Source organism: Candidatus Avedoeria danica (assembly GCA_016703025.1).
Taxonomy (GTDB): domain Bacteria; phylum Chloroflexota; class Anaerolineae; order Epilineales; family Epilineaceae; genus Avedoeria; species Avedoeria danica.
The window spans coordinates 115,344-173,014 of sequence record JADJCV010000005.1; the positions used below are offsets into that span (position 1 = coordinate 115,344).

At 71.1% G+C, this 57,671-nt stretch carries 46 protein-coding genes (2 of these 46 cut by a window edge); 19 read left to right on the forward strand and 27 right to left on the reverse strand.

The genetic code is table 11. The features are described 5' to 3' along the window. On the reverse strand, positions 1–57 hold the 5' portion of the coding sequence (locus IPG72_14925) for a hypothetical protein (protein MBK6770268.1). The gene continues 405 nt to the left of window position 1, outside the view; the window shows 57 of its 462 coding nt (coding positions 1–57); it begins with the start codon at positions 55–57; the stop codon falls past the left edge of the window. A gap of 108 nt (positions 58–165) precedes the next feature. Here IPG72_14925 and IPG72_14930 point away from each other — a divergent pair, with 108 nt between their 5' ends. After that, positions 166–441 carry a hypothetical protein gene (locus IPG72_14930; protein ID MBK6770269.1) on the forward strand — a complete coding sequence of 92 codons (276 nt, stop codon included), beginning with the start codon at positions 166–168 and terminating at the stop codon, positions 439–441. Between the two features lie 233 nt (positions 442–674). Here the strand turns inward: IPG72_14930 and IPG72_14935 are convergent, their stop codons facing one another. After that, positions 675–1,349: a sigma-70 family RNA polymerase sigma factor gene (locus IPG72_14935; GenBank protein MBK6770270.1), complete on the reverse strand. Its 675-nt coding sequence runs from the start codon at positions 1,347–1,349 to the stop codon at positions 675–677. A 272-nt stretch (positions 1,350–1,621) separates the two neighbouring features. Here IPG72_14935 and IPG72_14940 point away from each other — a divergent pair, with 272 nt between their 5' ends. From IPG72_14940 to IPG72_14950, 3 genes are all read left to right on the forward strand, one after another. After that, positions 1,622–3,250 (forward strand): hypothetical protein, encoded by a 1,629-nt coding sequence (locus tag IPG72_14940; GenBank protein ID MBK6770271.1) that lies wholly within the window; start codon positions 1,622–1,624, stop codon positions 3,248–3,250. 363 nt (positions 3,251–3,613) lie between these two features. Next, positions 3,614–4,114: a hypothetical protein gene (locus tag IPG72_14945; GenBank protein ID MBK6770272.1), complete on the forward strand. Its 501-nt coding sequence runs from the start codon at positions 3,614–3,616 to the stop codon at positions 4,112–4,114. 122 nt (positions 4,115–4,236) lie between these two features. Beyond that, a complete protein-coding gene (locus IPG72_14950; GenBank protein MBK6770273.1) occupies positions 4,237–4,911 on the forward strand; it encodes an SOS response-associated peptidase in 675 nt (224 codons plus the stop codon). Here the strand turns inward: IPG72_14950 and IPG72_14955 are convergent. The 12 genes from IPG72_14955 to IPG72_15010 form a co-directional block, all read right to left on the reverse strand. Beyond that, the gene (locus IPG72_14955) at positions 4,836–6,920 is read right to left on the reverse strand and encodes a DUF2723 domain-containing protein (protein ID MBK6770274.1); all 2,085 of its coding nucleotides are present in this window, start codon (positions 6,918–6,920) and stop codon (positions 4,836–4,838) included. The genes IPG72_14950 and IPG72_14955 overlap by 76 nt on opposite strands. Beyond that, positions 6,917–8,188 (reverse strand): cellulase family glycosylhydrolase, encoded by a 1,272-nt coding sequence (locus IPG72_14960; protein ID MBK6770275.1) that lies wholly within the window; start codon positions 8,186–8,188, stop codon positions 6,917–6,919. The genes IPG72_14955 and IPG72_14960 overlap by 4 nt, the downstream gene beginning before the upstream one ends. Positions 8,189–8,210: 22 nt before the next feature. After that, a complete protein-coding gene (locus tag IPG72_14965) occupies positions 8,211–10,382 on the reverse strand; it encodes a YfhO family protein (protein MBK6770276.1) in 2,172 nt (723 codons plus the stop codon). Beyond that, entirely contained in the window at positions 10,379–12,487 is a 2,109-nt protein-coding gene (locus tag IPG72_14970; GenBank protein MBK6770277.1) for a glycosyltransferase family 39 protein, read from the reverse strand. The genes IPG72_14965 and IPG72_14970 overlap by 4 nt, the downstream gene beginning before the upstream one ends. Positions 12,488–12,612: 125 nt before the next feature. Further along, positions 12,613–12,969, reverse strand: coding sequence for a hypothetical protein (locus IPG72_14975; GenBank protein ID MBK6770278.1), 357 nt, complete (start codon positions 12,967–12,969; stop codon positions 12,613–12,615). A 189-nt stretch (positions 12,970–13,158) separates the two neighbouring features. Continuing rightward, the gene (locus IPG72_14980) at positions 13,159–15,261 is read right to left on the reverse strand and encodes a hypothetical protein (protein ID MBK6770279.1); all 2,103 of its coding nucleotides are present in this window, start codon (positions 15,259–15,261) and stop codon (positions 13,159–13,161) included. Between the two features lie 73 nt (positions 15,262–15,334). Continuing rightward, a complete protein-coding gene (locus tag IPG72_14985; GenBank protein ID MBK6770280.1) occupies positions 15,335–17,563 on the reverse strand; it encodes a hypothetical protein in 2,229 nt (742 codons plus the stop codon). After that, entirely contained in the window at positions 17,563–19,713 is a 2,151-nt protein-coding gene (locus IPG72_14990) for a hypothetical protein (protein ID MBK6770281.1), read from the reverse strand. The genes IPG72_14985 and IPG72_14990 overlap by 1 nt, the downstream gene beginning before the upstream one ends. Before the next feature lie 28 nt (positions 19,714–19,741). Further along, complete coding sequence (locus IPG72_14995) at positions 19,742–20,257, reverse strand: flavodoxin (GenBank protein ID MBK6770282.1); 516 nt, start codon at positions 20,255–20,257, stop codon at positions 19,742–19,744. Between the two features lie 25 nt (positions 20,258–20,282). Continuing rightward, on the reverse strand, positions 20,283–20,939 hold the full coding sequence (locus IPG72_15000; GenBank protein ID MBK6770283.1) for a BON domain-containing protein: 657 nt from the start codon (positions 20,937–20,939) through the stop codon (positions 20,283–20,285). A 110-nt stretch (positions 20,940–21,049) separates the two neighbouring features. Next, on the reverse strand, positions 21,050–22,603 hold the full coding sequence (locus IPG72_15005; GenBank protein ID MBK6770284.1) for a PH domain-containing protein: 1,554 nt from the start codon (positions 22,601–22,603) through the stop codon (positions 21,050–21,052). Continuing rightward, positions 22,587–23,084 carry a PH domain-containing protein gene (locus IPG72_15010; protein MBK6770285.1) on the reverse strand — a complete coding sequence of 166 codons (498 nt, stop codon included), beginning with the start codon at positions 23,082–23,084 and terminating at the stop codon, positions 22,587–22,589. Before IPG72_15010 ends, IPG72_15005 begins: the two co-directional genes overlap by 17 nt. Before the next feature lie 140 nt (positions 23,085–23,224). On the opposite strand from IPG72_15010, the gene IPG72_15015 reads away from it, so the two are divergent. From IPG72_15015 to IPG72_15025, 3 genes are all read left to right on the forward strand, one after another. Further along, a complete protein-coding gene (locus IPG72_15015) occupies positions 23,225–27,652 on the forward strand; it encodes a VWA domain-containing protein (protein MBK6770286.1) in 4,428 nt (1,475 codons plus the stop codon). A gap of 220 nt (positions 27,653–27,872) precedes the next feature. After that, positions 27,873–29,825, forward strand: coding sequence for a VWA domain-containing protein (locus IPG72_15020; GenBank protein ID MBK6770287.1), 1,953 nt, complete (start codon positions 27,873–27,875; stop codon positions 29,823–29,825). A gap of 141 nt (positions 29,826–29,966) precedes the next feature. Then, the gene (locus IPG72_15025; GenBank protein MBK6770288.1) at positions 29,967–31,088 is read left to right on the forward strand and encodes a hypothetical protein; all 1,122 of its coding nucleotides are present in this window, start codon (positions 29,967–29,969) and stop codon (positions 31,086–31,088) included. On the opposite strand, the gene IPG72_15030 is transcribed toward IPG72_15025, so the two are convergent. The 3 genes from IPG72_15030 to IPG72_15040 all read right to left on the reverse strand — a co-directional run bounded on the left by IPG72_15030 (position 31,089) and on the right by IPG72_15040 (position 32,884). Continuing rightward, positions 31,089–31,718, reverse strand: a complete 630-nt coding sequence (locus tag IPG72_15030; protein ID MBK6770289.1) for a carbonic anhydrase — start codon at positions 31,716–31,718, stop codon at positions 31,089–31,091. It abuts the gene before it with no gap. Positions 31,719–31,879: 161 nt separating this feature from the next. Next, a complete protein-coding gene (locus IPG72_15035; protein MBK6770290.1) occupies positions 31,880–32,344 on the reverse strand; it encodes a GyrI-like domain-containing protein in 465 nt (154 codons plus the stop codon). A 57-nt stretch (positions 32,345–32,401) separates the two neighbouring features. Continuing rightward, a complete protein-coding gene (locus IPG72_15040) occupies positions 32,402–32,884 on the reverse strand; it encodes a DUF1579 domain-containing protein (protein ID MBK6770291.1) in 483 nt (160 codons plus the stop codon). Positions 32,885–33,076: 192 nt separating this feature from the next. On the opposite strand from IPG72_15040, the gene IPG72_15045 reads away from it, so the two are divergent. From IPG72_15045 to arfB, 3 genes are all read left to right on the forward strand, one after another. Continuing rightward, positions 33,077–34,411 (forward strand): hypothetical protein, encoded by a 1,335-nt coding sequence (locus IPG72_15045; protein ID MBK6770292.1) that lies wholly within the window; start codon positions 33,077–33,079, stop codon positions 34,409–34,411. A 782-nt stretch (positions 34,412–35,193) separates the two neighbouring features. Continuing rightward, positions 35,194–35,340: a hypothetical protein gene (locus IPG72_15050; GenBank protein ID MBK6770293.1), complete on the forward strand. Its 147-nt coding sequence runs from the start codon at positions 35,194–35,196 to the stop codon at positions 35,338–35,340. Between the two features lie 106 nt (positions 35,341–35,446). Beyond that, positions 35,447–35,911: an aminoacyl-tRNA hydrolase gene (arfB, locus tag IPG72_15055; protein ID MBK6770294.1), complete on the forward strand. Its 465-nt coding sequence runs from the start codon at positions 35,447–35,449 to the stop codon at positions 35,909–35,911. 96 nt (positions 35,912–36,007) lie between these two features. Here the strand turns inward: arfB and IPG72_15060 are convergent, their stop codons facing one another. Both IPG72_15060 and IPG72_15065 read right to left on the reverse strand, forming a co-directional pair. Then, entirely contained in the window at positions 36,008–38,371 is a 2,364-nt protein-coding gene (locus IPG72_15060; GenBank protein MBK6770295.1) for a DUF2235 domain-containing protein, read from the reverse strand. Between the two features lie 67 nt (positions 38,372–38,438). Then, positions 38,439–40,442: a hypothetical protein gene (locus IPG72_15065; GenBank protein ID MBK6770296.1), complete on the reverse strand. Its 2,004-nt coding sequence runs from the start codon at positions 40,440–40,442 to the stop codon at positions 38,439–38,441. A gap of 378 nt (positions 40,443–40,820) precedes the next feature. Here IPG72_15065 and IPG72_15070 point away from each other — a divergent pair, with 378 nt between their 5' ends. Together IPG72_15070 and IPG72_15075 are read left to right on the forward strand one after the other, a co-directional pair. Next, complete coding sequence (locus IPG72_15070; protein MBK6770297.1) at positions 40,821–41,171, forward strand: RNA-binding protein; 351 nt, start codon at positions 40,821–40,823, stop codon at positions 41,169–41,171. Between the two features lie 105 nt (positions 41,172–41,276). Next, positions 41,277–42,530, forward strand: a complete 1,254-nt coding sequence (locus tag IPG72_15075; GenBank protein MBK6770298.1) for an FAD-dependent oxidoreductase — start codon at positions 41,277–41,279, stop codon at positions 42,528–42,530. Positions 42,531–42,785: 255 nt separating this feature from the next. Here IPG72_15075 and ribA read toward each other — a convergent pair whose 3' ends face one another. The 4 genes from ribA to IPG72_15095 all read right to left on the reverse strand — a co-directional run bounded on the left by ribA (position 42,786) and on the right by IPG72_15095 (position 48,487). Beyond that, on the reverse strand, positions 42,786–43,427 hold the full coding sequence (gene ribA, locus IPG72_15080; GenBank protein MBK6770299.1) for a GTP cyclohydrolase II: 642 nt from the start codon (positions 43,425–43,427) through the stop codon (positions 42,786–42,788). Positions 43,428–43,592: 165 nt separating this feature from the next. Then, complete coding sequence (locus tag IPG72_15085) at positions 43,593–44,705, reverse strand: aminopeptidase P family protein (GenBank protein MBK6770300.1); 1,113 nt, start codon at positions 44,703–44,705, stop codon at positions 43,593–43,595. Beyond that, a complete protein-coding gene (locus IPG72_15090; protein MBK6770301.1) occupies positions 44,705–47,518 on the reverse strand; it encodes a M1 family metallopeptidase in 2,814 nt (937 codons plus the stop codon). The genes IPG72_15085 and IPG72_15090 overlap by 1 nt, the downstream gene beginning before the upstream one ends. 102 nt (positions 47,519–47,620) lie before the next feature. Then, on the reverse strand, positions 47,621–48,487 hold the full coding sequence (locus IPG72_15095; GenBank protein ID MBK6770302.1) for a metallophosphoesterase: 867 nt from the start codon (positions 48,485–48,487) through the stop codon (positions 47,621–47,623). A gap of 228 nt (positions 48,488–48,715) precedes the next feature. On the opposite strand from IPG72_15095, the gene IPG72_15100 reads away from it, so the two are divergent. The 4 genes from IPG72_15100 to IPG72_15115 all read left to right on the forward strand — a co-directional run bounded on the left by IPG72_15100 (position 48,716) and on the right by IPG72_15115 (position 51,166). After that, complete coding sequence (locus IPG72_15100; GenBank protein MBK6770303.1) at positions 48,716–48,910, forward strand: hypothetical protein; 195 nt, start codon at positions 48,716–48,718, stop codon at positions 48,908–48,910. A 74-nt stretch (positions 48,911–48,984) separates the two neighbouring features. After that, positions 48,985–49,191 (forward strand): hypothetical protein, encoded by a 207-nt coding sequence (locus tag IPG72_15105; protein MBK6770304.1) that lies wholly within the window; start codon positions 48,985–48,987, stop codon positions 49,189–49,191. A 152-nt stretch (positions 49,192–49,343) separates the two neighbouring features. After that, complete coding sequence (locus tag IPG72_15110) at positions 49,344–49,769, forward strand: hypothetical protein (protein MBK6770305.1); 426 nt, start codon at positions 49,344–49,346, stop codon at positions 49,767–49,769. 224 nt (positions 49,770–49,993) lie between these two features. After that, a complete protein-coding gene (locus IPG72_15115; protein MBK6770306.1) occupies positions 49,994–51,166 on the forward strand; it encodes a YibE/F family protein in 1,173 nt (390 codons plus the stop codon). 378 nt (positions 51,167–51,544) lie between these two features. Here IPG72_15115 and IPG72_15120 read toward each other — a convergent pair whose 3' ends face one another. From IPG72_15120 to IPG72_15130, 3 genes are all read right to left on the reverse strand, one after another. Beyond that, entirely contained in the window at positions 51,545–51,718 is a 174-nt protein-coding gene (locus tag IPG72_15120) for a hypothetical protein (GenBank protein ID MBK6770307.1), read from the reverse strand. Positions 51,719–51,893: 175 nt separating this feature from the next. Continuing rightward, entirely contained in the window at positions 51,894–53,018 is a 1,125-nt protein-coding gene (locus tag IPG72_15125; protein MBK6770308.1) for a type I restriction enzyme HsdR N-terminal domain-containing protein, read from the reverse strand. A gap of 215 nt (positions 53,019–53,233) precedes the next feature. After that, positions 53,234–53,983, reverse strand: coding sequence for a hypothetical protein (locus tag IPG72_15130; GenBank protein ID MBK6770309.1), 750 nt, complete (start codon positions 53,981–53,983; stop codon positions 53,234–53,236). Between the two features lie 67 nt (positions 53,984–54,050). Here IPG72_15130 and IPG72_15135 point away from each other — a divergent pair, with 67 nt between their 5' ends. After that, a complete protein-coding gene (locus tag IPG72_15135; protein MBK6770310.1) occupies positions 54,051–54,320 on the forward strand; it encodes a MarR family transcriptional regulator in 270 nt (89 codons plus the stop codon). Positions 54,321–54,451: 131 nt separating this feature from the next. Here IPG72_15135 and IPG72_15140 read toward each other — a convergent pair whose 3' ends face one another. After that, a complete protein-coding gene (locus IPG72_15140) occupies positions 54,452–55,666 on the reverse strand; it encodes a phosphatidylserine/phosphatidylglycerophosphate/cardiolipin synthase family protein (GenBank protein ID MBK6770311.1) in 1,215 nt (404 codons plus the stop codon). Positions 55,667–55,858: 192 nt separating this feature from the next. On the opposite strand from IPG72_15140, the gene IPG72_15145 reads away from it, so the two are divergent. Then, positions 55,859–57,100 (forward strand): MoxR family ATPase, encoded by a 1,242-nt coding sequence (locus IPG72_15145; GenBank protein MBK6770312.1) that lies wholly within the window; start codon positions 55,859–55,861, stop codon positions 57,098–57,100. Next, positions 57,100–57,671, forward strand: partial view of a VWA domain-containing protein gene (locus IPG72_15150; protein MBK6770313.1) — the start only. 808 nt of this gene lie beyond the right edge of the window; the window shows 572 of its 1,380 coding nt (coding positions 1–572); its start codon is at positions 57,100–57,102; its stop codon lies off the right edge, out of view. The genes IPG72_15145 and IPG72_15150 overlap by 1 nt, the downstream gene beginning before the upstream one ends.

Sequence of the window (57,671 nt, forward strand, 5' to 3'; positions counted from 1 at the left end):
CTGGCCCGTGGCTGCGGGGCTGCGCCGCAGGTCCTCGCCCGTGCCTTCGCCCTCCACCGTTCCGGCGGCGCCTCCCCCGTCGCCGCTCCGGCGATCCCGCCCGCGCGCACCGATCGGCTCATCGACCCCATCGCCAGCGTCGCCGGCGTCGGCGCTGGCACTGGCGTGGCCGGGCGGAGGAGCGCGACGGCGGCGGCCAAGGGGCCGGTCGGCGTCGGGGTCGCGCGCCGTACGGCGACGGCCGCGGCCGGCCGGCCGAGGTCGGCGCGCTTGGCCGCCGGTTCGGCGCCGGGCGCGTCCGCGCGCGGGGACGCGGCGGTCGGCACGGCAGTTCGGTTGCCGTTCGGCAATTGGGCGACGTTGCCGGGCGTGCGGGCGAACCACGTGACGATGGCGACGAGGCCCACGGCGGCCAGCGAGCCCCATGCGAGCGGCACGTAGGCGAACGCGCGGCGCCGGCTTGCCTCGGCGGGCACGGCCATGAGCGCGGCGGTGAGGCGCGGGCTCGGGCGGAGGCCGGGCGTCAAGGCGAAGGCCGGGGCGATGCGCGCTTCGAGGGCGGCGAACGAACGGCAGGCGTCGCAGTTCGCCAGATGCGCGGCCAACGCAACTTGTTCGGCGGCGGCGAGGCCGTGCGGCGCGTCGATGCGCGCGCGCCTGATCGCACGAGAGCGTCATGGACGGGCGTCCAGCGGTGGTCGCAGCGCAACCTCGGCGTCGCCGACGGGATCGTCAGCGTCGTTCGGCAGCGTCTCGCCGATGGCGGTCCAGGCAACTGCGAAGGCCTCGCGGGCGCGTTGGCGGCGCTTGCGGGCCGCGGCGGGGGTGATGCCGAGGATCTGGGCGACGTCCTCGGCCGGCAGTCCCTCGTGGCTGAAGAGGAGGAGAACCTCACGCTGGTCGGCGGTGAGGCGGGCGAGCGCCTGCTGGAGCGGATCGCGCCGGGCGACGTCTGGCGCCGGGTTGCCGCCGCCGGAGACGTTCGGGAGAGCGTCCAAGCTCAACCACCGGATCCGGCGCTGGCGACGGGCATGGTCGGCGATGGCGTTGTGGGCGATCGTGTACAGCCAGGCGCGGCGGCGCGCCTCGGCCCCGTCGTCCAGCTCCAATCGGTCCAATGCCCGCCACGCCTTCACGAATGTCTCCTGCGTCAGATCCTCGGCCAGGTCGGGGTCACCGACGCGGCGCCAGATGTAGTTGAGGATGGCCGACTGGTAATCGCGCACCAGCGCCAGATAGGTCTGCTCCGCCTTCGCCGCCTCGGCCGCCGAACGCGCCGCCACCGCCGGGCTCACCGACCGCAGGGTCGCCGGCCGGGCGCACAGGGTGTACGCACGGCGGCGGGGCAACGTGACGCTGGGGGTGAACTGGCATGACTCGACCAAACGCGGAGGGAAAGGGAACGGTTCGTCGGGAATATCGGGAATGATGATACTTTGACGTCGCCGCGAAGGCCGTTGACACGGTCTTAAGCCGTGGGCTAGACTAGAACGGTTGTCGGCGCGTGCCGGCGACAGTCGCCGGCACCCCGCGGTCGCCGCGGGGGCCGGGTGTCAACGGCCACGGCAGCGGGACGTCGATCTCCGACGTCGGAGACGGGCCTTACGGGGGGACCAGTACCATGCAACGCTTTTCATCGGGCACACCGTCGGGACGGATCACGCTTGCCTTTGGCCTGCTCGTGGTCGGCGGGATCGCCGGGCTGACGAGAGACCGTTTGGCCGCAGCGCCATCGGCATCATCCGCGCACAACACATCATCCGCGCACCATAACGGTGCCGCACGGGCCGCCGAACCGGCCGCGCCGGTGGTCTTCAAGGTGGATCCCGACGCCGTTTCGAACCCGATGCGCGTCAACGCGCCCGCGCAGGCCGTTGAGTGCGGGGTTCCGGGCGTCGTGCGGTTCGTGTCGGCCAACTGGGAGTGCTCGAACTTCCCGCGGTGTTCGGATGCCCACTGGGTCTCGTTCGATCAGTTCGCCTCGATCCGAAGCGTCACGGACGAGATCACGTGGGGTCGCGCCGCCGGTGAGTCGACGGTCGGCACGAAGCCCGACGACGCGGGCACGTACGGCATTTGGGCGGTCGGGGGCGGATCGGTCGGCAAGGACCTGGTCGCGTCCGCCAAGGAGTACCCGGGCGTCAACGGCAAGCCCTGCCGGACCACAGGGGCGTGCCGGATCAACACGAGCTTCCAGTTCAACTCCTTCGACGCCACGAACGTCGTCGGCGGCCTCCGCGTCATGATGGACTACAAGACGAAGCTGCCGACCGGCGCCCGTTTCTTCGTCGCGATCGCGGACTTCAGCAAGCGCGACGGGGACGGGAACCTGACCGCGTTGAAGTCGTATGAGGCGGAGATCCAACGCGACACCGGCGGCGACTGGGTCCGCGGCGCCACGTTCCTCTTCCCGGAAGCGGCCGGGGTGGCCGAGGTGCTGATCACGATCACGTACATCAATGACCCGGCCACGGCGGACGGCTACGGCGTCTTCCTCGACAACATCCATTTGGATGCCCTGTTCACCGCGAACGCGCCGCCCTGCCCGTCCCCCGCCACACCTGCGCCGCCGGCCACCGACACGCCCGAGCGGGCCACGGCGACGCCAACGCGCCGCATCGTCATCCCCACGAAGACACGCACTCCGACGGTCGAGCCGAATCGCAAGATCGCGCGCCTGCCGTACGTCCTGCGCGACGTCGTCAACCGCCCGGCGCAGGCCACCGTCGTTCCTACGGCGCCGACGCCGACGAACACTGTTACGCTGACGCCGGAGCCGACCGAGACGCCGGAGCCCACCTGGACGCCGGCCCCGAGCGACACGCCCCAGCCGACGCCGACATCCACGCCGACGCCTGAGCCGGTGCCGGACGTGATCATCGACCGCGTGACATACCAGAAGCTGCCGGGCGGCATGGCCGTCCAGATCGTCGACCTCTTCAACCAGGGCGACGGCGCGCAGCAGATGTACCGCTGGAACGTCACCGGGACCACGAAGATCCCGGTCAAGGATTGCCGCTTCACGACGCAGGGTGTGACGATCGAGGCGGGTGAGCACTACTACGTCCTCGCCGGCACGGAGGCCGACAAGCAGGCCCTGGTCGAGCCATACCTCGGACGTTCGATGATCTGCGAGGACGGCTACATCTTCCACCAGACGGCGGACATCGTTCTCCTGCTGAACGAAGGGTTCGACGAGGTGGACCGGTTCTGCTGGTATCAGAACGGCCCGTACGAGTGCTCGAAGTAGCGCACGGGTTCCGGCGCAACCGCGGCGGGCCGCCGCAGTGACCGCTGGACGGCGAGACTGAGCATCCGCTCAGGCCACGTCGTGCACATCGCGCCACAGCTCGAACGGCGCATATCGAAGGGGAGGGGCGGGTTGCAGACCCGCCCCTCCCCTTCGTTCTCGCTTGGCCGCTGAACGGCGGCCCCTCAATGGCGAACGGCGTCGACCTCGCCGACGTCAGCGCGTCGTCAGCATCCCGGCACCGGCCCGGCTGGCCACGGACCGGCCCGGGGCAGGCAGCAGTCAAGCGGGCACCGCGATCCGCCCGTACACTCGTCCCCGTTGACTTGCTCCCCCGCTTGGTCCGTTATGGAGGTTCATCCCATGTCGCTCGTCGCCTTGCGCCCGTCCTTCCGCACCGTCCTTGCCGCCGCCGCGCTGGCTGGTTTCGCCCTCGTCACCGCCGCGCCGTCGCACGCACACGCCGAGACAGCGACGCAGCGCAACCGCGCCTACTTCCAGGCCATGGATGGCCTGACCGCCTCCATCGATACCTGGAACGCCGATGTCGTGACCGGGATCGCCGCCGCCCAGACGAAGCCCGAGTTCGTTTGTTCGGCCGACTTCGCCGAGCTCGTCCGCCGCGGCCACGGCTTGGCGAACGACTTCGAGGGCACCGGCCTGATCGCCCCCACGGCCGTCGCCGGCAACCACGACGGTGCCGCGCAGGGCCTGCGCCAGCAGTACGAGGGCTTGGCCGCGATGGCCGTGGACTGCGCGTACAGCCCCACCGGCACCGGCCCCGGCACCGAGATCGCCAGCGGCCAGGCCGCGTACGCCAAGTCCGTGCGGTTGATCCGCTACTACACGGCCCGCTACCGGTAAGCTCGATCGGCCCCTCGGGGCCGGTGGATTCGAACTTGGATTTGGACGGGCGGCCCTGCGTGGGCCGCCCGTTTTCGTACAATCCGTCGAACGATGGATTGCGCGAGCGATTGAGGTGCCCGATGTGCGGCCGCTACACGATGTCCATTCCCGCGGAGACCCTGGCCCAGCACTTCGGCCTAGAGGCTGTGCCCGACGTCGCGCCCCGCTTCAACATCGCCCCGACGCAGGCCGCGGCGGTCGTGCGGTTGTCCACCGCACGCGAGGTGCCCGTGCTGGACCACCTGCGATGGGGCCTCGTGCCGTCGTGGGCCAAGGACGCGTCCGGCGCCGGGCGGCTGATCAACGCCCGCGCCGAGACCGCGGCCGACAAGCCGAGCTTCCGCAGCGCCTTCCGCCACCGCCGCTGCCTCGTCCCGGCCGACGGCTTCTACGAGTGGCGCACCGAGGGCGGCGCCAAGCAGCCGTATCGCATCGCCCGCCCGGACGGCGCCCCCATCGCGTTCGCCGGGCTCTGGGAGCGCTGGGGCAAGGGCGATGAGCCCCTCGAGACGTTCACGATCCTGACGACGGCAGCAAATGCCGTGCTCCAGCCGCTGCACGATCGGATGCCCGTCATCCTGGACCCGGCCGACTACGCGCTCTGGCTGGACCCGACGGCAACCGACCCGGCGCTCGTCGAGCCGCTTCTCACAGCCGCGCCCGACGACGCGCTGACGTATTACCCCGTCGGCCGCGCCGTCAACAGCGTCGGCAACGACGACCCGTCGCTTGTTGCCCCGGTGATCGGCAGCTGACAGTCGTCGGGCAACGGCAGGCGCAGCCACTCCCCGTTCACGAACCCACCCGCCCCGTCCCCGTGATACGCCGTTACCCGCACCGACGACCGCGCCGCGTCGTCCGCCGGCACCGCGATCATGTCCCGCACGCGCTCGCCGACGGCCCACCCGGTCGTCGGCCGCCAGCCGTCGACCGGCACGGCGCGGTCCGCCTGGGCCACGACGCGGTCGTCGGGACCGGCGAGGACGTGGACGGCGACGCTCTCGTCCCGCTCCGGCACGCGCGTCGCCACCCAATCGACCGTGACGACGAGCGTGGCGGGTTCGTCGGCCGGGCAGCGGACATCGGCAGCGGCGATGGCGATTGCGTCGTTCACGATGAAGGGTCGCCGTGGGGCATCGGGCTGGTGCGCGTTCGGGAAGCCGTCCGGCAACCGCAGGCTCCAACCGAGACCTTCCGCCACACCAGAGATGCGCGCGTCGTCTGCCGCCCGCGACGAGCCCCGAAGCCAGACGATCCCGGGCGCGATCATCTCGGGATAGACGGCTCCGAGTCGCTCGCGCCACCACTCGACGGGCAGGACCGTGACCGTGGCGCCGGGCGTCACGAGCAACCGCTCGCGCGCGATCGATCCGACATCGGCGTTGTGGTCGACGAGCGTCAGGCCGTCGATGCGGTGCTGGTAGCCTTGGGCGTAGGCCAGTGCCCAGAAGCTGTGGCCCCACAGCGCAACCAGCGTGACCGGCGGCCGCACCGCGGCCGGGCCGATCGACAAGCGGTCCGCATCGGCAACCAGCGGCGCGAGCGAGGCATCGCGCACGATCGGGTGAATCGTCCGCCAGCTCCGCACCGCCACCCCCGCCACGCCAAGCGCCGCGACGACGATCGCCACCCGCCCGATCCCGTCGCCCAGCCGCATCGCCAGCCACGTCAGCCCGAGCGCAAGGCCGACGCCGGCGATCATCGGCACCGGCAGCTTGACGGCCAGGAGCGCGTCCGAGACCTTGCCCTCCCAGATCACGAGGCACAGCGCGGCGTACGGCAGCCAGGCAAGCGTGAGTGCGGCTGACGAACGCCATGGGTTGGGCTGCGAGTCGCGGGCGAGCGTCGCGAGAGCGAACACGCCGACGAGGCCGAGGACGAGCAGCGGCCACCACACATCGTCGTTCAGCAGCCCGGCGACGGTGCGGGCGCGCTGCCACCACTCGGCCGCGTCCGCCGGCGGCCGGACGATCCGGTCGACCTTCGTGTCGAGGACCATCGCCCAGAAGCCGCGCCACGTGCGGGTCTGGCCGAACGTCCACGTGGCGCCCATCCACTCGCGCAGCGGCATGTAGAGGTAGACGAGGGGCGACAGGACGGCGACGGCGACGAGCGGCCGCCACGCGCGGATGATCTCGCGGGCGCGCGGAGCGACGAGGAGCGCGAGGGCGGGGGCCAGGAAGAGGACGGCGCGCATGTGGAGCACGCCGTGGACGAACGCGAGGGCCAGCCAGACGAGGTCGCGACGCGCGCCGGTCTTGTCGTAGCGGACGGCGAGGAGCAGGCAGAGCGCCGTGAACGCCATCGTAAGGCTGTGGACCTCGGCGATCGAGCCGTTCATCCACGCCGACGTCGACAGGCCGTAGGCCAGCGCGCCGAGGACGGCCGGCGCGCGGCGGGCGCCGAGGCGGACCGCGAGGGCGGCGACGAGGGCGGCGGCGACGACGGACCAGAGGGCGGAGTACAGGGACGAACCGAGAGCCGGGCCGACGCCGACGACGCGCAGGAGGGAGACGAACGCCGAGCCGAGGATGCTGTAGACCGGGTAGCCCGTGAAGTGCAGCGTCCCCCATCGAGGGAGCGCGTTCTGGATCTCACCGACGTCGGTCGTGTAGACATGCGGGCTGGAGTTGTAGGTCCATTGGAGGGTGGTCAGGCAGGCGAGGGCGATGATCAGGGCGGCGGCGAAGGCCGCAGTGCGCCCATCGCGCGAACCCCACCGCGACGGGCGGGCGTCTGACGTCGTCCCACGTCGTGCCGTCAAGGGGAAGCGGCCACCTGCCACGGCACCGCCGGCGGCAGCGCCGGATCCGCCCGCAGCCTGGCCCAGAGCGGATCCTCCGCCTGGAAGCCGAACTTGTTGCAGTAGTCCTTCGTCTTCCCGCCCGTGCGGCGCAGCGTGCCCGGCGCGTAGTCCCACAGGAGGTAGCCGGCTGCGCCGTCGTCGATCGCGTCGCGGAGGTCGTCCGTGATCCGTTCGGCACGGCGCGGGAGGGCGTCGTCGCTCTGGGGGTCGCAGCCGTCGGTGTACGCGGCGTCGTAGATCTCGCCGTACAGGAGCGGCTTGTCGATCTCGTCGGCCGTCTCGCGCTCCTTCTCGCCGTCGTCCGTCGAGCGGCGGTGGGCGGAGACGATATCGATCACCGGCTCGCGGTGGACGCGGCGATACATCGTCAGGTCGTTGTCATAGTTGCCGGCGCCGATCATGCCCGTCGAGACGAGGTGGCAGGCGTCGATCGCCTTCACCTCGGCGGCGCGGCTGCGGAGCCAGCCCTTGATCGTATCGAGGCACTCCTCATCGTGCCGCTCGCCGCAATTCGGCTCGTTGATCAGCTCCCACATCAGAACCTCGGGCCGATCCTTGAAGCGCGCCACCGTCTCGGCCAGGTGAGGGCGATAGCGCTCCTCGTCTTCGTCGCCGCCGAACCAGTCGCGGCCCTTGAAGACGTTGTCGGCCAGCGTCACGACGAACCGCACGCCATGCCGGGCGCCGATGTCCAGCAAGCGATCGAAGCGCTCGGGACTCTCGTCGTGGAAATACCAGACGCGGACCGTGTTCACCTCGCGCGCCGCGAGCGCGGCGACGATCGGTTCGACCTGGTCCTCCTTGAGCTCGCGGGCCATGAGCATCGTCGCGTTCACGCCGAACAGCGTGACCGGCTGGCCGTCGAGGACGAGGCGCCGGCCGTCGCGCTGCAGGATGCCGGCGCACGGGGCTCCGGGGGAGGCCGGGGAGGCGACGTCGACGACCGCCGCCGTCGCAGCGTCGCCATCGACGGCCGGCGTCCCAGCCGCACCCGCCTGGGCCACGGCCGGAAAGTGCAGCGGGTCACGCAGCCGGGACGTCGTGCCGTCCGTGTCGACGAGCGGTGACGACGTCGATGGCGCGGCGGCATCCGTCGCAGCGGGGACGACGACATCGGCCGCGGGCGGCGCGGCGGGCGTTCCCGACGGCCCCGTCGGGGGCGGGGTGGGCGTGCAGGCGGCCAGAGCGGCGACGAGGGCAAAGGGCAGGATCGTGCGGGGGTTCATGCCGGCGATGGTAGCACGCCCGTCACGCGTCCCGCCGCCGCCGGTGATGGCGTTCGCTTCGTCGCCGCACCCCGGTCCATGCCACCGCCAGGGCGAGGATCATCGCGGTGAGCGTCGAAAGCGCGATCCCGGCAATCGCCCAGCGGTCCGTGAACCGCAGCGTCACGGCGTGCTCGCCCGGCGGGACGGCGACGGCGATGAGCGCGACGTCGGCGCGGAGCACGGGTGCCGGCCGGCCGTCGATCGTCGCGCGCCAGCCGGGATGCCAGACCTCGCTGAACACGATCCAGCCGGGCGTGCCGCCGTCCGTGCGCACGGCGACGTCGCCGGCGGGGCCGCGGCCGTCGACGCCCGTCGCGCCGTCGGTGCCGTACGGGCCGCCGCCTTGGGCGCCGTCGTGAAGGAGGACGGTTCCGAAGGGGTCGAACGCGTCGTCGCGGAGCTGGACGAGCGCGTCGTCGTCGCTGCCGACCGGGACGGCGCGGAAGGCGCGCCAAGCGTAAGGTGATGGGTTGGCCAGCCCATGGACCGTCGTGCGGAGGTTGCCTTCCCCGACGCCGAGCAACGGCTCGGCACCGTCGATGCGATCCCGCCAGCTGATGACCGCGCTCGTCGCCGTGAGCTGCCAGAAGCGCGCCTCGTGCGCCGGCAGCAGCCCCTCGCGCAGCCGAAGGTAGTGCCGCAGGACGAGCGGGCTGGCGCCGTTCGTCGACTCGATCCCGTGCAGCACGCCGATGTTGCGCGGGAGCCGGTCGTCGTCGTGGACGCGGCCGAGGCCGGCGCTGTTGCGCAGGAGCGCGATGAGCGGCGTCGTCGTCAGCTCGGACGGCGGCTGATCGGCCAAGTTCACCCGTGCGCCGACCGCGTAGAGATCCAGCCAGGCCAGCGCGATGAGCGCCGGCGCCAGCCATCGACCGATCCCTCGACGCTGTGCCTTCCACCACGTGCTCGACGAAGCCCGGACGAGACCGCCGCCGGCGAGCATCGCCAACGCGAAGCTGACGAGGAAGGCCGCCCGCTCCTGGCCGCGGAAGAGGGCGAAGCCGGGGGCGAGGTGGTAGGCGGCGTCGAAGGCGATGGACCGGGCGCCGAGGGAGAGGGCGAGGGCGAGGGCGGCGAGGGTGAGCCAGAAAGGGGTGGGATTGTGGTGCGCAAGGCCCTCTCCGTCCGACGGCCTAAGGCCTTCTCCCCCCGACCCCCTCCCACCCCTCAACCACCCCCACCCCGCCCACCCCGCCAACACCAGCGGCACCACCCCCACGTACAACGGCGACCATTGCGTCAACCCCGGCACCGCCAGCCCCAGTAGCTCGCGCGGCGGGAAGCCGTGGCCGAGCATCTCGTAGCTGGCCGCGGCGCGGTTGGAGAGACGGAGGAAGTGGGCGGCGGGCAGCCAGCCGGCGGCGGAGAGTCCGAGGGCGGCGACGGCGGCAATCGATAGCGCCGCCCAGATGCGGCGCGGCGTCCGGCGCCACGGCCAGGTGCGCCAGAGCGTCCACGCGACGCAGGTGTACGCCAGGTAGAGCGTGGATTGCGGGTGGCCGGCGAGGATGGGCATCGCGAGGGCGATCGCGAGAAGGACGACATCGGCGATGCGTCCGCGCCGTTCCTCTGCATGGCCTCCGGCGATCACCCGCTCGATGGCCAGCAGCGCCAGCGGCAACCACGCGTTGCTCTCCAGCACCGCCAGCTGCAGCGGCGGGTACCCCGTCACGTACCCCCCGAACGCGAACGCCACCGCCGCCATTACCGCCCCCCCGCGCGCACCGAACACGCGACGGGCGAAGGCGTACATGAAGACGGCGGTCAAGGCGATGTGGGCGACGGCTTCGAACTGCAGCGCGGCCACGCCGACACCGCCGGTCAGCGCCAGCGACGCGCCGACGACGGCCAGGCTCGGTGGGTAGGCGACCGCCGCCTGGATATCCGCCCAGAACGGGCCGCCGCTGAAGGCGTACGGGTTCCACAGCGGCAGCCGGCCGTTCGCCAGCGCGCTCGCCTCGAAGCGGGCGAAAGCCAGGAACTGGTCGACGAAGTCGCCGTCGACGAACCAGCGGCGATGCGGGGCCGGGGCGAAGAGGGGCCAGAAGTAGGCGAAGGCGGCGGCGGTGAGGGCGAGGGCGATGGCGGTGTCGGTGCGGGTCCAGCGGGCCACCGACGACGGCACACGAGCGTCGTCCGAAGGGATGCTCATCGCACGGGCTCGACATGGACGTCGGCCGCGTGCGACCACGTGAACGCGGGCACCAACGTCGCCTCGTCGTAGAGCACGATCGACAGGTGGTAGGGGCCGGAAGGCGTGGCGGCGGGGATGAGCAGGCCGTGGCGGTCCGTGATCTCATCGCCCTCGAGCCAGCCCGTCGTCGGGGCCGCGCCGGCGGCAGGCTCACGGTCGGCGCTGGCGACGATGTTGCCGGCGTCGTCGACGAGGCGGACGGAGACGTTGTGGGGGCGCCGGGCGGGGGGTTCGTCTCGCCAAGGCGGCTGGTACTTGAAGACCCCACCAGGAAGCCATGTGAGACGAATCGCCCATACTTCGCCGGCGCGCGCGACGAATGGCCGGTCACCCTCCCAGATGTTCACGAAGATCGGCGGCACGGCTGGTCCGCCAGGATAGTCGGGATGCTTCACGTTGACCGCGGGGGTCCCATCGCCGTCCAGCGGCACATACCACCGCTCCAACGTCACGTCCCCGATACCCGTCGACGTCACCGGATACGCGTTCGTCGCCAGCCACCCGTCCGCCCACCCCTTCGCCGCCCCATCCGTCGCCAGCCACAGGTGCGGCCGCCGCCGCGCCAGGTCGTCGATGCGGGCCTCGAACGCCGCGGGATCTTCGACTTTCAGCTCCGAGTTCTTGTCGCTCTGCACGTTCTCGACCTTGAGGTCGGCGCCCGCTGGCACGTAGCGCTCGGTCAGGCCGGACGATGGGCCGTCGAGGAAGACGCGCGACTGATCGGCGGGCGCAGCCTTGAGCACGGCGTGGACGAGGCGGCGGTAGTCCGTCTTCCGCTGGGCCGGATCGGTGTAGTAGCCGGTGAGCGGCGGCACCCACAACGCCACCAGCGCCGCCAGCGGCAGCCAGCCGGCGACGCCGAACCGCCGCGCGAGCACGCGCGCTCCGGCGGCGGTGGCCATGAACCAGACGCCGAGGAGCGGGTAGAGGTAGCGCGGGTGGTAGTCGGGCTTGCGGATGAGGGCGATGGCGGCCACGACGGCCATCGCACCGAGCCACAAGAGCGCCCTGCAGGCGCCGATACGGCGGGTCGATCCGATCTCACCGGCTGTCGAGTCGTCTCTCGCCCGGTCGGCCTCCGCCCGGCTTCGTCGCGCCCGACGGAACCACGCGACGACGCCGGTCGTGAGCAGCCCCAGGCTCATCGCCGTTGCCGCCAACGCCCAGCCGTCCGCCGCCCGTCCCGCCGTGACCCCCGTCTGCGCGCTCCAGGCGACGGCCAGCGTGCCGGGCACGCGAAACAGGGGCAGATCGTCCCGCCAGCCGGGATGGTCGGCGACGCGCAGGGCGCGGGGGAGCCACGGGGCGAAGAGCGCAGCGGCGACGGTGCCGGCGGTCAGCCAGCCGCGGGCGCGGGCGGCGAGCGTCGAATCGCCGTCGGGCGGGACCGAAGCGACGGCCTCGTCCCCCCGTCGACGCGCGGCAGCGACCCGCTCCGATCGGCTGCGCCGCAACCAGGCGATGACATCCGGCAGGCCCCACGCCGCCAACGCCGCCGCCAGCAGGACGCCGTAGTAATGCGTGTAGACCGTTGCCGCCGCGAGCGCCCCGCAGGTCAGCCACAGCGCGCGGGCCGGGCGGCCGGCGCGGGCGCCGGCGCGGGTGCGGGCATCGGCCGCGAGGGCGGCCGCAAGCGTGGCCAGGGTCAGCGTGCCGACGAGGGCGTACATCCGCGCCTCCTGGCCATAGCCGACGAGAAACGGGTTCACCGCCAAGAGCAGCGCCGTCGCGCACGCCGTCGGGCGGTCGGTCAGGCGGCGGGCGACGGCGTAGCCGAGGGGGACGGTGAGGACGCCGGCCAGGAGGGACGGGTAGCGGAGCGCCAGATCGCCGTCACCGGCGAGGCGGGTCCAGCCGCGCATGAGCGTGAAGTAGAGCGGCGCGTGCTCACCGGGGAGGCCGGCGAGCATCGCGCCGAGGGCCGTTCGGGCGCGGTCGAGCGTGATGTCCTCATCGCTCCACAGGCTCTGGCCCGCGATGTCCCACGCCCGCAGGCCCGCCGCCAGCAGCGTGCACGCTACAAGCCACGAGCGGGTGCGGACGGAGCGATGGACTGTTGGCATCGCGACATTCTAACGGCGGCCACCGATTGGTGGCCGCATCGCCGTGCCGCCTGGCACACCACCACTGCAGAGTCTTCGGGTTCCGCACTCTGGCGGCAACCCCGAGCGTATCCCGTGGTGGTGTGCTAGGTCGTCTTCTGCACCCAGACGTTGCAGTAGCCGCCCGGGTTGATGGACCCCGGTACGACCTTGCACGTGCCACATGCAGCTGGGTCAGCCGCGGCCACGTTCTGCTGGCAAGTGGTGCACGACTTGCCCTCCTGAACCGACTTCTCCACGTACCCCAGCGCCGTCCGCTGCGCCTTCTGTGCATCGTCGAGCGCCGAGACATCATCGCACTTCACGCTCGCGGCCGACTTCTCGCCGTCCACGCCGTCGTCGCCGCCGCAGGCCTGCAGCGCCAGGCCGGACGATGCGGCCAGCGCCGTCCATACGCCCACGCGGTGGATGAACGTCCTTCGGGTCAGGGATGCTTCCGTCATTTGATGGTTCCTCCTCAAGGATTCGAAGCGTCGCCGGCAACGGCGAGGCGTGTGGCGATTAGGGTACGCCCGTCACGGCACGTTGGGATTGTGCCGCGGTCTTGATTCGGTCGCAACGGCCAGATGGCCAAGTGAACCCGTGGCCGCCGGGCCGCCTTCAACGTACCGCCCGACGGCTCACCCGACGGCTCACCGCACCTCGACCGCCGCAACATCCGCCGCCCCATCCGTGTCCCCCGGCAGCCCCAGCCGCTCCCCCGTCCCGGCATCGTACCAGCCGACGTGCAGGCGGAAGCGTCCGGGTGGGACATCGTCGGGCAGGCGCAGGACGTAGCGGTCGATCACGGTATCGCCCGCCTGCCAGCGCGAGGTCGGCAGCGAGCCCGCCAGCGGCACGCCGTCGTGCTGGGCGATGGTGCGGCCGTCGGCGGCGACGAGGTGGGCGAAGGCGGTCCAGTCGCGGCCGGGTGCGGCAGCGGCGCGCCAGCGCAGGGCAAGGTCGATCGACGCGGCGTCGTCGCTGCACAGCAGATCGTCCACCGGCGGCAGCGCGTCGCACGACGGGCCGCCCGCAACGGCCAGAAGCGTCAGCCCGTCGAACGCGGTGTCGGCTGCAACGACGTTGCCGGTCTCCTCGGGCACGGCGTCGATCCGCAGCGTCCGCCAGCCGGCTGCGGCGCGCGATTCGGCCAGCCGCAGCCGCGGCCAGCGCTCGAGCACGGCCTGCAGCGCGTCGCCTTCGACGTCGGCATCGAAGGCCAGCCAGGCGTGGCCGACCGCCGGCACAACGAGGCCGCCGGTCGCGTCGATCGGCGTGACGTCGACACCGTCGAGCAGGAAGCGGTACACCGAGCGCTCGAGGATGACCCGCGACGGGAAGACGCGGCCGGTCCCGGCCCCGGCGAGCGCCCGCAGCGCGTCGGCTTTCGCCCGCGTGGACGCGCCAAATGCCTCGGCGGCCTCGGGCGCATACGCGTAGCGGCCAAAGTAGTCGACCAGCGTCGACGCGCCGGCAGGGATCAGCAGGACCGCCAGCAGCAGCGCCGGCGACCGGCCGACATCGCCCCGGCGCGCGATCGCGATGTCGATCGGTGCATCGGCGCGCCGTCGTGAGGCCTTCGTCAACGTCGCCGCCAGCATCCGGGCGGCGGCACAGTAGCCGAGCGCCGGCACGACGAAGGCGATGGGCATGAGTCCGACACTGCGCGAGAAGTTCGGCGCGCCGCCGGTCAAGACCGCCGGCAGGGCCAGTACGATCAGCCAAACGGCGACGAACCCGGCGAGGGCGCCGCCGTCGGGCCGCGTCGAAGCGCGCGATCCGCGGGCACCCGATGCCAGGACGCCGGCCCCGACGACGGCCATGACCGCCGTGACCCCATCGAACACCGGCCGGCCCTTGACGTTGTGGTACCACGAGTCGCTGCCGTCCCAGAAGAACGCCCGGAACGTTCGCAGCGCGCTGAGCGTCACCCGCCGGGCCAAGCCGCCGGACCGGTTGTCGGCCTCGAGAACCGACACGCTGACGCTGTGGCCGAAGAACAGCTCGCGATGCGTGAGGGCGTACGCGACGAGCGGCGCGGACACGACGGCGGCGGTCGCCGCCAACGTCGCCAGTCCGGCGAGCCGCGAGCGCGCCCGGGCAACGTCGCCGCGCCGCCACGCCGTCAGCGCCTGCCCGCCGAGGACGAGGACAGGCACGAGCGGCATCAGTCGCGCCGCGGGGTGGGCATACAACGCCGCGCCGAGGATCGCGCCGGCGAGGGCGAAGCGGGGCCATGGTTGCGGTCGACGACCTGTCGGCTCGTTCGCCGAAGCCGTCGACGCCGCCCGCCACAACGCCCACGCGAACGCACCCCCCAGCAGCGGCATCAGGATCCCGCGGATGCCGATCCGGCTGAAATGCAGCGGCCAGACCGACACCGCCATGAGCACCGCCGTCGCCGCCGCGACGAGGCGCGGGCGGGCCGTCGGCAGCGCGCGGGCGAGGCCGTAGGCGACGCCGACGGCGGCCGTGCCGGCCAGTGCCGATGCCAGGCGGAGCGCCCATGGCGTCGGACCCCACAGGCCCACGGTCACCGCCTGCATGTAGCTGAGCAGCGCCTCGCGCCCGTTGTTGCCCGCCAGGTACAACGGCCGCGCCCCGCGCAGGATCGCCAGCGCGTCGACGCCGTTGTGCGCCTCGTCGACGTGCAGGCCGGGCGGAACGGCGCCGAGGCGCCACAGGCGCAGGGCGAGGGCGACGGCGACGATTGCAGTGAGGGCAATCACCTCGGCGCCGGACCACGACGACATCCGAACCCCGGCGCGCCCAGGCAAAGCACGCCCAGGCTGCGCGGTCACGGCCTCACCATTCCGGCCGCCAACCCTACCGCCCCTCGATCGCGATCGGCCGCGGGCAGAACGCGTCTTGCCCGTCCGTCGTCGTGAGGCGCGCACCGGTTGCCCCGTCGTACCAGCCCAGGCACAGCCGGACCGCGCCGGCGGCGGCGGCGTCGAGCACGGGTCGGTACGCGTCGATGATCACCTCGCCGCCCTGCCAATCCATCGTGCGGTAGCTGGCTTGGCCCGGCTCGCGGTCGTCCTGGCCCCAGTTGATATCGCCGGGTCCGAGGAGGTGGACGAAGACCGTCAGGTTGGCGGGCGTCGGCTCGAGGGCGCGCCAGACGAGGGTCAGCGGCAGCGCTTCGCCGGGCCGTGCCGCACCCGCCGTGTACCCGACGAGCTCGATCGCCCCGCCGAAGCGCAGCTGCGTCCAGATGACGGGCTCGAGCGGCGCGTCGGTCGGTGGGGCGAGGTCGCCGAAGGCCGCCGCCGGGACGCGGAGCAGCTCGAGCAGCGGGTTGCCTTGCGCGTCGTCAACCCGTTCGGAAGTCGCTGGCGCGTCCCCAAGGAAGCCGCGCACCTCCTCCGCCCACCCCGTCTTCTCGGCCTCGCGCGCCGGCATCGCCACGACGACGTCGCGCCCGTCGTCGGGATAGACGATCGTACGGCGGGCGTCGAGCTGGCCGATGCGCGTCGTCGCGCTCCCTTCACCCGACGACCCTTTCTCGCCCGACGCATCGATGATCCGCCCGGCATAGGCGGGGTCGTCGACATACTCCATGAAGTCGGCGGTGGCTTCATCGACGGCTGCTTCAACGGCCGCGCGGTTCAGGTAGTCGATCGTGGCGTGCGTGGCCCAGACCGGCGCCAGGTAGACGGACGCTTCCGCGGCGCGGGCGCGCAGCGCGGCCAGGGCATCGAGCTTCTCGACGTCGTAGCTGTAGTAGACCTGCGGGTCGCGGGCGAACGTGCGGAAATAGTCGTGCGCGGTAAAGGCGGCGGACAGGGCGATCACGGCCGCGATCGCGCCGGCGCGCGCGCGGTCGCGAGCCGCGGCGGGCGGCACCCGCCGCGCGATCGCCCGCAACCCGAGCGCGACGAGCAACGCGATGACCGGCAGCGCCGCCGTCGAGCGCGAGAAGTTCGGTGCGCGGTCGGACAGCACCGTCGGGACAAGCCCGACGACGAGCCAGAACGCACCGAGCACGGCGTGCTCGCGCCACCGCGCCGCCCACCGCCCGCGCCCGATCAGCGCGCCGGCCGCGATCCCGACGCCGATGACGAATGCCAGCCCGGTCACCGGGTCGAGGAGCGGCCGGTAGGGCAGGTTGTGGAACGTCGACGGGTCGCCGGCCACGAAGAAGGCGCCGGCCACCGCCGCCAGCTGCGCCCCGAGCGCCGCCACGAGATTGCCGCCGTGATGCGCCGCCGCGACGGCCGCCAGCCCGACATCGCTGGCATGCCCCGTGAACTGCTCGGGATGCCGCAGGAAGTAGAGGCCGACGGGCGCGAACAACACGACTGCCGTCGCCCCGGCGATCCCAAGGGCCTGCACGTCGCCGCGCACCGACCGACCGCGCGTCACCACCGCGCGCCACAGCACGTGCCCGACGAGGATCAGCGGCAGCAGGCGGCCGGTGGGATGGGACCACGCGGCGGCGGCCAGCCCGACACCCACGACGACCGCCCCCCCCCACGCCACGCCCCGTAGGGGCAGGCCCCCGTGCCCGCCCGCCTCCGTCCCCATCCCCCCAACGCGTTTCCCAACTTTCGCCCGCCCCCCGCCCCCCGCCGCCGGCATGTCCCCCACCCCCCCCACCACACCCCACCAGACCCCCACCACGATCATCGCCCACAACGGCGCCACGATCGTCCGGATCCCGTACCGGCTGAAGTGAACATGGGCGTACATCACCGCCAGCGACGCGCCGGCCAGCCGGCCGAGCCCCCGATCGCCCGTCCAGCGGCCGATGCCCACGAGGACGGCGGCAACGGTGAGGACACCGATGAACGCGCTCGTGAGGCGCAGGGCGAGGACGGGGTGGTCCAGACCGAGTCCGCCGAGGAGCAGGGCATGGGCGTAGGAGAGGAGCGCCTCACGGCCCCCGTTTTCGGGCAGGAAGAGCGGGCGGGCGCCGTGGACGATGCGCGCGGCGTCGATCGCGTTGTGGGCTTCGTCGAACTGAAAACCAGGCGGCACGGCGCCGAGGCGCCACAGCCGCAGCGCAGCCGCGCCGAGCACGATCCCCAGCGGCACCAGACGGCGCCGCATCAGCCGCCGCCCACGGGTGATTCGGGCGCCGCAGGAGGGACGATCGTCGTGGACGCCACGACGACCATCTGCCGGCCGCGGTCGTCGGTGATCGGGTTCACGTGCGGCGCGGCGGCCGGACCGTCGGGATAGGCCAACGCGTACCAGCCGAGACGGAGGACGGCCGATCCGACCTGCGCATCGGCCGGCACGTTGAGCCGATGGCGGCTGAGGACGACCTCGCCCTGACGCCAGCGATCCGTCGGGTAGCTCCCGCCCGCCGGCAGGCCATCCCCGTTCGCGATCCCGTCGCCCCCGATGGTGTTCAGCTGGACGGCCGTGCTCAAGCTCGGCGTGGTCCGCCCGCCGGCCAGCCAGGCGATCGTCGCCGTCACGCTGCTGCCGGCGGCGATCCGCGTCGGCAGCGCGACATCGAGGAACGTGATCGCGTCGTCCCAGCGCGCCGGCTGCGGCGAGCGGCGCACGGCCCGCCCGATATCGATGCCCACGACCGCGCCGCGCAGCGCCCCGACGTCGGCCGGCGGTTCGGACAGCGCGCCGACGCGGGTCGTCAGGCGGACGTTCGGCAACCCGACGGCCGACCAGCCTGCCAGGGACGCCCCCTGCTCGGCCGTCCACGGCAAACGCGCGAGGTCGACGTAGCGCGCCTCGCCCCGCCCGTCCGCGTCGGCCGGCACGGGCACGACGAGGCCGTGCCGCACGTCGATGCCCATCGCCGGGCGGGCCGCTGCGGCGCGGTAGGTGGCATGGTCGGCGGTGAGCGGCGATGTGAACACGGCCGGCGCGGCCGGCAGGCCGTCGACCCAGCGCGCGAACGCCTCGATGTCGGCGTCGAACGCGATCCGCGTGACTGGGTCGACCGCCCAGGCGCGGTAGGCGCGGGCGGTCGACCCGGCGGTGCCGGCGACGACGAGCGTTGGAACGAGGACAGGGATCCACGAGGCGAGGCGGACAAGCCGCATCGACGGCGCACCGCGGCGGGCAAGGGCGGCGTGCAGGCCGCCGCCGACGGCATCGCCGACGGCGACGGCGCCGACCGCCGCCAGCCAGGCAGCCACCGGCAGCACCCCGATCGCCCGTGAGAAGTTCGGTGCGCCGTCCGTCAGAACGGAGGGCAGCACGAGGCCGACGAGGGCGATGACGGCCAGCACCGCCCAGTCCCGACCCCGCATGGCCTGTCGGACCGCAAGCGCAAGGCCGATCAGGAACGCGGCGCCGCTGACGAATTCGAACGCCGGCCGCCCGGGCACGTTGCGCCACATCGCGGCGTCGCCCGCCACGTTGAACATGCCGGCGACGCGGGCGGCGTTGTCGGCGACGGCGGCCAGACCACCGCCCAGGATCGAGACCTCGACCGCGTGCCCCGTCGCCTGCCACGGATGGGCCAGCCACTGGACAACGAGCGGCAACGCGATGAGGGCGCCGACGGCCGCCGCGATGCCGAGCGTCCGCAAGGCGGTGCCATCGCGACGCCGCGCTGTACGCCAGAGCGCGTGCGCCGCCGGCAGGGCGATGAGGGCGCGGCCGGCCGGGTGGGCGTAGGCGGCCAGGCCGAGGACGAAGCCGCTGTCCATCGCCGCGCGCCGCCGCGCGTGCGGCTCGTCGGCCGTCGCGGCGCGCGACCACCGCGCCAGCAGCACGGCGACGAGCGCGGGCAGGAGGATCGCGCGGATGCCGAAGCGGCTGAAGTGGAGGTGCCAGTACGTGGCGGCCAGCAGCGCGGCGGCGGTGAGGGCCGTGCGGCGGACGCGCCGGGCATCGACGTTGGTTCCGTCGCTCGCGTCGGTGCCCGGCCCGATCGATCGGACCATCCACCACACCAGCGGCACCGTCAAGGACCCGACGAGCGCGCTGGCCGAGCGCGCCACGCCGAGGCGGTCGCCGATCAGGGCTAGAAGCGGCGCTTGCAGGTAGGTGTACAGAACGTCGCGGCCGGCGTTGGCGGGCAGGAAGATCGGCCGCCAGCCGTCGATCACGGCACGGGCGTCGAGGATGTTGAACGCCTCGTCGACGTGCAGCCCGGGCGGGACGCTGCCGAGGAATGCGAAGCGGGCGGCGGCGGCGGCCAGCGTGAGGACTGCGAGCGTCAGCAGCTCGAGGGGCAGAGCCTCGCGGCGGGCGACGGGCGGTGCAGGGGCGGGATCGGGCATCGCGCGCTGTCGACGCCGCGCGCGGCGACTAGAGTCCCAACTCCGCCATCAGCTGCTGGCACCATGCATTGACCCGCGGGCGCGACTTGTGGCTCTCGTTGTCGTCGTCGAGGGCGAGGCCGACGAAGTGGCCGTCGACGACGCCCTCGCTTTGGACGAAGTTGTAGTCGTCCGTCGGCCAGAAGCCGTACAGCTCGCCGCCCTTCTGGACGACGACATCGCCCAGGATGCCGAGCGCATCCATGAAGTTGTTGATGTAGCCGTTCGCGTCGCCGACGCCGAAGATCGCCACCTTCTTGCCGCCGAAGTTCACGTTCGGCAGGCTCGGGAACTGGGCCTTCCAGTCCTCCTGGAGCTCGCCGACGTTCCACGTCGGGCAGCCGATCATGATCAGATCGTAGCCTTCCATCGTCTTGAGGTCGGCCGTCTTGACGTCGTGCAGCTCGACCATCCCCGGCTGCTTCTTGTCGAACTCTTCCTTGATGGCCTGCGCCGCCGCGCCGGTGTTGCCCGTCGTGCTGCCGTAAAAGACGCCGATCTTCATGGTTCGCCTACCCTCATGCTTCAGTCTACCCCGTGCGCGCCGCACGTGCCTGCGCACGCGCCGCGATCATCGCTCGAATCTTGGCCTTGCGGTCCTCGGGGATCAGCCCGCCCATTCCGCGCGGCGCGTCCGCCTTGGGCGCCGCGGCGGCGACCGGGCCGCTGTCGGCCGGCGCCGCAAAGCTGTCCGGGCTGCCCTCGATCGCCGACACCGTGCTGACGACCTCGCGCACGCCCGGCATCGCCCCGATCAGCGACTCGGCCCGGTTCTTCATCGACTCGGCCGCGGCGAGCGTGTCGGCGAAGATCAGTCCGCCGAGGTACACCTTGCCGAGAAGGCACTTGACGGCGATATGGTCCGTCGTCAGGTCAAGCGTCTCGTCCATCGCCAGCTGCATCGCGATCTCGTGCTCGACGTCCGTGTCCGACACCAAGCGGTTCACGAGGCGGCCGACGCCCGGCACCTTGCCTGCGATCTCGCTGGCCACCGCCTTGAGCATCGCCCCGCGGATGTTGCCGTCCAGGTAGACGACGTCGCCCTCGGCATGCACTTCGACACGCGCGTTGGACTGCCGGATCGGACCGTATGACCAGAGAGCCCCCTCCACCGCCGTTTCCAAGCCCTGCACGACATGTTCGCTGGGGTGTTCGATCTCATGGGCGGACGGGAGCGCGGGGGCCATAGCCTTGGTTCCTGACGTTTGGTCGGCCGGATGTGGGCGGTCGGGGATATGAGCTGTCGGTCGGGAGTCGGCGACCGGCGAGCGAGTATACCGCGCCGCGGACCAAAGCCTCAAGCGCGGGCCTCGGCCACCACGAGACGCGCCGCCGCAGCCGTCAGCACGTCTCGCAGGGCCTCGGCATCGCCGCGCGCCAGAAAAGGGATGACCAGCGCGTGCTCGCCATCCGTGCGGCCGGCGGTGTCGATCCGCACGGACGCCATGCCGGCGCGGCGATCGAATGGCGAGGCGTGGAGCGAGACGGACTGGATCTTGCCCAGGCGGGCGAAAGCCACCGTGCGCCGAATCCAGCCGTTCCGGACCGCGAAGACATCGTCCGTCAGCGCCCAGCCGAGCCCCGCCGCCGTGCGCGGCGCGTCCAACAACGTCCAGCCGCCGAGCACGACGAGCGCCGCCGGCCCAAGCCAGCGGGCGAACGGCACGGGGGCCGATCCGATCGCGACCAGCCCGATTGCGACGAGGGCGGCCACGATCCAACCGCGGCGGCGCATTCGCCCCGCCGCGCCCGGGTGCACGCCCCGCCACGCCAGCGCGCCGATGTCGAACCCGGGCTGGACCTCGGCCAACAGGACGTCGAGCTGGTCGCGCGGCCAGATCGGCGCGAGCCACGTTCGCTTGCCGGACGCTTCACCCTCGCCCGGCTTGCCGCCGCCCGCCGTCTCGACGCTGACCGCGATGCGGTCCAGCCAGCGGTAGAACGGCGAGTCCCAGATCGCCACGCTCTGGATCCGGAACCGCGGGATCGTCGCCACGTGCCGGGTAAAGAGGCCATAGCGCGCCCGCAGGTCGTCGCCGTCGCGCGTCAGCGTGAAGCGCCAGAGCTGCGCCGCCGTCCAGAGCGCGCCGATCACGGTGAGGACCGCGACGAGCGCCGCCAATAAGGCGATGCCCGCCGCGACCGCCAGCCACACCAGCCCCAGTTCATCGAGCCGGAACAGCTGGCCGTACCAGCCGATGACGTTCGACGGCGCGAACCGGTCCCACCAATCGTTGCCGGCGCCGGCCAACTCGAGCACGTTCCAGCCGATACCGATCACCGCAAAGAACAGCGCCGCCCGCTGATTCCGCGTCAGCCCGTGGGCGATGACCTCGACCGGGCCGAGTTGGACGATGGGTGCAGGCTGCGCCGGTTGAACGTCGATCGGAGCCCCCCCGCGCCGCGCCAACACGAACCGCCGCAGCGCCTCGACCTCGCCGAGCCCGAGCACCCGCATCGTCGCCTCGGCGCCCTGGCCGCTGGCGGTCTCGATCCGCACCTCGGCGACGCCGAGCAGCCGATGGAGCACGTTCTGCGCGGTATCGACGTTCTGAATCCGGGCATATGGGATCGTTCGCACGCTGCGCGAGAGAAGCCCCTCCTCGATGATCAGCTCGTCCGGCGCCATTCGGTAGCGATAGCGCGCGTAGCCGACGATCTCGGCAGTGAGCGACATCCCGAAGAACGGCACGAGCCACCACAGCCATCCCAACTCCCCGGCGAACGCGCCGGCCGCCGTCGCCAGCACGGCGTTGCGGATCGTGCGGCCCGCCAGGAAGACGATCGACAGCGGGTGGAGCCGCCCGACAGCCTCGTCGCCGCCCACCACCGGCTCAAACGGCGTCGTCATCGTCCCCCCGCACCAGGTGGTCGCGGACCGCCCGAGCGATCGCGACCTCCAGCCCGCCAAGCTCGACCGTCGCATCGACCGTGCCGGCCGTGTGGACGACGAGCTTGGCGACGCCGAACCGCCGCTCAACCGGCCCTTGCACCACATCCGTGTGCTGCACGCGCGACAGCGGCACATCGATCTCCTGCCGCCATAGCACGCCGCGTCGAATCCGCAGCGCGGCGCCGTCCAACCGCCAGCGCGTGAAGGGATGGCTGTAGGCGGGCCACCACTGCGTGAAGGCGACGAATGGAAGCGCGGCCAGGACGGGCAGGCTCGCGGTCCACTCCCATGGCGGCTCGATCGCGATCCGAAGGATCATCGCCCCGACCGCGGTGCCGCCGAGCACGCACGCGCCGACGATCCCGCCGACGATCCGTTCGACGGTGACGTGGCGCGGGCTCGTGCCGCGCTCGGTGCCGTCGGCGATTGAATCGTCCATCCAGCGGCTCCTTGGGATGCGGTCGAGATGCAGGGCGGGCGGCGGAACACGCATGATCGAACCGCCATCCCTACGGTCCACCGACATCGACGGTTGCGCCTCACCGTAACCCCTGCCGTCCCCCCGCGTCAATCCATCCGATGCGCCCCCGCCTCGCCGCCTCTGCCTGCCTCGTGATCGCCGCCGCTGGCGCGGCTGCCCTCGCGCGGCTCGACGCGCTGCCTGGGCGGCGGGTCATCGCACAGACCGCGGCCACGTCGACCGCCACCGCCTCGCTCGCTGCCCCGGCCACGCCGCTGCCCGACGGCTTCAGCCTCGCCGCCGTTTGGGAGCCCGAGGTTCCGTCCGGCAACCGCCTGTTCCACCCGGCGGGCATCGCGTTCGACGCGACCGGCCGCCTCGCCGTCGCCGAGGCCGGCAACCACCGCCTGACCTGGTCCCGCACGAACGGCGAGGGGTTCCTGCCGAACGAGTCGGCGAAGCGCATCGGCGGCCGGGGCGACGTGCCGGGGCGGTTCGTGGCGCCCGAGGACGTCGCCGTGACCGGGGCGGGCGACCTCTTCTACGTGGCCGACACCGGCAACCGCCGCGTGCAGGTGATCGACGCCGCCGGCAACGGCGTCGCCCAGTGGGATGATGTCGGGCTGCCGCGCGGCATCGCCCTCGGGCCGGGGGTCGGCGCGGACAACGAGCCCGTGGCGGACGGCCGCGTGTATGTCAGCGACGCGGAGGGGATGCGGATCCTCGTCTTCGACCCAGCCGGCATCCGCCTGGCCGCCTGGGGCCGCCCGGGCCGCGGGCCCGGCGCGTTCGACACGCCCCTCGGTCTGGCCGTCGCGCCGGACGGCGACCTCGTCGTCGCCGACCACGGCAACCAGCGCCTGCAGTGGCTCGACGCCGATGGGTCCGAGGGGCCGGAAGGCGCCCCCGTCGGCTCGCTCGACCTCGACAACCGAGCCTCGCCCGGCGGTGCGCCGCAGGACGTCGACGTCGACGCGAACGGCGACGTGTACGCAGCGGTCGACCGCGCGATCCTCCGCTTCCGCATCGTCCCGCCACCGCCAGCGACGCGCACCGCGGCGCCGCCGCTGCCGACGAACGCCCGCACCCGCACGCCCGTCCCGACCGCGACACCGCGCCCGACGCCGACCGTTCCGCCCGGCGCCGGCGTCGCGGCCGACCTCGAGTTCGCCGAGGCCGTGCCGCCGGTGGCCGAGGTGATCGTCGCGCCGTGCACGCCCGGCGCGTGCGGGCCGCAGAACCCGCGGGCGATGGGCTGCTACCGCCGGCAGGTCGAGGCCGGCAACCACGAGGGCATCCAGCGGCTTGACCTGCGCCCCGGCGTCGGGCTGGCCGTCACGTACGCGCCGTCGACGCGCTGGCCGGACCGCGTGATCGTCTACCCCGCCCTGCGCGGCGGGCCGGGCGCGCCGCCCGACCGCGGCGGGATCACCCGCGCGGGCGATCAGAACGTCACGGTCTGGCCCCGCCAGTGCCGCGACTACGACGGCGCCCAGCGGCGCCACGCGACCGACCCCGACCGGATCGCCGCCGCGGACGATCCGTACTACGCCCGGGTAAGCGACAGCACGGATGAGACGCATGCCTGGAAGAGCACGGGCCTGTGGTACGACACGTCGCGCCCGTTCGTCGGCGGCCGGGGAATCGACATCGCCGCCAGCCTCGGGCTGCCGCAGGTGACGGCCGTGCTCACCGGCAACCAGATCCAGTTGTCCTCCCTGCGCTGCTTCTCGGGCTCGGGGGACGATGTCTGCCCGCCGCGGCCGGTGAACATCCTCACGGCCGCCCAGATGATCCGCCGCGACCGCACGAACGAGTGCCGCCGGTCGCTGCCGATCCCGTGGCGCCCGCTCGTGCCCGACGGCCCGTGCATCCCGGCCGACGCGTGGTGGAACATCGCCCTCGCGGCCGGCGGCGGGACGATCGGCCAGGCGGTGCGCCCCGAGGGCCGCGTGAACGCACCGCACAACTACAGCGTGGCCGTCCTGAACGCGGCGGAGCAGCGGGTGGCCATCCGGACGCTGTGGGTCCTGCCGCCGGACGCCCCGACGCCCGCCGGCGGCGGCCGGCCGCGCGGCCCGGATCAAGTGCTGCAGAGCGGCGACATCCGCCTTGGCGCCCGCACCGATCCGTTCCGCGCCTGGGCCGACGTGGCGTACGACGTGCGCGGTGATCTCTGGGCCCTGTCGCGCGACGGCACGGTCCGCCACTACGACGCTCGCGGCCGGGAGCGCGGCGCGCAGGCGTTGGAGGGCCTTGGCGGCCGCACGGCCGAGTCCCTCGGCATCGGCCCCGACGGCAGCCTCGTCGTGCTCACCGGCGACGGCTGGGTCATGAAGTTCGCGCCGCACGACGACCGCCCGCCCGTCCCGACCGCCACGCCCACCCGCACCCCCCGCGGCACGCCCCGCGCCACGCCGACCCCCCGCTCGACGATCCCGCCGACCCCGACCGCCACCCGCCCGCCGCGCGCCGCGCTGATCGCGGCTGTCCGCATCGCCGATATCGCCGGCCCCGGCCGCTACCGCGACGCCGCCGTGGCACCGGACGACCGCGTCCTCGTGCCGGACGGCGCATCGGACCGCATCGTCGTCCTGCAGCCCGACGCGCCGAGCGCCGAGGCGACGCCGCCGCCCGCGCTCGCCGGCGGGCCGTGCCGCTTCGAGCCCGCCAAGAGCGCCGACCCGGCCCGCCTCGCGCTCGGCGGGACGACGGACGTCACGCTCAGCCTGATCGGCGACTGCGGAACCGCCCACACCGCCAAGGACGTCGTCATCGCGCTGGACGCCAGCTGCCAGATGGGCGGCGACCGGCTGCGGTTGGCGCGCTTGGCCCTCGCCGGCTTGGCGGACGCGATGGTGCTGTCGAACGACAGGATCGGGATCGTGACGTTCAACGACGGTGTCGGTGACGCGCGCGTCGTCGTACCGTTTACGACGGACCGCGAGGTGATCAGGACTTTCGCCAAGGCCTTCACCGTCGACTGCCACATGAACGCGGCGTGCTTCAACGCGCGGATGTCCAAGCCGCACATCGGCACGTTCCTCTGGCCGTACGCCTGCACGACGGACGGCCGGATGAGCGACGGGCTGCGCGCGGCGCGCGAAGCGCTGTTCGGCGCGGCGGGGCGCGCCGACGCCGGCAAGGCCGTCGTCCTCCTCTCGCCCAGCCTGTTCGACACGCCGCGGATCCTGGCGATCCTGGCGCAGGAACCGGACACGTTCGAGCCGCCGTTCACCCCAACCGAGCAGGCGCTGTGGGAAGCGGACCGCAATCCGCTCTTCCCGATCCCGCCGCAGGGCGAGCGCGAGCTGGCGCGGTGGGAGGCCGGGCAGCTGCGCGACCGCGGCGTCGAGATCTGGACGAGCGGCGTCGGCCAGGACAGCTTCGGCGGCGGCCACCCGCCCGACGAGGCGCTGCTGGCGGCGCTGGCGTACCCGGCCGACCGCTACCGCCCGGCGGCGGCGCCGGCCGACCTCGTGCCGGTCTTCAGCCAGATCGGCCGGACGATCGCCGCGCGCGTCCTGGCCCGCCGTCTTGTCATCGTCGACCGGATCCCGGCGAACATGGCCCTCGTCGCCGGGTCGGTCAACCCGCCCGCCGAGTTGCTGCCCGACGGCGCGCGCCCCGACGCCGTCCTGCGCTGGACGCTCACCGACATCCCGCTCGGCGGCGCGCCCGACCTGACCTACACCCTTCGCCCGCTCGAGCCCGGCCGTCACGCCACCAACCTCGACGCCGTCGCCGACGGCACGGACGGCCACGGCCACGCGGCCCACGTCGTCTTCCCGGTCCCATTCGTCGAAGTCCTCGGCCCGCCGACGGCCACGCCGACGGACGAGCCGACCGCCCTGCCCCCCACCGCCGGCCCGTCGCCAACCCCTGGCCCGACGGACACGCCGACGCCCGCGCCCACGCCGACGGCACGCCCGACGCGCGACGGACCGGCGTTGGCCTTCCTCCCGTTCGCGCTGCGCGCCGCGTGCAAGCCGCAGCCCCGGCCGGTCGACGTCGTGCTGCTCGTCGACACGTCGTCGTCGATGGAGGGCGACAAGCTGATCGCAGCCAAGGATGCCGCCATCGTCTTCGTCGATCAGCTCGACCTCCGCCCGTCCGCCGACCGGGCCGCCGTCGTCGGCTTCGACGAGACCGCCCGCCTTGACCGCCCGCTGACGACGAGCCGCGGCGCCGTCGTCCGCGCCCTCGACGGCCTGTCGACCGCGCCCGGCACCCGGCTCGACCTCGGCCTCGACGCTGCCGCGGCCGAGCTGACCGGCCCGCGTGCGCGGATCGGCGCCGACCGGGCGATCGTCCTGCTGACGGACGGCCGGCCGCAGGGCGGGACCGAAGACGCCGTGCGCGCCGCCGCCGAGCGGGCGCGGGCGGCGGCAGGTGCGGGCCTTTGGGCGATCGGGCTGGGCGAGGACGTGCTGGCCGACGTCCTCGGCGAGGTGACCGGGGACGAGACGCGCGTCCACCTGGCGCCGGGACCGGACGAGCTGGCGGCGATCTACCGGGCCGTGGCAAGCGGCATCGTCTGTCGCTGACCCAATGGCAGTCCGTGGTGGACGCGCTCGACGGCCGGCAAACCCTGCCGATTCCGGGGTGGCTGTTGACATTTCGCGCGCATCCGCCTAGCCTGACGTCCTCCCCTCGGCCAGGCGATGGTCTGCCGAACCCGATTTGCGCGCCGCAGCGCCGTCGTCGAGCCGCCCTCCCCACTCGGGCTCGAGTGCACAGCGATGTGGCCCCGGCCAAAGGGATCCCATGATCACGACACTTGTGCCCGCGCGTTCGCGGGTCGTTCTGTTGGCGCTCACGCTCGGCGCTGTCCTTCTCGGCGCGCTCCGCCCATCCGTCGCCCCGGTCGCCGGCCAGAATGCGCCGAACGCGACGCCGCTCCCGACGTCGCAGAGCTCGCCGCGCGGCAACACGAGCTCGTGCCAGGGCACGACGCTGTCGACGGTGATCACGCCAACGCTGCGGACGTGCGAGGAGGCGGAGATCCAGCTGCAAGCCGAGGCGATCTGCCCGGTCTGCCCAGCCGGTGTAAACCTGATCGTCGTCATGCAGGAGTTCGCCCACGAGCCGCTCTGGATGCAGGCGGAAGCACAGGCCGTCGTGGACCGGCTCGAGCGATTCAACGAGCGGAATCCGGACTCCACCGTCCGTGTGGCCGTGATCCACTACGACTCGCGCGGCGCGCGGACGGCGCAGGCGCTCACGGACAACCTCCGGACAGCCAAGGGGGCGATGAGGTTCGGGACGGGAACGAACAACTGCCTGGCGCCGGTGTGCTTCTGCTATCCGTACCTCGGCAACCTGCGGACGGTGCCGGCGCTCATCACGCGGATGCTGCGCGACGTGCGCAAGGATTCGAACCTGGGCGACGACGACAAGACGTGCGACTTCGTGCTCCTCTTCAACGAGAGCACGCTCGGATCGTGCGCCGGGTTCAGCTTGGAGGAGAACGCTCTGAATGCGATCGGCGCCGGGCGCGACATCGAGCGCAATGTCGACGCGTTGTTCGTCGGCTGCCCGTCGACCGCGATCTCGGACTGCGAGGGCACGGTGCGCATGCTCTCCAACAAGCGGTACTTCGCCCAGCCCCCGTTCCGCGGCGCCCTCCCCGGCGCGTTCGACGGCGAGCTCGATCGCCTGCACGAGCCGAACCTGCTGCGGAACATCACGATCAAGCAGCAGCTCCCGCCCGAGCTGAGCTACGTGCTGAACTCCGCCGCCCCGACGCCGTCCGTGGTCGACGTGACCGAGGCCGGGACGAGCCTGCAATGGGTGTGGGACAAGCTCGGCGTCGACGGCCCGCACGACGTCCGCTACCGCATCGCCCCCAACGCGACGGGCCGCTACACCGTCACCGGTGTCACCGACATCCTCGACGGCAACGGCAAGGACCGGCAGGTCGTCATCCCCCCGGCGTCCGTCGATGTCTACGAGCCGTGCGTCACCCCCACCGAGCCGCCGCCGACCGAGACGCCCACCGTTCCGCCGACCGCCACGTTCACGCCTTCGGCAACGCCGACCTCGACGCTCACCCCGACCTCGACGGCCACCCCGACGCCGCGTCCGAAGCCGGTATACCTGCCGATCTCGCTCAACGAGCGCTGCGACCCGGAGCGCCGCGCCGCCGACATCGTCCTCGTCATCGATGCCTCGACGAGCATGCTCGAGACGACCGGCGGTGGTCGCACGAAGCTCGCCGCCGCGGTGGCCGCCGCACAATCGTTCCTCGACCAGCTTCACATGGCCACCGGTGCCGACCGCGCGGCGATCGTCGCCTTCAACGCGCAGGCCCATCTCCTGCAGCCGCTCACGCAGAACCGCGCCGCGCTCGACGCCGCCCTGAACGGGATCGTTCCCGCCACGCTGACGTGCATCCCGTGCGCCATCGAGACGGGCGAAGCGGCGCTCAGCTCCGGCGGCGCCCCGGGCCGGTCGCGGACGATGATCCTGCTGACGGACGGTCGCTCGAACCCGCGGCCGGTGTCCGAGGCCGTCGCCAGCGCCCAACGCGCCAAGGCCGATGGGATCGTCATCTACACCGTGGGCATCGGGAACGACCTCGACGTCGATGCGCTGCGCGACATCGCCAGCGGCGCGGACCACTCCTTCCTGAGCCCGGACGCAGCGGACTTGGAGCAGATCTACGCCGCGATCGCGGACCTGCTGCCTTGCCCGCTGTTCTGGCCACAGGCGCCGTAGCGCATGGCGGCACGGGCGGGGGTCGCGGCGTTCGCCGCAGCCGCGGTACTGGCGGCCGTCGGCATGTCCGCGCCATCCCCCCACGCGCCCCGGGCGCGCGCCGCCACCACGCTGCGGCCAGGGCCGCCCATGATGTTCGGGGTGCCCCCCACGTGCGCCGTCGTCGCCGACGTGATCCCGTCGACAACGGCGGTGCGGGTCGGTGAGGTCCTCACGTTCACGGCGTCGTTTCGGGCCCATTGTCCCCAGCTTCTGTCATCACGCGCCATCCTCATCGTCGTCGGCGGGCTGCCGGCGCACGCCGTGCAGCCGGTCCGCAACAGCCTGGGGGCGTTCGTCGACACCGTGGCGAAGGCCGGCGGCTCGAGCGCGCAGCTGCTCGTTGTCGACCGCAACGTCCGGCCTGTGGGCTGGTCGACCACGGAAGGGCAGTTCGCCGCATTGGCGCGCGACGCGCGCCGGCTTGTCGAGTCGCCGGCACGATCCGCCGAGGACTGGACGGCCACGATGGCCGCCGCCGAACGGATCGTGCTTGCGGTTCCCCCGACAAGAGGCCCGATGCTGGTCGTCATCGACGGCTTCCTCGTGGCCGGCGGCAATGCGGACGCAGAAGCGGCCGCCGCTGCGGCGGTGGCCCGCGCCGTCCGCAGCACGCGCGACGGGGCCGGGCACAGCGTGCTCTTCGACGTCGGCGCGGCCCAGTGGCTTCGTCCGGTCATCGACGCGATCGGCTCGGGATCCGAGAACCAAGTGCTGCTCGTCCACACGACCGGCGCCGCGGTTGAAACGGCCATGGGGAGCGCCCTGGCGACATTTCACGCCCCGCTCGCGTCTTGGACCGGCACGATGCAGGAGCTGACGGCGGGCACTTTCCAGCCGGTGGCGGCGGATCACGAGGCCGACATCACGGTGTCCGGCCGGATCACGTGGCACGCACCGCTGGCCGGCCACAGCATCGCCGTCACGGCAACGGGCGCGTTCCGCGCCCTCGACATCGTCGGCCCCACCCGGCTGCTGTTCCAGCCCAGGTTCGTGCGCCAGGGAGGCGCGGAGGAGTTCGGCCCGGTGATACCCGCGTTGCTGTGCATCCGCCCCGCCGCACCCGAGGCGCCCGATCGCTGCCCGGAGCCCGAGGCGCCGCCTTCATCCGTCCCGCCCACCCCGGGCACACGGCCGGGGACAGCCACACCGGCGCCGCCACCGACCCGCCCGCCGGACATCGATGCGCGGTGGCGGATCTGGCTTCCGCACGCCGATCGGTGATCAGCCCGCGTCCGGCACCCCATCGAAGAAGTCCACGATCCCGGTTTCCAACGAGTACTCGGCCCCGACGACGACGAGGCCGTCGCGTTGGATCCAGTGCTCGAGCACGTCCGATCCATGCCTCAACTGGTGGGTGGACACGCGGATGTTGGCCCGGATCGCTTGCTGAACGAGGGCATCCGGATCGTGGCGCAGGTCCATCGCCAACAGCGTCTCCACCGACGGGCGGATGCGGTCGACGATCGAACGCATGTTGCGTGACTGCTCCCGGGCAGGACGCTGGAGCTCATCGATCGTGGCGAGGATGGCGCCGCACTTCGAGTGGCCGAGCACGACCACCAACCGCGTGCCGAACTGCTCGACGGCGAACTCCACGCTGCCGATCTGGGACGGGGCGACGATGTTGCCCGCAACCCGAATGACGAACAGGTCACCCAGGCCCTGATCGAAGACGATCTCCGCGGGCACGCGCGAGTCCGAGCAGCCCAACAGGACGGCGAACGGTTCCTGGCCCGCCGCCAGCGCGAGGCGACGCGCCTGGCTGGTGAGCGGTTCCGCGCGACGCGTGTCCGACACGAAGCGCCGATTGCCGTCCCGCAGGCGTTCGAGCGCTTCCTTGGCTGGGATCATGGCACCGTCACCTCAACCGAACCGCGGATCGATCGCCGGTCGGAATCATACCCTCGGTCTGCCGATGCGCATGTAAGGTTGCGGCCGGCCGGCTCTCGATCACGACGACTCGCTTGCGCGAAGGACTGACCTCGGAGAGTGGACTGGGTGCCGCCGTAGACTCAGCCGACGAGCGGCCAGTTGAGCTCCGTTCGCCAGTTTGCCGGGTCGGGGCTCGACTCCGGACCCGCCACGTAACTCTCCCATAGGTTCGGGGCCGGCGCAAGACCTTCGGCTTCGAGCCATGCCCCGAACTCACCCCACGCTTCACCGATGCCTTCGTAGCCGCCGTGGTAGACCGTCCGCGCCACCTTCGCAGCGGGCAATTCGCCCGCCGTCACGCGGCCCGTCGGGGTGACCGGGGCCGTGACGGGCACGCCGATCTCGAAGTCGAAAGTGTCGGCGTCCATTCGGAAGTGGTGGCTGTACACCGGTCCGGCCGGGCCGATGCCCTGCGCGACGGCGGCGGCAATCACCTCGCCGATGCCGGGACCCATGACTTCTTGGATCTCGGCGCGCGGAATCGTGAGGCGGATGACGGCCGCCGGCTGAGCGGTGGTCTGGGTGATCTGGGGCTTGTCGATCATGGGAGGTCCTCCTGGAAAGGGTGGCTTGGGGTGGCAACAACCGGATGTGCGGCACGATCACTTCACGCGGAGGTGGTGCCCCGTCATGAACGTCGTCCACTGCCCGTCCTCACCGAGCACGCTGCTCGTCAGCACCCAGTGGTCGGCGCTCTTCAACTCGATGGCGTCGATGTACTTCGCCATCTTCGCATCGGGCGTCATCCCGGGCCCCTCGCAATCGAGCGACAGCGTGTGGCTCGCCGCGTCCAGCGTGCCCTCGTACACCCACAGGTGCGTCATCATCGATCCGACGTACGTGCCGACGAACCGTTGCTTCACCGGATCATAGCCGAGCGTCATCTGGCTCAGGTCGGTGGCGCCGTCCGCAAACTCGCCCCGCCCCTCGCTCTGGATCCAGATGTCGCCCAGTGGCCGTATGGATTGGGTTCCGGTGTGGATCGTCGGCGGCTGGCCCGGCTCGGCGTATGCCTCGAACGAGTACGTCCACTCGCCGACGAGCTGCCGGAGCCAGTCGTGTTCCTTCAACGCTTCCACGCGCATGACCTAATCACCTCCATGGTGTTGGTATCGGGCAACGTGCTCGGAATGGCCGCGCGAGAGTGTATAGAACGGATGTTCATCCGTCAAGCGATGCCGCGCACCGCAAGGCCCGTCGGTCTCCCACGACAGGTGACGCGCTGGCACTGGAAAGTGACCCGCGACTCGTTGGCCAATCCGGTTATACTGGCGACGATGTCCCGTCACACCGCAGCCCACATCACCGCTGCCTGCGCCATCCTGTTCATCGCCGGTGCGCCCTTGCTGGCGCGCCCGCCCGCCGCGGAAGCTGGGCGCTCGCGGCAGGACGAAACGGCGACAACACCGACGCGTACACGGCGGCCCACCGCCACCTCGCCACCGGGCGGGGTCAACGGCGTCCTGCCGCGTTGCAGCAGCGGGGCCAGCATTCGGACATCGACCCGCGAACCGCGCGTCGGTGAGGTCTTCACGATCACCGCCCGGAGCCAGATCGTCTGTCCCAACTTCCTCACGTCCAGCGCGGCGCTGTTCGTCGTCGGCGGTGTGCCGCTGGGCAACGGACCCGGGATGCGCGCGAGCATGGCGGCGATCCTCGACGCCTTGGCGGAGGCGAACGCGGGTCCGATCGCCCGCCTGGTGGTCGGCGATGACACAACGGTGCCCACATGGGTCGTCACGCCCGACCAGCGCGCGGCCCTCGAGGCAGACCTGCGCGCGTTGGACGTACGGCCGGGCGGGACAGCCCGGGCGTGGGCGGACACGCTGGCCCGCACGAACACGCTCTTTCGCGCGTTGGGTCCGACCTACCGTCCGCTGCTCGTCGTCATCGACGGGCGGCCGCCCGCGGCAGGCGTCGACGACGTCGTTCAGGACCTTGCGGCCGCGATCGCGTCTGCCCGCGAGTTCGTCGGGCACAGCGTGCTCATCGACCTGTCGGACAGCGGTTGGATGTTGCGGCTGGCAGGCCAGGAGCCCGGCGGGGCCATCATCATCCGGGACACGCAGGGGTCGGATCGGACCATCGCCGTGGAGGTCAACCGGGCGCTGGCGCTGATCCAGGCACCGCTGATCCAGTGGACCGCATCGCTGTTGTCGAACGCGTCCGCGATTGCGCCGCTGTCCGCCGTGCCCATGGCCGAGGTCGGCGTACGCGACGTTCATTGGACCGTACCAGCCGAGGGCCACGCGGCCACGTTCGAAGTGAACGCCGTCTATCGTGCCCTGTACCCGACGTCTTTCGTCAAGATCGATCTCGCGACCGATCGCCTGCGCCTGAATCTGAGCCTGGAGCGCGGGCCGGGCGCCTCGATCGAATTGTGCGTCCAACCGCGCGCCCCCGGACACATCGACTGCCCGAGGATCGATCCCGTGCGCCCGACGGGCTTCATCCCGCCCGAGCCCACCCGGACACCCACGCCGAGCCGGACGCCCACCCCGGATGGCACGCCGTTCCCGCGCCGGACGCCGAGCGCGACGCCCGACCGGCCGCCGAACCCGACGGCAGCGCCGCAGCGGCGGATCTTCGTTCCGAACATCGAGCGCAGCTGACCGGCCGTTCAGCGTGTGCCCGAGCATCGGGCGGATCGCCGCGTTTTTTGCGGCGGTGGAACCCGTAGTGGTAGATCGTGCGCTGGCGGAAGTCGCCGCAGCGGCGGACGATCGGGACGATCACCCGACCCCCGCAATGATCGCCGCCACCACGCGCGCTGCCAAGAACGCGTTCCCGTCGTCCGTGAAGTGGGCGCCGTCCTCGCCGAGGAGGATGAGGGTGGGCATGGGGTTGGCTCCGAGCAGAGGCGGTGTCGCTGTCAAGGCATGGGATGATCGGGCAACGCAGCAACGATACGCTTTTGGCGGCGCGGGAACGTGCGGTCAGGGCCATTGGGATTCGTGCTAACGTTGGCGCCGTGCGCCGGTGGGAGACACCGTTGCCGTGCTGACGCTACAGCCGGACGACGTCCGCCGTCTTGCCGGTGCGGAGATCCTCCACGCAAGGCCGTTGGCGTTGGCGTGATCGGTGCGGCTCTCCGCGCCGGACGATCGCTTGCACCCGCGAGGGACTCCGCCCAAGTTCCCCAGTGATCTGGCGCGATTGCCCTTGTGATCTTGGCAAAGTCCTAATGGGCAATCCGCAAAGATCCCCATAGGACTCTGCCCCAGTCCACATGCGTACTTGCCAGAGGAACCTTGCGGTGTCCGGCTGGCACGAGCCGATTCGACGAAGCGGTGCGGGATGAGCGAACCCACGCTGCGCGCGACGCTGAGGTTGGAGATCGAATCGCTGCCGGAGGCGCTGGCCGCCGATGGCGATCCCCTGACAGGGTCGGCGCGTGACGTACGCGCCCGATGCCGCGCTGTCCGCGCGCCTGAACGCCGACCTCGTCACCACGGATCGCGAACTCCTGGATCGCACCTCCGGCCACCTTCGGGCGCGGACGCCGGCCGACGGGTTGGCAGCATGTGCCATGAGTCCGTAAGGTTCGACTCGACGACGGGCCTGTCGGCTAGGCCACGACTGGCCGATTGGCTATTCCGCCGCATCACGAGGCACGATATCGTGGACGCAACTTCAAGGAGGTTCCCGTGAGCGAGAGCATCAAGATCGACGACACCCTCACCATCCCCGCCGGCGAGATCGAGTGGCGCTTCAGCATGCCGAGCGGACCCGGCGGCGGCCATGCCGCGGCGAGCGAGACGCGTGTCGAGTTGCGCTGGAACGTCGAGTCCTCGCGCGTCCTCTCCGACGCACAGCGGTTCGTGCTGCTGGAGCACCTCGAGGATCGCTTGACGGAGGACGGACTGCTTCGCATCACCGTCGAGACCGAGCGCAGCCAGCACCAGAACCGAGAGATCGCCACCGAGCGCTTCATCCACCTCGTCCACGATGCCATCGCGGCTGACCGGACACGCTGGAAGACGGAAGTGCCCGCAGCCGTCCGCGAGGATCGGCTGCACGACAAGCATCACCGCGCGGCCATCAAAGCGGCGCGGCACGACCCGGAGCCGGAGGACGTTGGCCTTTCGGGGGACGTCGAGGTCGAGGACTAGGACCCCGCCACTGGACATGCCCGGACCACCCCGTTCGGCACCGAGGCCAGCCAGCTGATGACCGGATAGGCGGCCGTCGTCGTGGATGGCGGACGATCACGGCAACTCGGTGATCGTGACCGTCGCCCTCCTGTCGCCGTCGTCCTTGTCGTTGTTCTCGTACAAGGTCCAGGTGAACGGCCAGATGCCCACCGCGTCGTTCACGAACAAGAACAACTCGCCATCGCGGCGCGGCGTGAATTCGACCGTTCCCTTGTCAAGCAGTTGGTGCTCCGCGATGCCGGATGCACCGATGCGCGCCGTCGGCACGAACCAGCGCGCCGTCAGGAGTCGGCGGAACGGCAGGCCGAGGATGAAGGCGATGTTGCGCTTCTCGAGGCTGCTGAATCCGGCGGGTGATGTGACGAGGTAGCTGCCATCCGTCCACCCGCCTTTCGGCAGCGCAACGCTCACGCTGTAGCGATGGTTCTTGCAGAGGCCGATGCCGGTGGCATGGCACGGTTCCCGGCTGCTGAATGTGATTGGACTCCACCGCCCATCGGCGTCCAGCGCGCCTTCGGAGCTCCGGCACACGGCTCCGGCGACGGACGCTGCCGTGAACCCCCCTCGGTTCAGCGCGCCCGCTCCGATCAGCACGATCGTCGCCAAGGCCCCGAAGCCGAAGGCAGGGGGCACGAGCCGCTGCGTCAGGCGCTCGAACGCGGAGTGTTCGCCAAAGATCGAGCGGACTCGAGAGACCGGTCCTTCCTTGTTCCGTTCGGCGGATTCGGTCGCGGCGGCACCCTTCAGGACATCGTCCCACAGGCCGAGCATGCGCTGGCGGATCTTCTGCTCGAAGCGCGCGCTGGCCAGCAACAACAGGATCAGGACGCCCAGCAGGAACCCGAGTTGAATGGGGTACGCCCGGTAGTATTGGGTCCACGGCTTCGTGAACCCGGGCAGGAACTCGGCGGCAAGGTCGATGATGCCCGCCGAGCCGCGCGACCTGAGCTGGAACACGTCCGGCCACCACGTGCCGGCGAGGAACGGCACGCCGATGAGCAGCAGCGACGTCCCGACGGAGAGGAAGTACAGCCCCCGCCTGAGCCACACCGTGTCCCAGACCCGCGCCTGGCCGGCCCTCCGCGCGCCCGCCTGATCGGATTGCTCGTATGGGTTCGCCTCGCCATCGAGGATCGCCCCGCTGTCTGTCACGACGGCATACCGCTCGGGCAGCACGATCGGCGCATACTCGTCGCGTCCGGCGACGATCCGCGTGAACACGCTCTCGTGGATCTTGGGGCGCGGAATGCGAACCTTGACGAAGTCGTCGTCGCAGAGCGCCTCCACGCTGCGCGGCTTGTACCGGTAGTAGGCGGCCAATCCCTGTCGGGAGTCGTGCAACGGTCCGCTCGGGTTGGCATGCGCCTGCCATTCGCCGACGACGCTCGGGAACAGCCGCAGGCCCTGGCCTCCGCTCGCCCGCATCGCCTGGTCGGCCATCCAGCACAACGGAACGTACGCCAGCCCGTCATCGGGGTACCCGCCGCCGACGTCGGAGTGCATGCCGGTGAACCAGACCTGTGTGACGCGCTCTTCGTCGATGTGCTTGGCGAGCGCCGGCTCGACGTCCTTGCGCGGCACCTTGTCCAACGCATTCGCAGCGTTCACCGCGTCCGCAGCCGGAACGTCGTCCCCGCGCAGCCGCACCGACGCCTCGTCGTAGAGCACCGGATGGAACGAAAACCGCTCATCGTCGAGCGCGACGGCATGGCAGATCTTGTCGACGACATCGAGCGGCTTGCGGCTGCGCAGGGATAGCGGCCAGACCCACTGATCCCAGCCCGTCGTCATCTCGTCGATCGGCAGCCCGTACGCATCCACTGTGTCCCACAGGCCAAGGAACGCGATCCTGGGCGCGACCTTCGCCACATCCTCGATCTTCGCCGCGCCCGGATGGACGATGCGATCCCAGGCCCGATGCGCGTTGTACAACGTCGCCCGGACCTTCCGGACATGCCATTTGGCCGGGAACGTCAGGCGATACCCGCGATACGCCCAGCGGGCCATGCGCTCGAGCTCGTGCCCGCGAACCCCCCGTATCAGCCCCTGGTCGGCGATGAGCCCGGCCAACACCCGGACCGTAAACGCGCCGCGGCTGAAGCCGAACAGATAGAACTCATCCGCCGCACGCCCGCGCCGCGCATCGTCGGGCACATAGTTCTGGCACGCGAACATGTAGAGCTGGATGACATTGCGCTTGAGGCCAAAGCCAATTCCGCCCCCAAGGAGCTTCAACGGCTTGAAGGCCGACGTGCCGACGCCGTTGTCGTACATCGCGATCTGATCGCCTTCCGAAAGATCGATCGCCTGATACATGCGCCAGACGTTCGTCTTCATCAGCTTGGCGGGACTGTTGCCGGTGCCGTCGGACAACAAGACGATCTTCTTGGGGGGTTGTTCGGACTGTTGCTTGTACATCGACGTCTCCCCTGGACGGAAGGGAAATGCGCTGGGCACGCGGCGCCGACGTCACGGGCCGGTGTGCCTATGGCCGCAGAAGGTGCGGCAGCCACAGCCGATGGAGCGTTCGGACCGCGCCCGACACGTCCTCGGCCCTGAAGTACAGGATTGCGCCGTCCGCGCCCACCGACCAGGCGTCGAGCCCCTCGAGCAGCGCCACGCCCGCCAGGTTGGCGCTCGTCGGGCTGATCACGTTCGTCCATGCCCCGTCGCGGTCGCGGCGCAGGATCAGGCCGCCGCTGCCCACCGCCCAGCCCTGGCCATCGAGGCCGATGGCGACATCGCGCAGAAGGCTGTCGGCGGCCTCGGCCGGCACCGGCGCAAGCCGCCAAGTCGTGCCGTTCCAGACGAGCACCGTGCCCTTCGCGCCGACCGCCACCGCGCCGCCTTCCGCCCCCAGCGCAACCGCCTGCAGCCACTCCGTCGTCACGCGCTGTTCGATGGGCTTCCACCGGCCGCCGACCAGCCGCAGCGTCTGCCCACCCCAGCCGACCGCCCACCCATCGTTGGCGCCGTTGAGTGCCACATCCGCCAGCGGCCGATGCGAGCGCGCACCGTCGTCGACGACCACCCATGTGTCCCCGATGAGCTTGAGGATCGTCCCGCCGTCGCCGACCGCCCATGCGGTGCCGGCCTGCGGTCGCCCGAAGGCGTCGGACGGGACGGCGATGCCGTTCAATCGTTCGCGCGTCGGGCTGGGCACCATCGTCCACGTGCCGCCGACCATGCGCAGGATCGCGCCGTTGTCGCCCACCGCCCAGCCGCTGGCCGGACCGTCGAGGGCGACGGCGTGCAGGTGGCCGCGCATCGGGCCCGGCACCTCTGACCAGCCGTCACCGGCATAGCGCAGCAGGGCACCCTCCGTGCCGACCGCCCAGCCGTCGAATGCCGCCGCGAACGCGACGTCCTCCAGCTGCGTCCCGAGGCGGACGCCTTCGTCCCGCCACTCGTTGTCGCTGAAGTGCAGCACCGCGGCACGGCACTCACCGGCGGTCAGGCAGTCGGCGCCGACGGCCCACGCCTCGGCGGCGCCGACGACGGCCAGCGAGGCAACGCCCTTGGACGTCCGGGAGTCGACCTCGACCCAATCGTCGCCCGCGAGGCGCAGGATCGGGGTGCGGCACGGCAGGACGCACGCCTGACCGAACGCCCAGCCGCCGCCACCCGCCCCGAGCGCCACGGTGCGCAGCGGCTGCGCGATGTCGTCGCGCACGACCGTCCAACGGCTGTCGGCGAAGCGAAGGATCGCCCCGCGGCACGGCTGCTGGGCGCACGTCTCGCCGACAGCCCAGCCGGAGGACGCGTCGCGCATCGCAACGGCGTGCAGTCGGATGTCGGGCGGGCCGATGTCCTGGCGCTGCCAGAGACCCTCGGAGTAATGGAAGAGGACGGCGTGGCAGCGGCGATCGCCGGCGCAGTCATCGCCGACGGCCCAGCCGTCGTCTTCGGTCGGCAGCGCCAAGCCATAGAGCCAATCGACGTCCGGCGTTGCGGCGACCGACCATGCCCCCGCCTCGTAGCGCATGAGGACGCCGCGGCAGCGCGCATCCGGCCGGCAGCGGCCGCCGACGGCCCAGCCCTGCTCGCCGTCCAACATCGTCACGGCCGAGAGGACGATGTCCGGCAGCTTGGCGGTGACGGCCCATCCGTCCCGGCCGAGCCGCAGCACGATGCCCTCACAGCGGCCGTCCGCAGCACACGCGCCGCCGACGGCCCAGCCATCATCGACGCCGCGAATCGCCAAACCGTGCAGCGGCAGCTCGGTCGGGCTTGGCGCCTCCAACCAACCGCCATCCGCGAAGCGCAGGATGACGCCGCCCTTGCCGACGGCCCAACCGTGGTCGGGCGCGGTGAATGCCACCGCCGAGAGCCCGAGACCACAGCCGGGCCCCATCACGGGGTCGCAGCTCCAACGTCCGCGGATATCGCCGGGGCGGCCGGGCGCGGCCGCGGCGGCACCGGCGAGGGCAACGATCGCCCCCAGCGACGCCATCGCGCCGATCACCCGCCTCACCCATGCCGTTCGCATGTCGATCCCCGACTTCCTGCGTGTCTCCTGCCTGCGACGAACTTTAACGTTCTGCCCCCTGAAAAGGCGCGGCCATCGACATTAAGATGCGTCGCTGTCGCTTAGTCGTCGGTTTCGGCCGCATTCCACCGGTGGGTTCTGTCGCGTTGAAACGGACGAGAAAAGTGCTGGACAAAGGATTCCCAAGCCTGTATATTGGCACCCCAAGGATGCGGTTCAAAGTGCTATGGACCGAGTTCCCCTCAGCGTCCGGTCGTCCCTTCGGGTCTCCTGCGTGCGGTGAAGGGTATCTCTGTCAGGCCTCGCATCCCGGCCCACAGCGGCGGTCGGCACGCGTGGCCGCGCCGTCGACCTGTTCATCAGGAGGCTCGAGTCCCCATGTCCAAGAAGCTGTTCGTTGGCGGCCTGCCGTGGTCGGTGACCTCGGAGGAGCTGCAAGACCTCTTCGCCCCGCACGGTGAAGTGCTGGACGCGGTGGTCATCAAGGACCGCGAGACGGGTCGGAGCCGCGGCTTCGGCTTCGTCGAGTTCGAGGACGACGCAGCGGCCGAAGCTGCTGTGAACGCCCTCAACAACTCATCCCTCGGTGGTCGCACGATCACGGTGAATGAGGCCAACGACCGTCCGGAGGGCGGCCGCGGGGGCGGCGGAGGCGGCGGCGGTGGCTATCGCGGCGACCGCGGGGGCGGCGACGGTGGAGGCTACCGCAGCGACCGCGGGGGCTGGTAGCCGTCGCATCGTTCGGTGCACTGAACGCGGGGCGGGCCGGTTGGCCCGCCCCGTTCGTTATCCCGTTCGTTATTCTGGGGCAGCGGCGCAGACAGGATGGCGGCGATGGCGGGGGCGAAGCGGTTCGACGTACTCGTCGTCGGCGGCGGGGTGAACGGGTTGGCGACGGCGTGGCAGCTCGCGAGGCGCGGCGCTGGTCAGGGCGGCGCTGGTCAGGGCGGCACTGGGCAGGGCGGCACTGGGCAGAGCGAAGCTGGGCAGGGCGGCACGGCGCGCATCGGGCTGATCGACCGGTTCGCGATCCCGCACGACCGCGGCTCGAGCCACGGGCCGACGCGGATCACGCGCAGCACGTACGCCGATCCGCGCTTCGTGGCGACGATGGCCGAGGCGAACGCCGAGGATTGGCCGGCGCTCGAGGCGGCGGCCGGGCAGCCGCTGCGGCATGCCCGCCCGACCTTCTTCTTCGGCCCCGCCAACGGTCCGATCGCTGCATACGCCGCTGCCGTGGCGAAGGTGGATGGCGCCGCGATCGATGCCGTCCCACCCGCCGCGGCGCGCGCGCTGGCAAATGGCTGGCTGCGGATCGAGGACGGCGACGTCGCCCTGCATGACCGCACCGGCGCGGTCATCGCCGCCGCGGACGTCATGCGGGTCCTCGAGCGGCTGGTGCGTGAGGGAGGCGTCGAGGTCATCGAGGGAACGCCGGTGCGAGCGATCGGGCATGCCGGCGACGCCGCGGCAAGAACGGGACGCGACGCCGGGCGCACGTCAACGGGTGCCGCGGACGGTCCGGTCGTCGTCGAGACGGCCGCCGGCACGCTGCTGGCGGAGCGCGTCGTCGTGACCGCCGGGGCGTGGATCGGGCGGCTGCTGCCCGCGCTGGCCGACCGGTTGACGCCGCTCCGTCAGACCGTCGCGCTGCTCGATGTCGACGGGGATCCGACGACGGCGCCGAACTGGGTGCGCGTCGGCCCGGCGGGCGAGCCGGAGGTCTTTGGGCAGCCTGCGTTCGGGCATGCCGGCCTCAAGGCGGCGATCCATCGCCAGACCGGCGAGGCCGACGATCCGGACATCGCCGTGCCGTTCGACGCCGCCTCGCCCGATGTTGCGGCGCTGCTGGACGTGATCGACCGCTGCCTGGCCGTGCCGGTGCGCGGCGTGTTGGGCGGCATGACGTGTCTGTACACGATGACGCCCGACCACGGCTTCCTCCTCGGCCCGCTGCCGGACGATCCGCGGATCATCGTCGGGGCGGCGTGCTCCGGGCATGCGTTCAAGTTCGCGCCGTGGACGGGGCGGGTGCTGGCGGGGTGGGCGATGGGGGACGGGATGAATCGCGGGCTGGGAGTCGGCTGAATCGACTGGATCGGCCGGATCGGCTGGATCGACTGGATCGAAACGGGCGGCACGAGTCCGGCGTAAACGGTTGCCGCGCGCACCGCCAACGGGGCCGACACATCGACGCAGAGAGCTGGACGAACCATGAACCTGAGATCGACGACGATCTGTCCGGAGTGCGGCGTGATCCTCGACGCACCCGACGACGTCGAGGGCGTGACGTGACCGCGACGGTGGCCGTGTTCGCATGGGCCGGGTACTTCGAGTGATGCGCTAAGCGTCCGGCGATCCCTGCCGATCGCCCTCCCCCCCCAAATGCCCCATCCGCTCCACCTTCGCCCGCAGATACCCCGCGTTCTCCGCCGTCTCGAACCGCCCCATCGGCACGCGCTCCACGACGTCGAGGCCGTTCGCCTGGAGGCTCGCCACCTTGGCCGGGTTGTTCGTCAGCAGCCGGACCGAGCGGACGCCGAGCGCGTGCAGGATCGCCGCGGCCAGCGTGTAGTCGCGGTCGTCGGGGCCGTGGCCGAGGGCGAGGTTGGCGTCGACGGTGTCGAGACCCTCGTCCTGGAGGTTGTAGGCGCGCAGCTTGTCGGCCAGGCCGATGCCCCGGCCCTCCTGGCGCAGGTAGACGATCACGCCCCGGCCCTCCTCGGCCACGAGCGCGATCGCACGGTCCAGCTGCGGGCCGCAGTCGCAGCGCAGGGACCCGACGACCTCGCCGGTGAAGCACTCCGAGTGGACGCGCACAAGCACGGACTCGCCGTCGCCGATCTCGCCCGCGACGAGCGCCAGGTGCTCCTTGTCATCGACGTCGTTCGCATACAGGCGCAGCTGAAAGGCGCCGACGGCCGTCGGGATCCGGGCTTGCGTGACTTCGCGAACCGGAGGCAGCGGAATGGAACGATGCGTCATGGCGACACCTGGCGCCTGCGAAGGCAGGCGCGCGGCGGCCAAAGGCCGCCCTCAGCGACGGCTTCAGCCGTTGATCCGGCCGATGTCCCGGCCGATGTCCCGGCCATTGCCCCGGCCGTTGACCCCGCCGTCATCCCGCCGCCGCATTCGCCCCCACGGCTCACCTCAGCCACCGACGACCAACAGCTCCCGCGACAGCGTCGTCAGCGTCTCCGAGCCGTCGGCCGTGATCACGACGTCATCCTCGATCCGCACCCCGCCGATGCCCGGAATGTAGACGCCCGGCTCCACCGTGAACGTCATCCCCGGCGCCAGCGGCACGAGGCTGCCTTCGTTCATGTCGGGCTCCTCGTGGGTCTCGAGGCCGAGGCCGTGGCCGGTGCGGTGGATGAAGTACGCGCCCAGACCCGCGTCGACGATGGCCTTGCGGGCCGCCCGGTCCACATCCTGCCCCGACCCCCCCGGCCGCGCCGCCGCCCGCCCGGCCTCGTTGGCCGCACGCACCGCGTCGTACGCCGCGACGAGCCGCGGGTCCGGCTCGGCGCCGGCGATCACGACGCAGCGCGTCAGGTCGGACGCGTAGCCGTCGACCGTCGCGCCCCAGTCGATCGTCACGACGTCGCCCGCGGCCAGCATCCGCGTCCCGGCGCCGGCATGCGGGTTCGCGCCGTTCGGGCCGCTGGCGATGATCGGCTGGAACGGCAGCTCGCCCGAGCCGGCGTTCAGCGTCTGGACCATCAGCTCGGCGGCGACCTCCTTCTCCGTCACGCCCGGGCGGATGAACTCGAGCGTCGCCGCGAACGCCGCCTCGGCCACGCCGACCGCTTGGCGCATCGCGTCGAGCTCGTCGTCGTCCTTGGCCATCCGCAGCGTCGCAAACACCGCATCGCCGTTCAATGCCGCCGGGGCATGGCCCGACCCGGCGAGCAGATCGAGCTCGAGGAAGCGGATCCGGCGTCCTTCGATACCCAGCTTCTTTCCGCCCAGCTCGAGCGATGCCGCCGCGGCCGCGATCCCCGTCGCCGGCCCATCCGCATCCGGCCACGGGAAGAGTGCGGCGTCGAACGGCAGCGAGAGCGCCTTCGTCTCTTCGAGCGCCGGCACAACGAACGCGCACCGGCCGTGGCGCGGCACGAAGAGGATCGTCGCCCGCTCGCTCAGATGGAAGTGGAGGCCGGTCAGGTAGACCAAGTTCGGTCCGGGCACGACGGCGATCGCGTCGAGCCCGGCCGCGCCGATGGCCTCGCGGAGCTGCGCCAGGCGCTCGGTATGCTGCATCAGCGTTCCCCTTCGACGGTGAATTGATCGTCCGCCGTCGGGCTCGCCGTTGGGCTCGCTGTCAGGCTGTCTGTCAGGCTCGCCGTTGTCTCCGAGTCCTTTCGCACCCTCTTGACATCCTTGTCGTGTTTGTCGCGCTTACCGGCCTTGCGGCGCCTGCCGCCCTTGCCGCCCGCCGTCGCCGAGCCCGCTTCCGCGACGACCGGCGATGTTTTCGCCTCGAGCCCCTCGACGGTATCGCGCATCTTGCGCACCTCGTCCCGCAGCCCCTCGAGCTGCTTCTCGAGGCCCGCCACCTTCTCATCGCCGCCGGCGCGGGCCTGGCGGAGGAGACGGTCGACGACGAAGTGGTCCTGCGCCGGCTGCGTCTTGCGGAAGCGCTCGATCGCGCCCGAGCCCGCGCCGAGCGTCGCCAAGCCGCGCACCGCGGCATTCCGAACGCGTTCGTTCGGATCGCGCAGCAGGTCCTCGAGGCGCTCGACCGTCGCCGTCCGCTCCCGGCTGTCGCGCGGGCGCGTGGCGGCCCACTCGGCCAACGCGGGCACGGCGTGGAACCGCGCGTCCTCGGGCGTCGCGCCGACGTGCGTGGCCGCCAGGAGCGGGGCGTAAGCCGCGTCCGTGCGCGTCATCGCCAGGCCGGCGAGCGCGCCGCCCTGGGTGTGGCCGGCGTAGCGTGCCGCGGCGGCGCCGGCGAGCAGCACGTCGAGCGGCGCAGCATCCCGCTGGGCACCGAGCGCGCGGTAGGCGGCGGCGGCGGCGAGGTGGGGCAGGCCGCTGGCCAGGCGGTCGGCGACGGCCTTGGCGAGGCCGGCATCCCGGTAGCCGGCGGCAGCGGCCATCACGGCGGCCTGGACCCGCGGATCGGCTTCGGTGGCCACGATCCGGGCGAGCGCCGCGATCGCCGCATCCGTGCCGGCCCTGCCGAGCGCGCCGGCCCACTCGACGCGCACGCCCCAGAACGGTTCGCTTCCGTACGCGGCGGCAACGGCCTCGACGTTTGCGCGCTTGCCGGTCGCGCAGAGCTCGCGGCCGGCCAGGATCCGGCCGATGACGTCGCTCGCCCCGGTGAGCTGGGTGCGGAGAAGCGCGTCGCCGGGCGTGAAGCTGAGCTTGTGGAGGACGGTGCAGCCCGGATCGAAGCGGACGATCTCCGGCGCCTTGGCCATCGGCACGACGACGGTGTGGCGGGCCTCGGAGAGCTTCACCGGCGCGGTGTGGTGCACCCCGTCGATCGTCCAGCCGACGGCCGTCGAGAGGGTGAAGACGGGCACTGCCGGCGCGGCGTCGACAGCCGTGGACGACGCGCCCGCGGATGCGGTTGCCGACGCGGCCGACCCCGCCTTGGCCGTGCCGGAGGCCTGGGTCTGCTCGATCGTGAACGTGCCCTGACCCTTGTCGGCGTCGTGGCTGAACGTGACCTTGATGTCCGGGTAGCCGGGACTGTGAAACCACTGATCGAAGAACAGCCCGAGGCTCCGGCCCGAGACCGCCTCGAGCGCGCGGCGGAAGTCATCCGTCTCGACGACGCCGCCGACGTGCTGCCGGACATAGGCTTGCACGCCCTCCCAGAACAGCGCGTCGCCCAGCTCATGGCGCAGGGTGTGGAGCCGGCACGCCCCGCCGGGGTAGAGATGGCGGTCGTACATCTGCCAGGAGCTGTTGAACGTCCGCGCCACGAGCGGGCGCTGGTAGCGGTTGTCCGCCTCGTCCAGATAGGCCTGCGCATCGCGCCAGAACTGGTAGCGACCCTCGTCGGCGCCGGCCACGTCGTCGAACCAGACCTGCTCGATGTATGTGGCCCAGGATTCCTTCAACCAGGCGTGGGCAAAGTCGCGGCAGACGATCGCATCGCCGAACCAGGCGTGGGCCATCTCGTGGACGTTGACGTCGTCGACGTTGCGCGTCAGCTCGAGGGCCAGGGTCTCGTCGAGGACGTAGCGGCCGTCCCAGGTGACGAGCGAGATGTTCTCCATCGCCCCGCCGATCCCGGGCAGCGCGATCTGGAAGTACTTCGGGAACGGGTACGGCGTGCCGAGGCGGCCGTTCAGCCAGCGCAGCATCGCCCCGGTCCGGCCGAACGAACGTCGCAGGTCATCGGGCGTGGCCGGCGCGGTGCCGAAGTAGGCGATGGGCACACCGTCGACCTCGCCGTCGTCGCAGCGCACGAAGTCGCCGATCGCGAAACAGAGCAGGTAGCTCGGGCACGGGAAGTCGAGCCGCCAGTGGGCCGACTTCGTCCCGTCGCCGTTGTCCGTCTCGCCGACGAGCGCGCCGTTCGCCAGGATCGTGAAGCGCGCGTCGGCCCGCAGGCGGATGTCGAGCCGCGTACGCGCGTTCGGCAGGTCGACGCACGGCAGCCAGTAGCGGGCGCGCTCGGTCTCGTGATCGGAGACGACGAAGGTCGCGGCGTCGGGCACCGCGTCCGTCGGGCGGCTGAAGAAGAGGCCGGCGATCGGCCGCGCCACGCGATAGGCCACCGCAACCCGCCGCGTCTCGCCCCGCGCCACGCCCTCGGGCCAACGAACGGTGATCACCGCGCCGTCGTACGACGACGTCAGCGGATGGCCGTCGGGATCGCGCACGACGACGCCGTCCAGGTCGACGGCGTGCAGCGTCAGCTCGGACGCACCGTCGTGGCGGCTGCGGACCGTCGTCGTCGCCGTGCCGCTCACGGCCTCGCCGAGCACGTCGACACTCAGATCGAGCGCCAGGTGGACGGGCTCAAGTTCGAGGTCGGGCGGGAAGTGCTTGGCGGCGCCGGGCAGCGTGAAGCCGTCGGCATGCAGGGAGCAGGCATGGGTGTCGTTGGGCATCACGGGACTCCGGCGAATGGGGGCGCGAATGCGACATTATAGGGGACGGGTGCCCGTCGGATAGCGGACGGGTTTCCGCCGCAGAGACACCCCCGCCGCACGTCAGGCCTTGAGCCACCCCCCGCGCAGTCGCGACCGCCAGAGCTCCCACTCCGCCTGCGCCAGCGCGCGTCCGACCGGACGCGGATCCTGTTCGGCGTGGTGTTCGTCGAAATCACCCGGCAGCGCGCCGAGATCGAACAGGGCGACCTCGCGCCGTGCCCGATCGCCCATCCGCACCGCCATCACCGCCGCGCCGATCCCGGCGCTGACGTAGACCGCGCCCGGGAAGCGCCGGCCCCAACGGTCGCCGTACAGACCGTGGATGTAGCGGTGGCCGCCCAGCCCTGCCAGGAAGAGCTCGTTCATCCGCCCGACCGCCACCTGGCCGGAATGCGTGTGGCCCGACAGCACCAGGCTGACGCCGTGCTCCCATAGCGCGTCGGCTTCGTGCGGTACGTGGCTCAGGCCGATCGTCGGCAGGCCGGATGCGACGTCGCGCACCGCATGCTCGACATCGGCATGCCCCGTCCGGCCGTCGTCGACGCCCACGATCTGCAACCGCTGCCCGCCGATCTCGATGACGCGCGTCTCGTTGACCAACACGTCGACGCCGGCGCCTTCCAGCGCCCGCCGCACGGCCGGTGCGCCGCACCAATGGTCGTGGTTGCCGAGGACGCCGACCATCGGCGCCGCCACGCGGCGCAGCGCATCGTGCAGCTCGTCCAGGTGCTCCAAGCTGTGGCAGACGTAGTCGCCGGTCAGGAACACGAGGTCCGGCTCCGCCGCGTTGACCGCCTCGATCGCCGCCAGCTGTGCGGCGTGCGGCGTCACCGTCCCAACGTGCAGGTCCGTCAGGTGGGCGATGCGCAGCGGCCGATCCAGCGTTTCGGCCAGCGCCCGCGAGCCGGCGAAGCGGCGCACGGCGATCCGCTGGCCGATGCGGTCGAGGCGGCGGCGGCGCACGGCGCCCCATGGTTGTTCGCTCACGTCATTTCCTCGTCATCCAACGCCCGCAGGCGGGGCGATCACATGTGGGTTGCGGCAATCGGGAGTCGGAGTCGACCCGGACGCGGATGCCGCCCAGGGACGAGGATAGCGCCTTCGTGTTAGCGGCGCGTTACCGAACGAGCGCGGTTGCGTTAGCGCGAGGCGAGAATGTGCGCCGCGGTCGATCGGCGAAGCGGCAGGGAACCGGTCGAGCGTCACACGAACACCCACAACGGCGACAACACCGCCTCCGTCGCCCGGGCCGCCCACGGCCGCGCCAACGCCACCACGCTCCTGCAGGAGGTGCCGCCGGTCCCCGGCCTCGTGGAGGTGACCGACCTCGCGGAGGGATCCCGGACCTGAAGTTCGGAACGAACCCGGACGGCGCGCCGCGCTTCGTCCTGAAGGGCGGGCTGACTCTCTCGCGGATCGTCGGGTTGCCGGTGACGTTCGTCGCGGTCTCGCAGGGCTGGGGCCTTGACCTGTCCTCGTACCTGACGGGCGAAGCAGCGATCGCGGGCCTCTGGGCGATCTACTCGTCCGTCTCGAACATCGTCCGCAACGCGATCGTCGGGTCGGGCGGTGGGGGTGCGGAGGCGGTGGTCCGCGAGCTCGCCAAGCGGGGGACGTTACGCGGGCCGTAGTTCTCACGCGCTCCCGACGATGGGATGCACGCCCCCGGTCGGCTTCGGCTGGCCGGTGGCGGTTGGCGTGAGACCGGATGTCCCGGTCGACCGAGCAGATCCTGGGCTGTACCATCACGCCATCGAACGTCACTCGGTGAGGAGACTCGGCTATGGCGCCTTGGTTCTGGTATGCAGTTGTAGCGGCAGGGCTCTACGGCGCGCATCAGATCTTCACGCGGCTGGCGGCCGATCACATCGGCGACGGACTCGGAGGCTTCGTCGTCGAGGGCGTCGCCGCTCTCACGATTCTCGCGTACCTCGCCGGTCTGTGGATGACTGGACACTGGGAGCAGAAGTTCTCGGCGGTCGGCTTCCGGTACTCAGCCCTAACGGGCGTGTGTGTGGGTGCAGGCACCGTGGCGTTCTTCCTACTCTTCCAGAAGGGGGGTCCGCTCTCGGCCGTGCCCGCCATTCTGGCCGGCGGAGCGGCCATCATGGCGATTGCGGGCGTCGCGTTCTTCAACGAGACCTTGTCATGGGAGCGCGGGCTGGGAATCGCCCTTGCGATCGCGGGACTCTTCCTGCTCCGAAAGTAGTGCAGATGGCTGCGCTCCCCACCGCCGACAGGGTTGTCATGGAGCGACCACGGGACGCGAGGCCACGTCAGGCTTCGGCCGGCGGGGGCTCGTTGTCGCGCTCGACGCTACGACGAGCGGGGTCGGTGGCACACGCATGCCGTCTCTCGTCCTTGGAGTGGAGGGGGGCATATCTTACGATTGCACCGTGCCTCGGCCGCGCTGACGACGTCAGGAGCTAGCCCATGATACGCATGCCGCGGACTGGTCATGGCTTGCTCGTGCTGCTCGCAGCCCTAGCAGTGAGTGGCGTCCGTACCGCTGCAAGGGTGCGAGCACAGGAGGCCGGCAACATTCGCTCGGCGGAGGCCGTCGTCACAGACATCGTCGACCAAGGGGAGCGCGAGGCGGTCGGCGAAGCGATAGTCTTCCAGACCCTCCGGCTTCGGTACGTCGATGGTCCCCGCAGCGGCCAGACGGTGAACGTGACCACCCAGGATACCGCCAGCGCCGGCACCCGCCTCTACGCCGTTGGGGACCACGTGATGCTTGCTGAGCAAAGCGGCGTGCCCGCCGACGCCACGTACTTCATCGAGGACCGCGTTCGCCGCACGCCGTTGGCGGGCCTACTGGCCGTCTTCGTGGCAGTGGTCCTTGTCGTCGCCCGGCGGCGTGGGCTCGCCTCGCTGCTGTCCCTGGTCCTGTCCTTTGCCGCCATATTCCTCTTCATGCTACCTCTGATCGCGTCCGGCAACGACCCGATCGTGGTGGCGATCGTCACATCGCTGTTCATCATCCCGAGCACGTATTACCTGTCCCATGGGCTCAACCGGAAGACACACGCGGCGGTCGTCGGCACGCTGGTGGCGCTGCTCATCACTGGCTTACTGGCGGTGGTGGCCGTCGACGCCGCAGCCATCAGCGGCTATGCCTCCGAAGAGGCGTCGTACGTGCAAAACCTTCGGCCTGGGATTGTGAACATTCGCGGGCTCTTGCTGGCGAGCATCCTCATCGGGCTCTCGGGCATCCTGGACGACATCACGATCTCCCAGGCGGCGATTGTGGCGCAACTGCGCTCCGCGGCCGCCGACATGAGCGTGCGCGAGGTTTACGGCCGAGCGATGGACGTCGGGCGCGACCACATCGCCTCGCTGGTCAACACCCTGATCCTGGTCTACGCCAGCTCTGCCCTGCCGCTGTTGCTGCTGTTCCGTTACGGCGACGTGCCGTGGCGGGACGTCGTGAACTTCGAGGTGGTCGCCGAGGAGATCGTGCGTACGCTCGTCGCCAGCATCGGCCTCGTCCTCGCGGTCCCCGTGACAACCCTGATCGCCTGCCTCATGCTCCGCTCCGGCGACGCTGTCGATCAGGACCAACAACACGTCCACGTCCCAGGCCCACACAGCCACGTGGATTGAAGCGGAAGTGCCAACACCATCCCCGCGGCGCGCCTGTCAGGCCTCGGCCTGAGTCCGTTCCTTCTTCTCTCGCCCCTCGAACATCCGTTGGAACCATCCTCTCCCCATCCGCGCCCGCGCTGCCGCCGACGGCTCGCCCGGGTCGTCCCCGTTGAGCATCGTTCCGCAAGCCCGGCATTTCGGCAGCTTCAACGTCTCCTTCGATGTCACTTGGTCCGCCGGCACCAGACTCCGCTGCTTGGCCGTGTATCCCTTATGGCCACCTCGCGCCCGTCCCTATGACTTGCCGCGCCCTCGCAGCGGAACTCTTGTCCGGTCGCTCGACGGCGGCTTCGACGAGTTCCGCGAGTTCGTCCCCAATCGTGCCGCCAGCTCACTTTACTGCGCCTGCAGGTTCGCGCCGAGCGTCACCAATCCAGTGACTCGGGTCTCCAGCGCCGCGTTCGCCGCCCGCAACTCGCCGTTCTCGGCACGGAGTTGCTCCAGCTCGCGGCGCAGCCGGGCACCATCTGCTTCGCGTGCCCGCAGCTCAGACCGCGGCACGACCACCATGTTCCCGCTCATGCGGCCGACGGTACTTTTCAGGCGGCTTCTACGCAACCCCGCCCGTCAGCCGCTGACGACCCGGCCCGTGAACGGATACGGGCGGACTGCAGGCGGAGAGCGAGGTGGCGAGGAGTGTGGAGATCAGGGCGGTGGCAGTGCGGAGCACGCAACGTATCGGCATCTACTGTGCTCCACCTTCATATCGCTTTGCCGTTGCGAGCAGTCGATCTGCCAGTCCATAGATGTCGTCGAGCATATCGATCGCCACCTTCTGCTCCTGCGCCTTGCCGGTCTCGTCCGTGACATCGAAAAGGGAAACGGCCTTCTTTGCCCGGTTGAACCACAGTCGGCACAGCGGCTTTCGGTTGTTGTTGTCAAGAAGGATCCCGCAGTAGGTGTTTTGGTCCCTCATGACGACACGGCTCGGTGCAACTGCGTTGCGGACGATAGACTTGATGATGAGGTACGCCTCGATCTCCTCGACGGTTGTGACATCCTCGGCGGCCGCGGCCTCACCTGGCGATTCAACGGCCGGGGCTGCGGAGCTGCCCACCGTCGCCGGCGCTATCGGAGCATCGCCTGGCTCACGGGTCAGGGCGGTGCGGAGCCGTTCGTTCACCTGATCCGAGATGAACTGCTGGAGGGCGCGCTGGATCATTGGCAGGAACTGATCGCGCACTTTCTGGGTGATGACCTTGCCTTGGTACACCTCCACCGTCAGCATCTTGGCGAAGTCCTCCCCTGGGGAGGCGAACTGGGCGGCGAGGAAGCGGCGCAGCTGGCGGTTGTACTTCATCTCGGCCGCGAAGCCCATGATCTCGGCCTCGGCAAACTGCCCCTTGGCGAAGCGACGCAGCTCCCCCATTGGAGCGTCATCTACGTTCTGCATGTCGACGATCATGAACGGCTTGCGGTCCATGACATTCTTGTCATCGAGGTCCGAGTAGAACTCGTAGAGCAGACCGTTGGTCAATACACCGACTCGGACCCGCTTCGCAGTGAAGTAGCGGAACAGCTGAGAGTGATGCGGATCTCCGAGCGACGCACCAACGGGCTTACACTCGAAGAGGATGATCGGCTGACCATCCTGCATGATGGCGTAGTCGGCACGCTCAGCCTTGATGCCCGGAACGTCGGCGTGATACTCCGGGACCACCTCTGTCGGGTCCGTGAAGTCATAGCCGAGCGCGCGGATGAAGGGCAGCACGAGCGACGTCTTCGTCGCTTCTTCGGTACTGAGATGCTCGCGCAATTTCGGGATGCGCGCCGAGATTGCCTGGAGCTGCTCAACGATGTCCACTTCCATGCCTTTCCTGATGTTGTGTGGGGAAGGCGGCGAGCCCCGGGCAGCGCTCGGAGGTCCAGCCGGTGGCACGAGCGCCGACCGCAGGGTCCGTACCCGCGCGCCGCATTCCTGCACGACGACGAACCCTGCCGAGTGGCACCCACCGGCGCGGGGCGGAGGCCCCGTGCGCGCCGCTGGTCCGCTCCGCCCCTGCGGATGCGAGGCCGGCGAGCGTTCTACTCGATCTTGCTCCATGTGCCGCAGCGCTGCGACGAGAACCCGGCGTCGCTGGCGGCGATATCCACGATCGCCTGTCCCTCCGTGTTCTCGTTGGCGATGATCGCATCGAACTCGCCGCGGAAGTTGGCGAGGCGGACGTAGTAGCACGCGCCACCGCCCTCGTTGCGGTATCGCCCCGGCTGGATGTCACGGCCGACCCAGTACGTCCCCGGCCCGAACGTCGTCGCGTTCTCGCCCCCCGTGCCAGGGTCCATCGTCCATCGGCCGCAACGCTCCGACTTGAACGCCTCATCGCTCTCGAGAATCTCAACGATCGTCGGGCCGTCGGGGTTGTCGTTGGCGATGATGTCGTCGAACTCCCCGCTGACGCCGCTGAGGCGCACGAAGTAGCACGAACCGCTCTCGTTGGAGGTGCGGTAGATGCCTGGCTGGATATCCGTGCCGACAAGGAGCGTGCCGTCATCGAAGCCGGGCGCCTCTGTAGGCATGGCGGCCCGCGTCTCGGCCGCGCTCGCCCGGCTCGTCGCGGCCGTGTCGGCCTCGGCGGTCTTCCGGCTGGCGGCGACCGCAGGGTCAACGGTGGGGCCGACAGTGCGAACCTTCGTGGCGTACGGCGTGCTCGCCGTTGGCTCGTCGTCGTCGCCCATATTCGCGATGATGCCGCACAAGAACAAGAGCACGACGGCACCGCCCGCCCAATGCCACCACGGGCGCTTGTGTTTCTCGACGACGGGCTCAGTGCTCACGGTGCAGGCTCCTTGTTTATCGTTGGTAAGTCGATCGGCGCGGCATTAAACAGAGGGGTGAAGTGTGATGCAAGCGACAGACTGGCTGAAGGTGGAATCGCCGCCAATGGTGAGATCCACGCCGCCGGGCGTCATGGCCCGGCGTGCAGTCCTCCGCAAGATTCGGCGCCGAGCTGGCGCCGGTCTCGACGCGCCCTCCTACGCCGAACTCTCGGACGAAACGCGACTCGGGCCGTCCTCGATCACGCGTCCTTGCCGCACGCTGATCAACGCGGGCCTGGTCGACCGCATCGAGTGCGCAGCTCGATCCGGTGTACCGGCAGCGGAAGCACAATGAACCTCACCGTTGCCGACCTCCGCCCGCCCCGCCTCAATGACGCCTGACGCGAACCGCTTTCAACTTCGGCGGATGGCCGCATCCGTGCGTGCAACAGAAGTGAATGTCATCGACATCACCCCAACGTCCCCTCACACAAACACCCACAACGGCGACAACACCGCCTCCGTCGCCCGCGCCGCCCACGGCCGCGCCCGCCACTCCCCCAACGTCAACTCACGCGCATTCGCCAGATCACGTTCGAAGAGCTGCACCATCTGGACGCCGAGGTCGGCGTCGAAGACCTCGACGTTGATCTCATAGTTCCCGGCCAGGCTCAGCCGGTCCATGTTCGCCGTGCCGATCATCGTCCAGAGGCCGTCGATGACGGCCGTCTTGGCGTGGATCATCGCGCCCTGGTAGAGGAACAGCTTGATGCCGCTGCGGAGGCACTCGTCGTACAGGTGGCGCGAGAGCCAGTCGGCCAGGAGGTGGTTCGACTCCCATGGCACGAGGACGCGAACGTCGACGCCGCGCGCCGCGGCGCGCTTGAGAGCGGCCAGGATGGCCGGGTCGGGGATGAAGTAGGCATGCGTCATCTCGATCGAGCGGTGCGCGTGCTCGATCGCCTCGACGTAGATCGATCGGATCGGGAACAGGAGCTTGCGCGGCTCGTTGCGGTGGACGCGCACGAACGGCGACCACGGCCGCTGCCCCAGCGGCGGCCGTGGCTGGTTGGGCTCGGCACAGCTGTGCCAGAAGTCGGCGAACGCATACGCCAGGTCGAGCGACTCGCCGCCCTCGATCCGCACGTGCGTGTCGCGCCAGACGTCGCGGTAGAGCGTCCCGATGTTGTAACCGCCCACGAATCCGACCTTGCGATCGACGACGAGGATCTTGCGGTGATCGCGCCCGTAGTTGCGCGGGTTGAACGCGAACCACCACTCCCGCCACGCCCGATAGCGCAGGACATGGATCGGCTCCGGCAGGTCGAAGAACGCGGCCGGGACCACGAGGTTCGCCAGCGTGTCGTAGATCACCCAGACCGCGACGCCCGCCTCGGCCCGCTCGATGAGCGCCGCGCGAAACGCCGAGCCGACCTCGTCGTCCTTCCAGATGAACGTCTCGAAGAGGACCTCCTCCGTCGCCCCCCGGATGGCCGCGAGCATCTCGTCGTACAGCGACGTCCCGTCCGCGTACACCGTGAGCCGGTTGTCCTGCACGGCTGCCGGCGCCATGTGCCATCCCGACGGCGGCAGCGACGGCAAGCGCTGCTTGCGCCGCCGCAACGAGACCGTCAGCATCGCGAACACCACAAGCTGCAGCGCGACGCCGACGAGCAAGATGTAGGAAATCAACGACCACATACCGCGATCCTGACTGCGGTCCCTCCCCCACCGCAAAGCATCCTCCCCCTCCCCCAGACTTGGGGGAGGGGGTCGGGGGGAGAGGGCCTTAGGCGGCGCGCACTAGCCTATCCGCCCGCCAATCATACCCGCTACACTTACCCCCTTCCCCGCCCGCCCCACGAACGCCCCTCCCACCCCCGGAGCCGCGACATGCCCGTCCCCTCCCACACCCCCGCCTTCCCCGACATCGACGCCGCCCGCCGCCAGCTCCGCTCCGCCGACTACGTCGCCACGACCGAGATCAGCACCGTCGTCTTCCTGGCCGAGGCGCTCGGCAAGCCGGTGCTGGCCGAGGGGCCGGCGGGTGTCGGCAAGACCGAACTCGCCAAGGCGTGGGCCACGGCGAGCGGGCGGCCGCTCATCCGGCTGCAGTGTTACGAGGGGCTCGACGAGAGCAAGGCGCTCTATGAGTGGGAGTACGCCAAGCAGATGCTCTACACCCAGCTCCTGCGCGACGGCCTGAAGGACGTCGTCGCCAACGCCTCCAGCCTGCGCGACGCCGCCGAGCGCCTGGCCGCCGAGGAGGATGTCTTCTTCTCCGAGCACTTTCTGCTCCCCCGCCCCCTCCTGCAGGCCCTCGTGTCCGACGAGCCCGTCGTCCTGCTCATCGACGAGATCGACCGCGCCGACGTCGAGTTCGAGGCCTTCCTGCTCGAGATCCTGTCCGACTTCCAGGCGAGCATCCCCGAAATCGGCACGGTCCGCGCCAAGCACCAGCCGATGGTCGTCCTGACGAGCAACAACACCCGTGAGCTGTCCGAAGCCCTCAAGCGTCGCTGCCTCTACCTCTTCGTCGACTACCCGAGCCTCGATGGCGAGCTCGAGGTCGTCCGGCTGCGCGTCCCCGGCCTCGACCGCGACCTCGCCCGCCAAGCCGTCTCGTTCGTCCAGGGCCTGCGCGACGTCGACCTGCGCAAGGCACCGAGCATCGCCGAGACGCTGGACTGGGCGCGCGCCTTGCTGTCCCTGAACGCCGAGCGAATCGACCGCAACACGCTCGACCAGACGCTGAACGTCCTCCTCAAGTACGAGGCCGATCTGCAGACCGCCCGCCGCCTGATGGGCCCGCTGACCCGCGGCATCGACGGCGGGCGCGACCGCGACGGCGGCGACCGCAGCACCGGCCGCGACGCCGACGGCACCTCGTCGACCCGCCGTCCCGGCGAACCCGACCGCCCCGACAGCGGTCGCCCCGATGGTGGTCGCCCCGGAGACGGCCGCCCGGCGAACGGCGGCGGCCGCTCGTCCAACCCGGGTCGCAAAGGCCGCGGCGGGCGCGACGACCGCGGCCAGGGGCGATCGGGCGGTGCGGGCAGCGCGGGCGACGACGACATCGATTGGCGATCTGGCGTCGATGGCGGCTGGGGGGGCGGGCGGCCGGGGCGGAACTGATGGAAGACCGATCCGTCGCGTTCGTCCGCGGCCTGCGCGCCGCGGGCGTGCGCACGAGCACGGCCGAGGCGCTCGACGCGCTGCGGGCGTTGCGTGCGGCGGGCATCGACGACCGCGACCGCGTTCGACTGGCGCTGCGCGCCGCGCTCGTGAAGTCGCATGCCGACTTCGAGGCGTTCGAAACGCTCTTCCCGCTCTACTTCGGCGGCGAGCCGCCCCTCGAGAACGCCCTCGACGACCTCGATCCGGACGACGAGCAGGCCGTGCGCGAAGCGCTGGAGGGGCTCAGCGACCGGCTGCGGCAGCTCCTCGAGCAGCTGATGAGCGGCCACGGCCCGTCGCGCGAACAGCTCGAGGCGATGGCGCGCCGCGCGGCCGAGACCGGCGCGAGCCCGTCCCAGACGCGCTACCTCACGCAGCGGATGCTGCGCGAGATGGGCTTCGGTGACATCGAGCGCTTGCTCGCGGAGCTGCAGGCCCAGCTCGAAGCCCGCGGCTTGTCGGACGAGACGATCGACGACCTCCTCGGCGTCGCACGCCGCAACAGCGAGCGCGTGGCGGACGAGGTCGC

Coding starts and splice junctions, on each gene's coding strand:
- IPG72_14940 (MBK6770271.1), top strand. CDS start 1,622: ATGCAACGCTTTTCATCGGGCACACCGTCGGGACGGATCACGCTTGCC.
- IPG72_14945 (MBK6770272.1), top strand. CDS start 3,614: ATGTCGCTCGTCGCCTTGCGCCCGTCCTTCCGCACCGTCCTTGCCGCC.
- IPG72_14950 (MBK6770273.1), top strand. CDS start 4,237: ATGTGCGGCCGCTACACGATGTCCATTCCCGCGGAGACCCTGGCCCAG.
- IPG72_14960 (MBK6770275.1), bottom strand. CDS start 8,188: ATGAACCCCCGCACGATCCTGCCCTTTGCCCTCGTCGCCGCTCTGGCC.
- IPG72_14965 (MBK6770276.1), bottom strand. CDS start 10,382: ATGAGCATCCCTTCGGACGACGCTCGTGTGCCGTCGTCGGTGGCCCGC.
- IPG72_14970 (MBK6770277.1), bottom strand. CDS start 12,487: ATGCCAACAGTCCATCGCTCCGTCCGCACCCGCTCGTGGCTTGTAGCG.
- IPG72_14975 (MBK6770278.1), bottom strand. CDS start 12,969: ATGACGGAAGCATCCCTGACCCGAAGGACGTTCATCCACCGCGTGGGC.
- IPG72_14980 (MBK6770279.1), bottom strand. CDS start 15,261: ATGTCGTCGTGGTCCGGCGCCGAGGTGATTGCCCTCACTGCAATCGTC.
- IPG72_14985 (MBK6770280.1), bottom strand. CDS start 17,563: ATGCGGCGCCGTCTGGTGCCGCTGGGGATCGTGCTCGGCGCGGCTGCG.
- IPG72_14990 (MBK6770281.1), bottom strand. CDS start 19,713: ATGCCCGATCCCGCCCCTGCACCGCCCGTCGCCCGCCGCGAGGCTCTG.
- IPG72_14995 (MBK6770282.1), bottom strand. CDS start 20,257: ATGAAGATCGGCGTCTTTTACGGCAGCACGACGGGCAACACCGGCGCG.
- IPG72_15000 (MBK6770283.1), bottom strand. CDS start 20,939: ATGGCCCCCGCGCTCCCGTCCGCCCATGAGATCGAACACCCCAGCGAA.
- IPG72_15005 (MBK6770284.1), bottom strand. CDS start 22,603: ATGACGACGCCGTTTGAGCCGGTGGTGGGCGGCGACGAGGCTGTCGGG.
- IPG72_15010 (MBK6770285.1), bottom strand. CDS start 23,084: ATGGACGATTCAATCGCCGACGGCACCGAGCGCGGCACGAGCCCGCGC.
- IPG72_15015 (MBK6770286.1), top strand. CDS start 23,225: ATGCGCCCCCGCCTCGCCGCCTCTGCCTGCCTCGTGATCGCCGCCGCT.
- IPG72_15020 (MBK6770287.1), top strand. CDS start 27,873: ATGATCACGACACTTGTGCCCGCGCGTTCGCGGGTCGTTCTGTTGGCG.
- IPG72_15030 (MBK6770289.1), bottom strand. CDS start 31,718: ATGATCCCAGCCAAGGAAGCGCTCGAACGCCTGCGGGACGGCAATCGG.
- IPG72_15035 (MBK6770290.1), bottom strand. CDS start 32,344: ATGATCGACAAGCCCCAGATCACCCAGACCACCGCTCAGCCGGCGGCC.
- IPG72_15040 (MBK6770291.1), bottom strand. CDS start 32,884: ATGCGCGTGGAAGCGTTGAAGGAACACGACTGGCTCCGGCAGCTCGTC.
- IPG72_15045 (MBK6770292.1), top strand. CDS start 33,077: ATGTCCCGTCACACCGCAGCCCACATCACCGCTGCCTGCGCCATCCTG.
- IPG72_15060 (MBK6770295.1), bottom strand. CDS start 38,371: ATGTACAAGCAACAGTCCGAACAACCCCCCAAGAAGATCGTCTTGTTG.
- IPG72_15065 (MBK6770296.1), bottom strand. CDS start 40,442: ATGCGAACGGCATGGGTGAGGCGGGTGATCGGCGCGATGGCGTCGCTG.
- IPG72_15070 (MBK6770297.1), top strand. CDS start 40,821: ATGTCCAAGAAGCTGTTCGTTGGCGGCCTGCCGTGGTCGGTGACCTCG.
- IPG72_15075 (MBK6770298.1), top strand. CDS start 41,277: ATGGCGGGGGCGAAGCGGTTCGACGTACTCGTCGTCGGCGGCGGGGTG.
- ribA (MBK6770299.1), bottom strand. CDS start 43,427: ATGACGCATCGTTCCATTCCGCTGCCTCCGGTTCGCGAAGTCACGCAA.
- IPG72_15085 (MBK6770300.1), bottom strand. CDS start 44,705: ATGCAGCATACCGAGCGCCTGGCGCAGCTCCGCGAGGCCATCGGCGCG.
- IPG72_15090 (MBK6770301.1), bottom strand. CDS start 47,518: ATGCCCAACGACACCCATGCCTGCTCCCTGCATGCCGACGGCTTCACG.
- IPG72_15100 (MBK6770303.1), top strand. CDS start 48,716: ATGTGCGCCGCGGTCGATCGGCGAAGCGGCAGGGAACCGGTCGAGCGT.
- IPG72_15110 (MBK6770305.1), top strand. CDS start 49,344: ATGGCGCCTTGGTTCTGGTATGCAGTTGTAGCGGCAGGGCTCTACGGC.
- IPG72_15115 (MBK6770306.1), top strand. CDS start 49,994: ATGATACGCATGCCGCGGACTGGTCATGGCTTGCTCGTGCTGCTCGCA.
- IPG72_15120 (MBK6770307.1), bottom strand. CDS start 51,718: ATGGTGGTCGTGCCGCGGTCTGAGCTGCGGGCACGCGAAGCAGATGGT.
- IPG72_15125 (MBK6770308.1), bottom strand. CDS start 53,018: ATGGAAGTGGACATCGTTGAGCAGCTCCAGGCAATCTCGGCGCGCATC.
- IPG72_15135 (MBK6770310.1), top strand. CDS start 54,051: ATGCAAGCGACAGACTGGCTGAAGGTGGAATCGCCGCCAATGGTGAGA.
- IPG72_15140 (MBK6770311.1), bottom strand. CDS start 55,666: ATGTGGTCGTTGATTTCCTACATCTTGCTCGTCGGCGTCGCGCTGCAG.
- IPG72_15145 (MBK6770312.1), top strand. CDS start 55,859: ATGCCCGTCCCCTCCCACACCCCCGCCTTCCCCGACATCGACGCCGCC.